This window comes from Metabacillus halosaccharovorans (assembly GCF_002019635.1).
GTDB lineage: Bacteria > Bacillota > Bacilli > Bacillales > Bacillaceae > Metabacillus > Metabacillus halosaccharovorans.
Map to the genome: position 1 here is coordinate 2,085,961 of NZ_KV917372.1, position 57,671 is coordinate 2,143,631.

The window sequence follows — 57,671 nt, forward strand, 5'->3', positions numbered from 1 at the left end:
ACGTTAGAAGAACGTTGATACATAGGAGCAATCGCAGCATCTTCTTCAAGTAAGATTCTTTCAGCCTCAGCAAGTGCCTCATAACGCTCTACAGGTTTTTGTGCTAACGTTGTTTGAGCGTCTTTTACTAACTGATCATACTTTTCATTAGAGTAATCCATTTTGTTATTTCCTCCGCCTGTTAACCATAGGTCAGAGAAAGTCATTGGGTCTAAGTAGTCAGGACCCCAACCAGCCATTTGAATATCATAATCCTGAGAATTTTCACGATCTAAACGAACGCTGAATGGAACACTTTCAACTTTAAGTGTAAGGCCAGGAAGATTTGTTTCTAATTGATTTTTAACATATTCTGCTACTTTCTTAGCACTTTCAGTATCATCACCTAAGTATCTTACTTCTACTTTATCTGTACCAAGAGCAGCTAAACCTTTTTCCCATGATGCTTTTGCTGCATCTACATCATATGGTAATAATTCATTTCCATTAATTTCACGGAAGTCTTTCCCAGTTTCTTCGTTTTTAACAAATTCACTTGGAACAGCATAGTTTGCAATGATTGAACCATTGTTTAATACACTGTTAACGAAGTCTTCTTTGTTAATTGCTTGTGCAAGAGCTTTACGAATATCCGGATTTTTTAGAGCTTCATTTTCTTTTTGGTTAAATTTCAACCAGAAGATTGTTGGTTCTAACCATTTTACCATTCTTTCATCGCCTTCATATTGAGGAACGATGTCAGAAGAAAGTTTTCCAGTTACATCTGCTTCACCAGTTTCAAAAGCATTTGCAGATGCTTGAGAATCTTTTAATACATTCCATTGAACTGTTTCTAACTTAACTGTTTCTGCATCCCAATAATCTTCATTTTTTGTGTAAGTCCATTCAGATGCAGTGCTTCCACCCCAGTCAGATAAAACGAATGGTCCGTTATAAACTAGGTTTTCCGCAGTTTTCGCGTAATTATCTCCTTGTTCTTCAACAAACTTTTGATTTTGTGGATAGAACGTTGGGAACGCCATTAAGGATTGGAAATATGGAATTGGTCTTTCTAATGTTACTTCAAGTGTTTTCTCATCGATTGCTTTAACACCTAAAGTGTTAAGATCGTATTCTATTTTCTCAGCACCAGCTGCAGTAATTTCAGCTGCTCCTTTAATTTTACCATCCATCATATATGGACCATAAGGTGATGCGTTTGCAGGATCAATTGCACGTTGCCATGCATAAACGAAATCATTCGCTGTAACAGGGTCGCCATTTGACCATTTCGCATCTCTTAATTTGAATGTATAAACTGTACCATCTTCACTAACTTCAGGTTCACCTTCTGCCATACCTTCAACAACTTCTTGGTTAGGATCTAAACGGTATAAACCTTCCATTACGTTATTCATCGTAGTGAAACTAACTGTATCTTGAGCCATTACACTATCCATTGATGGAATTGCCTGTGACTCTAGAGCAGTAATTTTTTGCTCTGCTGTACCTTCATCTCCGCCTGTATCTGTCTCTTTACCAGTATCTCCGCCACCATTACATGCAGCTAAGAACATACTTAGTACAAGCGATAATGCTAAAAGTAGAAAATATTTCGACTTTTTCACAAATTTGACCTCCCTTTATTTTGAACAAGTTTCTTTACACGGATTATTATACAAGTATTCAGTAAATTGTGCATTTATTTTTTTAATAAAATTTACACAAATGCAATAATATTAATGAAATTCGAATAAAAAATAGGTAAAAAGACCTACATAACTCCATTTGAATTTTCTTAATTTTTCACCTAATTTCTTCACAACGCTTTAACGCGTTGAATTGGAAAGGGTTACAAAATCTCACAAACATTTTTTGTAGAAAATGTAGAAATATGACGAATGCTTTTATATAATTTATACATTTGCATCTAATAAATATTTCTACAATAACTTCACTTGTTTTTCCCCTCCCCCTTTCATCTGATATAATAGATGGAATAGTATTTTAACAAGAAAAGAGTGAAAGAAATTGCGTACTAATCGATCTGTTACACTCATTATTGTGTCTTTATGTTTAACAATCTTACTGTCATTTATCATTTACCAAAAATTAACTATTTTATCTTTTATAAATATTTCTTTCTTTTTCGCCTTGGGTTTGTTGTTCATTTCTTTCTTTACAATCACAGTAAAAGGTGGTTTCTTTGACGGTATAACGTACGGCTTTAGAAGAATGTTTGTTTCTAAGGGTAAGGAGCTTTCAAAACAGGAAGTGAATGAAATGACGCCAGTTTCTGAGCTATTAACATTTGATCATTCACCTTTTTTAACTAGTGGATTAGTTATGACAGGAATTGTAGTGATCGGGACAGTTCTTTATTACTACATTTAAAACATTAAAAATTTGCAAATGCATACATGATTTCATATAATTAGAAAAACACGACTTCTTACAGTCAAGAATGGCGGAGGTCTATATCTTTTCTTATACTTTAAAGTATATAAAAAATAATCGGCTATGATGAAGAGTAGTACATATCTGGCGCATTTTTTAGAGAGCCTGTGGTTGGTGCAAACAGGTAATGACCGTTATGGAATGGACTTCTGAGCTTCTGTGCAGAAATTTAGTACGTGCAGACGTAATCTTGCGTTAAAGATCAGAGTGATTTCATTTAAGAAATAATTAGGGTGGCACCGCGGTCCATCGTCCCTATCTTCGGGGCGAGTGGGCCTTTTTTGCGTTTATTTTTATACATTTCAGGAGGGTATTATGAAAACAATTTTTTCAGGAATACAACCAAGTGGTTCCGTTACATTAGGTAATTATATTGGCGCATTAAAACAATTTGTTGATTTACAAGATGAGTACAACTGTTATTTTTGTATTGTTGATCAACATGCAATCACTGTTCCTCAGGATCGTTTAGCTTTAAGGAAAAACATTAGAAGTCTTGCAGCACTCTATCTTGCAGTTGGTTTAGACCCTGAGAAAGTCACTTTATTTATTCAATCCGAGGTTCCTGCCCATGCACAAGCAGGATGGATGTTACAATGTGTTTCTTATATCGGAGAATTAGAAAGAATGACACAATTCAAAGATAAATCACATGGAAAAGAAGCTGTTTCTGCCGGATTACTCACATATCCCCCACTAATGGCGGCAGATATCCTTCTTTATAACACTGACCTTGTACCAGTAGGAGAAGATCAAAAACAACATCTAGAGTTAACCAGAGATTTGGCAGAACGTTTTAATAAAAAATATAACGATGTTCTTACTATCCCTGAGGTGCGTATTCCAAAAGTTGGCGCTCGCATTATGTCACTAGTGGATCCAACAAAAAAAATGAGTAAATCAGACGCGAATCAAAAAGCATTTATCACACTATTAGATGATCCTAAACAAATTGAGAAAAAAATTAAAAGTGCTGTCACAGATTCGGAAGGAATTGTAAAATACGACAAAGAAAACAAGCCTGGAATTTCAAACCTTTTGTCGATTTATTCTATATTAACAAATGAATCGATTGAACAAATCGAAGCAAAATATGAAGGAAAAGGATACGGGGATTTCAAAACAGATGTAGCTGAGGTTGTTGTAAATGCATTAAAACCGATCCAAGATAAGTATTATCAGCTGATGGAGTCAGATGAGTTGGATCAAATCCTTGATAAAGGTGCAGAAAAGGCGAATGCAGTTGCAAGTCGCACATTAAAGAAAATGGAAAATGCCATGGGACTAGGTCGTAAGCGTAAGTAATATGCACTGACTCGCCGGTAGGAGTTACTTCTAAACTCTATTTTGCAGGGTTTCTATATAATTTTGCAAATTTTGCCGCTTTTTTGCAGAATCCTGTTAATTTTTTGCAAGTTTTTATTTTATCTTGCAAATTCCATGATATTTTTGCAAATCCTATTAAACCTAAAAAAAACGATGTGAACCTATCACATCGTTTTTTTACTATGTAGCTTGTCCAAATCAATTAACCTTTGATTCATGCTCCATGTCCCAAAGCTTTTCAAAAAAGGGTTGTCCTTTTATTAGTCGTTCACATAGCTGAATATGCTTTGGAGACCAACCGTTTAATGTTTCTTCATAGAGCTGATTCCATACTTCATCAAATTCTCTTTGCTGAATATCCTCATATTTTGTAGGGTTCCATTCAGTATACCAGTACTTCACTTCAGCAGCATTTTTTGTTGCCAGCAGCTGATCAAGCGCCATAAATAACAATTGCTTTAATTGGCGTTCTTTTCTTGTCAAGCCTCTCATATATTGTGGTGCTAAAGACAAAATATGATATTCCTTGTTTGATTCTTCTTTTATAATTTCTGTTGAATATGATTCAGGCTCAATATCTTTCACCATTTCAAATACCAATTGTTCTTGTCTTGGGATAATTCTGCTTTTTCGAATTGGAATGGTATAGCCAATTGTATCAACTGCTAAAATTCCAATTCCATCTGTCACAACAAAACAATAATCAAGTTGGATTCGCTCATGATTTTTACGAATATAAGCCTTTTGAAAAATATCTTTTAATAGACCAGGTGGTAACTCCGATAAGTTGTTTTCTATGTAGTCGAATAGCATGGAATTTACCTTTAATAGAGGAACCTGATCAAGGAGTTCAACACTGTCATCTTTTCTCCATTCATGAAAATGACAGACATTGTATCCATTCTCTTCACCTTCAAACCAATTTACCCAAACATCATGAAGAAATAACATATAAAAACCCCTCACTTCAGTACCATTTGTCAAACAGTATAGGCAAATTTTAGAGAATTTATTCCAATCTATGAAGATTATGCATTGTTTTTTCAGAAGTTTGAACATGTCCTAACACATTGTATGAAATTAGGCTTTTTTTTATGATATTTTCTTTACATCCGAATACTTTTTCAGTATTTTTTCAGACGGCATACCTAACATCTGCTTTGTTTTCAGTCCTGTCTTATCCATCAATGTTTTTACAATATGATATCCTACAGAATACCCCAGCATATTTGGATAAAATCCAGTTCCATACATGAGCTGGGAAAATTTCGAACTTTCTCTGGTCATCTCTTTATTCGGCAGAATCATTCGTTCATAAAATCTTTCACATTGGTCTGAATCATATAAATTCGTCCAATTCGACACAGCCTGTTCGCCAACCATTTCCCTAACCGCATTTTCTGCCAAACCTTCCATTATCACTGTATCAATTATCGTAAACGTATCTTCAGATTTTGTGACAGCAGCCAGTCGGCAAACATGGTGATATTCGTGTAAAAATAAAGACTCAATATCGTCTTTATGTACGTCTTTAGAAAGAAATAAGAATAATTTATTATGAAAAGCTAAACCAGCTCTTCCCCGGTATTCTCTCTCTATTTTCCGATTGGCTTGATCTATTGGTAACATAAAGATCGGTACATCCGGTCCGTTCCACTCAAGCTTATATCTCTTTGCTAACTTTTTAATATAATGGCCAATTTGCTTTTCTGTCATCTGTTCAATCCATTGATCAATGTTTGCTGGGTGTTTATACATCCCAAATGAATTTAGATAGGAAGCAATTTCTCTTTTATTCATTTCGTTAAAATATGGAATTAATTTTTCACAAATCTTTAGTTGCTGTGGTGTATTCTCTAGCCAATCAATCGTATTGATTAAACTCATTATGAACATCTCCCCCTTCATATGTATTCTATGAATTGAAGGATGAACTGTTCTTGATGGAAGTTACCTATTTGTTAATTTGCCACTATATTATTAATTAAACGATTTCGTAAAAAATAAACCCGACACAACTGTCGGGTTTATAAAAATTAAGCATTATATTTCTTAAAAATAATCGTTGCGTTATGTCCGCCAAATCCTAAAGAGTTACTTAGAGCAGCTCTTACTTCCTGTTTACGGGATTTATTAGGAACATAATCTAGATCACATTCAGGATCTGGAGTTTGCAAATTAATCGTTGGCGGAATGATACCTTCTTTAATCGCCAAAACACTAAAAATAGCCTCAACTCCACCAGCTGCACCTAGAAGATGACCTGTCATTGATTTAGTTGAACTTATCGCTAATTTTTTAGCATGTTCACCAAATACCTCTTTTATTGCCAGTGTTTCAAACTTATCATTGTAAGGGGTACTTGTACCATGAGCGTTAATATAATCAATATCATCAACTGAAAGGCCGCTACCTTCAACTGCCATCCGCATTGCTCTTGATCCACCCTCACCACCTGGTGCTGGTGCTGTTATATGGTAGGCATCACCTGTTGCCCCATATCCTACGATTTCAGCATATATTTTTGCTCCTCGAGCTAAAGCATGCTCCAATTCCTCAAGAACAACAATTCCTGCTCCCTCACCCATAACAAAACCATCACGATCTTGGTCAAATGGGCGGCTAGCTGTTTTAGGATCCGGGTTTGTTGACAATGCTTTATTAGCAGTAAATCCTGCAAATGACATTTCAGTAAGAGGTGCTTCTGCTCCACCTGAAATCATCACATCTGCTTCCCCGCGTTCAATAACACGAAAAGCATCTCCAATTGAGTTTGTTCCTGTTGCACACGCTGTTACTGTACAGGAGTTAAAACCTTTTGCCCCTAAAGCAATTGAAACTTGACCTGTTGCCATATCCGGGATAAGCATTGGGACGAAGAATGGACTTACTCTTCTAGGACCTTTTTCTAGAAGTGTTTTATATTGTTGTTCAAAGGTTTCCATTCCGCCAATACCAGAACCGATCCAAACACCAACACGTGGAGCGATGTCATCTGTGATTTCAAGATTTGCGTCTTTAACAGCCATGAAGGATGCTGCTACTGCATATTGAGTAAAGCGATCCATTTTTCTTGCGTCTTTTTTATCCATAAATTGTTCAACATCAAAGTCTTTAAGCTCTGCTGCTACTTTTGCTGCATAGGGCTCTGAATCTATTCTAGTGATTGGTCCAACACCTGAAACCCCGTTTATTGCATTTTGCCAAGTTGTTTCTACATCATTTCCAATCGGAGTTACTGCACCCAATCCTGTTACTACCACTCGCTTTTTTTCCATGAACCTTCACCTCATTCTTTGATTATCTCAATTAATTTTTTTGTTGTTTTCGCATACTTTTTTATAAAAAATGCAGTTAAATGTTAAAATTTAGTTCGTTCCATTGCGCTCCAGACACTCCATGCGCCGGGGAGGAAGCTGAGCCTCCTCGGCTTCGCCTGTGGGGTCTCAGCCTTTCCTCTACTTCCCGCAGGAGTCGAGTGTCTTCCGCTACATTCCACTATAGAGTTACAATATTATTTATTTGCAACAATACTTGCGAAAACAGACAATAACTTTTTATTATTTTTAAACCTGACTCCAACATCAGATTAACAATCTAGAATCAATCTCTTCTAAGTTTATCGACCCCAACGAAGAGCAATTGCTCCCCATGTAAGTCCTCCTCCGAAACCGACCATTACAATTAAGTCTCCATCTTTAATCTTTCCTGCTTCTACTTCTTCTACTAAAGAAATCGGAATGGATGCTGCTGAAGTATTTCCATATTTATGCACGGTTTTAGACATTTTTTCAACTGGAAGCTCTAAACGCTCTCTTGCCGCTTCCATGATTCGAATGTTAGCCTGATGCGGGATTAAGAAGTCTACATCTTCTTTTGTTAAACCTGCTTTTTCCAGCACGTTCACACTGGATTCACCCATTTGTCTAACAGCGAATTTAAATACTTCACGACCATTCATAATGATGTATTCATCTTGATACAGATGCTTTCCGCCTGTGCCGTCCGCACCTAATTCAAAGGATAGAATTCCTTTTCCTTCACTAACTGGACCAATGACTGCTGCACCGGCCCCGTCTCCAAAAAGAACTGCCGTATTACGGTCATCCCAGTCTGTAATTTTTGAAAGTTTTTCAACTCCGACTACTAATACATTTTTATAGGCACCAGACTCAACGAATTGTTTAGCTGTAACCATTCCATACATAAAACCTGCACATGCAGCACTTATATCCATTGCAGCTGCCTTTTTTGCTCCTAATTTTTCTTGTAGCATACATGCAACAGTAGGAAACGGCTGATCAGGAGTCACAGTTGCAACTAAAATCAGATCTAATTCCTCTGCTGAAATTCCAGCATCCTTTAAAGCTTTTTCCGAAGCAAATGTTGCCATATGTGATGTATCTATTGAATCATCTGCAATGCGGCGTTCTTCTATCCCGGTTCTTGTTCTAATCCACTCATCAGAGGTATCCACAATTTTTTCTAAATCTGCATTTGTAACAACTTTTTCAGGTGTGTATCGACCGATACCTATTATCCCTGCATTCATTTGTACAGCCCCTTTTATCCATTCATTCTTCACTCATTTATCTTCTACTATTGAAAATCGTATTTTTATATCAATTATTATGACTTGGTACTAATTTTATCTTATTCACTTTTTTTTTTCAATATTAATGTTTTTGTACACATGTCTAGACCTTGCTACACTCCCATTCATAAACTAGTAATAGATATGTATCGCAGTTAAACGCAAAGGAGGTGTAAGACATGTCTTATGATGAAAAGGATGAAGAAAAGATTGACCTAGATTCACTGTCAGAAGCTACAGAAAAGGAAACCGCAGACACTCCTCCATCCGACCGCTTTACACAGCTTATGTTCGGAAATAGGGTTCCCAATAAACACAGAGAACAACACAATTCTCAAGAAAAACAAGCAGAAGAACATAATAATGAGGTGAACTACTTTACCTTAATGGAGCAGATTGATGATATTATGGGCTCATTAGAAAATTTAAAACCGGTTTTAAAAGAATTTGGACCAATTGTTGATTATATAAAGAAGAAAATTAAATAAAGGCTGCCTGATTGGCAGCCTTTGTTTTTTTATTGAGCATCCTTTTTCCCTAGCTCATATGCTTCTCCCATAACTTTTGTAAATAGTTCAAGCATTGGTTGGATGGTTTCCATTGATAATTCAATTCCTGATCCTTCTAGCTTTTGCTTTGCTTCAGGTAAGTACTTCATAGCAATTTGCATAAATTCCATTGTTTTTGGGTGCTGTTCCATTTTATTCACTCCTTTTAATGATTATTATAGTTGATTAGGTAAGAGTCCTGTTTCCTTATACTCTTTGATTGATTCCATAACGGTTGATTTGAATTCTTCGTCGACCAGAGGACTGAAGGTACCTAATGAAATCACTCCGTCTTTAAAATCATAATAGAGTTCCCCATTTTTCAGTTTTCCGTTATCAAATTCCTTTGCGACAACTTCGTACAATTTGTCAACATGTTGAACTGTACTTGTTAACACTGTACCTTTTCCCAGGTCAGATTGATCTGAAACAAAGCCGATTGCATATAGCCCCTCTTCTTTTAACTTTTCAATCACAGCTATATTATATCCGTCGCCAGCTACATAGACAATGTCTACTCCATCTTTTATCATTTGATCAAGTAGAGTTAAAGCAATATCCGTATTGTTCCAATCTTGTACATACTGGATATCTAATTCCACATTTTCATTTTGATAGTAAGCACCTTCGAAAAAGCCATCAACTTCAGGCTGCCATTCAAAAGCTGCTAAAACTGCCACTTTGTTCGTTTTTGTCATTTCTCCGGCTACCATCCCACCGAAAAAACCCATTGCATTTGAATCAAAATTCAAACTTGTAACATTTTCACCATTGGCTTCTCCGTTAAAAACAACAAAGTGAATGTCCGGGTATTCACTACTTATCTCATTGAAATAATTTGTAAATTCACTTCCATGTCCAAAAATGAGATTTACGCCATTGTTATGAAATTCTTCGATTGCTTCACGTATACCTGCCTCATCATTCATGCCTTCTTTGTAATATACGTCGACATTTAATTCCGATTGAATCTTCAACAATCCTTTGTAGCCTTTTGCTCCCCAAACCTTTTCATCAATTGTTTCTGTAACAAGTAAACCAACCTTTTCGAGTTCCCCCGAAGCTACAGGTTGTCCACAACCAAAAAGCGAAAGAAGAATAATAAGAACAGAACCTAGCTTTAAGTACATGGGCAACCACTTCCTTGTATACTTTTTCCTTCGCTTTTATTTTAGCCTTTCCTGTTTTATTTGTTCAAGCACTAACTATCAAGTCCATAGATCTTTCTATACATTTTAATACAGGAAATCTGTTCCAATAATCCTTTTTTCATGGATGTTTTGTTTATGATACGGTATCCACCTGATTCAGTTTCTTTTGCATTCATTTTTACCTCAACTGAAACTGATTCAATTGTTTCGTCGTTTTGTTCACATAAAAACGAATACACTTTTTGATAATCACCTTTTTCTATGATCTCAACAATTGTTTCCGCAGCATCTGTAATAAATATTATCGGCTCTTTAATAATAAGTGTTTTTTTCTGGCCTGCTACACAAGATTTTAAGTGTTGATGAATTTTTTCATCTGGTGGTTGAAATGGTCCATAAAGCACCGGTAACTTAAAAAGCGTATAAGATTCCAGTGTTGACGTAAGATACTGATCGTCTTCTTCAATCTGTCTGAGATCAGGCGCTACATAAAAGTACCGGCTCTTAGTTTCAACTGCTGTCTCAACAGATTTCTCGAAACATAACTGATCTTGATTATGGCTTTTTTCTTTACAATAAATTACATGGGTAGCTTCTATGTTTCTCCATTCATGATCTAATGTTAATTCATGAAATAAGGCATTTCTTCCAATCAACAACATTCTTTCATCGAGTAGAAGCTTTCTTATTTTTGAGGAAGAGTCTAAAAAAACTCCACAAACTTCAATTCCCTCCTCAAGCAACTTTTCACAGATCGCAAACCCAATGTGTGACTGTGCTCCAAACACCATCACTCGCATATCTTTAATTACCTCCTTAAGGACGATATCTTACAATATGCAAAAGATCCTTCATTTAGTATTCCTTTGACAGAATGACAAGCCTCGTCGCCTCCTGACATGGGATCCCCCATATATCTAATAAAAAAGCTCAGGTTTTTGAAAACCTAAGCTTTTCTAACCTTATAACACTTTTTCATTTTCTTTAAAAAATCTTATGATTGATTGATTTATACGGTATAAATTGTCACCTAGATGATAAATTAATTGAATAGGATGTTCAGCTTTGTTGCGCATTTCCTCATATTTTTTACTGTGATCTTGTGGAGAATAGATCGTACTATTCGTTTTTTGCCAAATTCTCACAGGTATATGAGAAGTTGTGTTTAGTGTTGGAAGATTTAGAGATGAAACGATTTTTGGATCAACACCATACGCTGCCGAAATTTCCTTTATTAATCGTTTATAAAAAAATTTATGCTCTTTTTCATTTTCAAGATGGGCTTGGAGGTCAAGGCAAGGATTCATCATGGCGACAGAACGAATCTTTTCAGGTATTTCCTGCATTAATTGTAACCCTGTTAACCCACCCATTCCATCGATCAATAAATGAATTCGTTGATTTAATATCTCTTTTTTCATGACTAAATGGTATAACTGTTTCGCCATTGTGACTGAACGAGGGCTGCCCCAGTGGTTTCCATAAAGATTCGAATGAAAGAGTGTATAACCCTGTTTCATTAAATCTGAGATTAATTGATTTCTCCCATAATGTTGGTGCCAAAAACTGGAGGTTTCATCAACAAAATCTGAACGATCACCAATGATTAATATTCCAAACCCATTTGGTTTAAATGGTAAATGTATTACATTCCATTCTGTCTCAATCTGAAAAAAGCGTTCCGTTATCGTCATCACTTGCCCACCACCTTTCTCTTCAATGTCATTTTAATTCTCTATAATGTATGTCTAACTTTTTAAAAAGAATGGGATTGTATCACGTTTGTTGCAAATATGGACACATCTAAAATGAAAGATTCTATTGCCGCTAACAGCTTTTTCCAACCTTTCGATAGAATTTTCCCCATAAGAATTTCCTTTAGTTTTATTATTTCATGCAGGTTATGGAGAGTTTATGAACAATTTAAAAAGGTTCTTTTAAAATTGAAATATTTTGTGATAATATATAATAAGAACTCGTCTGGAAATTGAGGTGAATGGTTTGCGTTTCTTTTGGACATTTTTTTGGGGCTTTTTATTAATTCACATGGCGTCATATGTAGTGAATAATATGACAGGTGGTCATTACGATTTTATGACTGCGACAGTTTTATCCGTGATTGCAATCGTTGTCATTTTCATTATTGCTGAGGTTATTCCTAACGAGCCTGTAGCTAAGCATGATCATCATTAAAAAACCTGAGTATTAAAAATGATTCGACTAAAAAACAAAAAAACCTACTTCTAACAGTAGGTTTTTTTTGTTTCTTCATCTATTAAGGCTTACGTTTATATGTCCATTGACGGTTATGGTTAGCTGTTTCCGGGAAACGGTCTCCAGCCTTCAATTTAATTTGACCAGGATTTTTCACATTGTCCCCAGTTTCACCTATTTCTACATAAATCCCATTATTAGGGGCTTTTTGTCCTACTCGAAAACGATGTTGTTGTCCCATTGTTAACCTCCTCTCATTGCATTACTACTAGTATCTCCATATGGGTTATTTTCATGTAAAGGACCACGGGGACAGGTTCCTCGTCCCGATTGGACGAGGAACCTGTCCCCGTGTCTCTTTATGAAAGTAATTTTTTTAGTAGTGCTTTTTGGACATGAAGTCTGTTTTCTGCTTGTTCGAAGACAGCTGAGTGTTCGCCGTCAATAATGGAGGCTGTAACTTCTTCCTCACGGTGTGCTGGTAAGCAGTGTAAGAAATGATAGTCTGCTTTTGCATGCTGAACAAGCTGGTCATTTACTTGGAAGTCTTTGAATGCAACCAAACGTTCTTGTTGTTCACTTTCTTGACCCATGCTTGCCCATACATCTGTATAGATAATATCAGCGTCTTTAACTGCCTCAATCGGATCATATGTGATTGTAATTGTAGCACCTGTTTCTTCTGCAAGCTTTTGAGCTTTCGCTACAATGTCTGCATCAGGTTCATATCCCTTTGGACATCCCAATGAAAAATCCATTCCGACCTTGGCCGCAGCAATCATTAAGGAATGAGCTACATTATTTCCGTCTCCTAAGTATGCAGTCTTTACACCTTCAAATGTTTCTTTTATGCGGTAAATTGTCTTTAAATCTGCAAGTGCCTGACACGGGTGGAAAAGATCTGTTAAACCATTGATTACAGGGATACTAGCATGCTTGGCCAATTCTTCAATTTTATCATGACCAAATGTACGGATCATAATCGCATCAACATAGCCGGACAACACTTTCGCTGTATCAGAAACAGGCTCACCTCTTCCTAATTGAAGGTCCTGGCTACTTAAAAATAATGCATGACCCCCTAATTGAAGCATTCCTGTTTCAAAAGATACCCGTGTTCTTGTAGATGATTTTTCAAAGATCATCGCAAGTGTTTTTCCTTGCAGGACAGGTTGAATTGGATTTTCTTCTAATTTAAATGCTTCTTCAATTAAAGCTAAAATTTCCTCTTTACTATAATCAAGTAGAGTTAAAAAATCACGTTTTTCGACTGCTGTTTTATTTTTTACATTTATACTCATTTCAGCTCACTACCTTCCTTAGCTTAGGCGGAACCTATTGGTTTTTCACCAATGGTTTCAAAAATTCCTGAATTGAAGATACTTCATCATCAGTGGCAGTAATGGATGTTAAACAAGCGTAAAATGTTGAAAGGTTTGTAAAAAGAAGCATTCCTTTTTCAATCGCTTGTTGGCGTGCTAATTTCGCTTCATCACTGTCAATCAATGAGACGAAAATGCCTTTTTCTCCCTCAACCCAGGTTTCATACTGATCTGTCACAACTTCAAGTCCAACTTCCTTAGCTGTTTTTATCGCCTCATTATCTGTTATATCAAAAAAGACACTTCGTACGTTCTCTAAGTCCTTTGTAAAGATCTTGCGATAAACTGCCTCTAAATTATTTCCAATACACATTCCTTCACCAGTTGCCTTCATTTCCGGTCCAAGTGTAATATCAACATCATGTAAAGCATGACTGGAGAAGACCGGATATTTCACCGCCACCATGTTATTAGGCTCTGGGGAGGTTATGTCTAGTTCTGTTATTTTTTTACCGCATAATAAATAGGTAGCATGCTTAATAATAGGAATACCCGTTACTTTACTAATAATCGGCGCTGTTCTGCTTGCACGTGGATTTACTTCTACAATATAAATTGTATGATCTTTCACTAAGAATTGAATATTCATAATTCCACGATAATGCAGTTTTTTCACCAATGCACTTGCGTAGTTAGCAATAACCTGTTTATTTTTGTCCGTCAGGTTTTGAGAAGGAAGGATGGCTAAGCTATCCCCTGAATGGACACCTGCAGGCTCAACATGCTCAATATATGTTGGAATAAAGGCATCTTGACCATCTGAAATAAGATCAATTTCTCCCTCAAGTCCTTCAACAAATTGATCAATCAGAACCGGATAAATCATATTTGTATTTTCCGCAAGTAACTTTTCTAAGGTTTCTTCATTATGAACAATGACCATACCTTTTCCGCCAATAACATATGATGGTCTAAGAAGCAGCGGGAAACCTATTTCTTTTGCTCCTTTTAATGCCTCATCCGCATTGTTTGCCGTTAATCCTGCAGCATGTGGTATGGATAATTCATCTAACAGTTGATAGAACTTGTCGCGATCCTCCAACCAATCTAATGTTTCAGTATCAGTACCAAGCAGCTTTACACCCGCAGATTCTAATTGTTCAGCAAGGTTAATCGCCGTTTGCCCGCCATACTGGACAATAACAGAATCAATTCCCTCGGAATCAACGATATTTAATACATGTTCAAGCGTAATCGGTTCAAAGTACAATCGATCTGCTGTTTCAAAGTCAGTACTAACCGTTTCCGGATTATTATTTATCATCACAGCTTCATAGCCTAATTGCTTTAATGCCTTAATTCCATGAACAGCACTATAGTCAAATTCGATCCCTTGACCGATACGTATTGGGCCTGATCCAATGATTAGAATCTTTTTGTTATTTGTTAAATCAGGCTGTTCATTTTCACCGAAATAGGTAGAATAAAAATAATTCGTACGGGCTTCAAACTCTGCTGCACATGTATCAACATATTTATAAGAAGCCTTTACCCCTGCTTGAAGTCTTGCCTTTCGAACTTCAGCTTCAGGAGCATTTAATAATGATGAGATCGTCTTATCAGAGAACCCTTTTTCCTTCACATTTGCTATAAACTCAGCTTCAAGTGTTGAAATAGTTCTTTCCTGGATTTGCTTTTCCAGATCGATAATTCGTTGGAATATTGAAAGGAAATACACATCCATTTCTGTTTGCTCATGGATTTCTTGTATCGTGCTCCCTTTTCTTAATAGCTCCATCACTGCAAAAAAGCGGCGATCATCTGTTTTATTCATGACTGCTTTTAATTCATCAATGGATAAATCTTTTAGCTCTGGCAGGTGTGTACCGATATTGTCCAGTTCTAGAGAGTCACATGCCTTTTGAATAGCTGCTTCGAGATTACGCTCAATCGCCATAACTTCACCAGTTGCCTTCATTTTAGTCCCCAGCTTACGGTCAGCCTTATTAAACTTATCAAAAGGCCATCTTGGGAACTTCACAACAACATAGTCAAGCGCTGGCTCGAAGCTTGCGTACGTACTCATCGTTAGAGGATTTTTCAATTCTTCCAATGTATATCCTACTGCAAGCTTTGCAGCAATTTTTGCAATTGGATAACCAGTTGCTTTTGATGCTAATGCAGATGATCTGCTGACCCGTGGATTTACTTCAATAACATAGTATTGTTTGCTATTAGGATCTAACGCTAATTGAATGTTACATCCACCGATCACACCAAGTGCTGAAACAATTTTAACGGCTGCACTTCTTAGCATATGGTAATCTTGATCTGTTAATGTTTGTGAAGGTGCAACAACAATTGAGTCACCTGTATGAACACCAACAGGATCAATATTTTCCATATTACATACAGAAATACACGTTCCTTTATGATCACGAATCATTTCATATTCTACTTCTTTAAAGCCGGCAATACTTTTTTCAATTAAACATTGTGTAATCGGACTTGCTTGCAAACCACTTCTTACGAGCTTTTTAAACTCTTCAAGATTTGAAGCAATTCCGCCGCCTTTCCCGCCAAGTGTATAGGCAGGTCTGATGATAATTGGGAACCCGATTTTATTAGAAAATTCAAGGGCTTCCTCTAATGTGGTAACAATGGAGCTCTCAGGGATAGGTTCATTTAAATCATACATTAATTGACGGAACTCATTTCGATCCTCACCTTTACGGATCGAATCAATAGAAGTTCCTAATAATTGCACACCATATTTCTCTAGAACACCTGCTTCATGAAGTTCCATTGCCAGGTTAAGCCCGGTTTGACCACCTAAAGATGCAAGTAAGCCATCCGGTTTTTCTTTGGCGATAATTTTTGTTAAACTTTCCACTGTTAATGGTTCAAAATACAAAACATCTGAAAATTCCTCATCTGTCATGATGGTTGCAGGATTGTTATTAACAAGAACGACTTGGTAGCCTTCTTCCTTTAAAGCCAGACAGCCTTGTGTACCTGCATAATCAAATTCTGCGGCCTGCCCGATCACAATAGGGCCGGAACCAATAACAACAATTTTCTTGATAGACTGATTTTTAGACATAAAGTATATCTCCTTTTGCAACTGCGACTAACTCTAAAAATTCATCGAAGATCCATTCACTATCTGAAGGTCCCGGATGTGCTTCGGGATGAAATTGCGCTGTTAAAACTGGTAAACTTTTATGTGATAACCCTTCAATTGAATCATCATTAATATGATAAAAACGCATCGATAAATCTGTATCTTTTAAGCTCTCTTTAATGACAACATAACTATGGTTTTGAGATGTCATGAAGACTTTATTTGTTTTAAGATCAAAAACAGGTTGGTTTGCTCCTCTATGTCCAAATAATAGTTTTGTCGTTTTAGCACCGAAAGATAGAGCAATTAATTGGTGACCTAAACAAATTCCTAATGTCGGGTAAGCAGAAACAACTTTTTTAATTTGACTAAAGTAGCTTGATAATTGCTCAGGATCTCCAGGGCCATTTGATAATAAGACACCATCAGGCTTTAAATCACCTATTTGGTCCATCATTTTAAATGGGACAGTCGTGACTTTACAGCCTCTATCTAATAAGGATGTAAGTATTGATTTCTTATATCCAAAGTCTACTAATGCAATATGCTTTTCCCCATTCCCATATGTTTCAAGCTTATCTGATACAACTTCAAATACTCCATCTTCGAAAATGGTACTCGGCTTTTCAGATAATGCAGACTTTGACGTAATTGTAGCTGCCATTGATCCGTGATTTCTGATTTTTTTCACCACTGCCCGGGTATCAATATGATGAATAATCGGGATGTTCCACTTTTCCAAATATTCTTTAAAGCTATACTGTGCTTCATAATGAGAATATTGTGATGTACACTCATAGATTACAACTGCTTTAACCTGCGGCTTTTTACTTTCATCATCACTTATATTGACACCGTAATTCCCGATCAACGGGTAAGTGAATACAACAATTTGATTTTTATAAGAAGGATCAGTTAGTACTTCCTGATAACCTGACATTCCTGTAAAAAATACGATTTCTCCGTTTATATCCTTGGAAGACCCGTGCTCTAGTTCTCCTGCATAAACTGAACCATCCTCTAAATGGAGATATCCTTTCATCTGCTTACACCTCGTTTGTCTTTAATTCTACTCAATTCCCTAATGGATAATTATTTAAACATAAGTATTTTTATTCAATCACTTGTAAAAAAAATGCTCGAATTAATGAGCTCCCACCGAATAATCCACTGTCGAGAAAACATCTCCTATTACTTTTACCGCTATATCGATTTCTTCATAAGAAACAGTTAATGGTGGAAGTAAACGAATAACATTAGGACCAGCCGGCAGAACAAGTAGCTTTTGCTCTCTTAACTGATTAATGATTTCGGATACTTGTTCCTTACATTCAATCCCGATTAGGAGTCCTTTTCCGCGAACATCATTTACAAGTGGATGCTTTCCTACTAAATTATTCAACTTACCTATTAAATAGTTACTTTTTCCTTCCACTTCTTTTAAAAATTCTTCATCAAAAATTTTCTCTAATGTCACTTTTGCAGCAGCCATGGCAATTGGATTACCTCCAAAGGTAGATCCATGGCTTCCAGCCTGAAATGTTTCGATAAGCGATTTCTGACCGATCATTGCACCAACTGGCAACCCACTACCAAGACCTTTTGCAGATGTAATAATATCAGGCTTAATTCCAAAATGCTGATAACCAAATGGCTTACCAGTTCTGCCGATTCCTGTTTGAACCTCATCTATAATAAGTAATGCACCGATCTTCTGACATGTTTCTGCTATTTTTTCAATAAATTCTTTGTCAGCTGGAACGACTCCGCCTTCACCTTGAACAACTTCAAGCATAATGGCTGCCACATCAGTTCCAAGCTCATCTAATGCTTCCACATTGTTAAAGGTGAGGTACTGGAATGTTTCGAGTAAAGGTCCAAAGCCTTGTTGAATTTTCTCTTGACCTGTTGCAGACATTGTCGCAAACGTTCTGCCGTGAAATGATTGTAAGAACGTAACGATCTTATGTTTACCAGTATGCTTTCTTGCCAGTTTAATCGCAGCTTCATTTGCTTCAGCTCCACTGTTACAGAAAAACACTGCATCTCCATCACTAGCTTCGACTAGAAGCTTTGCTACTTCTTCTTGAATAGGCTGGTGAAATAAATTGGACATATGCAAGTATTTTGTAAGCTGCTCTTGCACAGCATTTGATACTTCTTCATTGGCATGACCGAGGTTACAAACGGCAATACCTGAAATAAAGTCCAAATATTTTACATCATTCACATCTGTTACCCATGAACCCTTTGCTTCTTTAATGGTTACGTCCCAGCGTGCATATGTTGGAAATAAATAACTCATGATGACAAGACCTCCTTCTCACTCACAATTTTCGTTCCCTTAAAAGCATCTTTTTCAATGAAAGCTTGCTGACCACTTACTATCATGACTTCCTGACAAATATCTGAAAGTGTGGAAACAGCTGATTCCACCTTAGGGATCATTCCACCTGTAATGATTTCATTCTTTATCAGTTCATCAATTTGAGACGGTGTTACGGTCTCAATGACTTCCTTTTCTTTATTTAAAATACCTGGTACATCTGTTACAAATAAGAATTTTTCTGCTCCAACTGCATTTGCAATTGCTGCAGCTGCTAAATCAGCATTAACGTTAAGGGTATCATGTGTTTCAGTACTTGCAAGTGGCGCTACAACAGGAATATAGCCATTATCCATCAGTAATTCTACAGCTGCTGTATGAACTGATGTTACTTTCCCCACCATACCTAAGTTTTCTTGGTCCAAGAAACCCGCTAGTAATAGTTGATCATCAGTCCCGGACAATCCAATCGATTTTAATCCCTTTTCGTTCAACAGCCTTGTTAGGTGCTTATTAATCTTTCCGGCTAACACCATTTCAGCAACTTCAAGTACCTCTTCTGTTGTCTTACGTTGACCATTGTAGAATTCGGTTTCTATTTTTAAAGCTTTCAGCATGTTCGTGATATCAGGACCGCCACCGTGTACGATCAACACCCTCCAGTTTGAGGAAATCAATGCTTGTAAACTATGAAAAAAAGACTCTGACAATTGGTGAACAGTACTACCGCCACATTTTAATACAACTGTTTTTGACATAACAATCTCCCTTACGTTCTATAGCTTGCGTTTATCTTCACGTAATCATATGTTAAATCACAGCCCCACGCTTTTCCTTTTTCCTCTCCGACACCAAGATGAACTGTAATCTTTACTTGATCTTGTTTTAAGTATTCTGAGGCAACTTCCTCTGAAAATGATTGAGGACGATTATCTGTAAATAAACAGATATCTCCTAAGTAAATATCAATACTCTCAGGTTCAACTTGTGCTTCACTATAACCTACTGCACAAATAATTCTTCCCCAGTTTGCATCCGCTCCGTAAACAGCTGTTTTGACTAGGCTTGATCCGACAATCTTTTTGGCAACAACATTTGCTTCCTGCTTTGTTTTTGCTCCAGTTACCTCTACTTCAATTAGCTTTGTTGCCCCTTCGCCATCTTTAGCAATTTGTTTCGCTAACTCTTCACTAACTTTATGAAATGCTGTTTTAAAATCCTTCCATCCTGGGTGTTGCTCGTTTAACAGCTCATTTTCAGCCAGCCCATTTGCCATGACCAATACCATATCATTTGTGGATGTATCACCATCAACTGTGATTTGATTATATGTTTTATCTGTTGTTTTACTTAAAAGTGCCTGTAGTGATGCAGAGTCAATCTTTGCATCTGTTGTCACAAAAGAAAGCATCGTTGCCATGTTTGGATGAATCATCCCTGAACCTTTAGCCGCACCACCGATGGTAACCGTTTTTCCATCAATTTCAATTTGATAGCATGATGTTTTCATAACCAAGTCAGTTGTTAAAATGGCTGTTTGAAAGGCTTCAGCAGCTTCATATGTTGAATGGGGTTTTAGCTGCTCGATCCCAGACCGAATTTTATCCATTTTTAAAAATTCCCCAATTACACCTGTAGATGCAACCGCAACATAATGAGGTTTGATGTTAAACAGGTCTGCAGTTCTTTCTCTCATCTCATAAGCATCTTTTAATCCTTGTTCTCCTGTACACGCATTCGCATTTGCACTATTGACGATAATTGCTTGCAACAATTCCTCTTCAGCGATGCTTGCCTGCGTTACTTTTAGCGGAGCTGCCTGGAAATGACTTTGGGTATAAACGGCTGCACAATTTGCTGGTACCTCACTGTAGATAACACCCAGATCATTTCTTGAATATCTGAGTCCGGCATGAACACCGTCACTTGAGAATCCTTTCGGTGTTACAATAGATCCATTTTCAATTTTTGTAATAGCAGATGTTTCTTTTGCTTGTAGCACTTCTTTTTCCTCCCTGGTTGTCATGATCAACTCTCTTTTACAATGACATTGGTTTAGTCAATTTGCCCCTTCTTAGAGTCTGACCTTCCATTTCATCTGCAAAATAGTCTTATGGATAAATAGGTGCAAAATACAAGCCGGTTGTTTCCTCATAACCGTTCATTAGGTTGAAATTTTGAACCGCTTGACCTGCTGCACCTTTCATTAAATTGTCTATTACTGAAACGATAGTGATTCTGCCTGTTCGTTCATCAAGCTTTACCCCGATATCACAGAAATTTGACCCGTACACCTCTTTTGTTGAAGGAAATACATCCTGCTCACGAATACGAACAAATGGTGATTCCGCATAATAGCTTTTATATAAATCTAGTAATTTTTCCGTTGTATATGAATCTTCTACACTTGCATAAATGGTTGCCATAATTCCACGTGTCATTGGAATCAAATGTGTTGAAAAAGAAATAGCACCAACTGCTTCATTTAAAGAATGAAGGGCTTGCTCAACTTCCGGAACATGCTGATGTTCATGTACTTTATAAATTTTCACATTATCATTTACTTCAGGATAGTGGAATGCCTGTGATGCATTGCGTCCTGCACCAGATACACCGGTTTTCGCATCAACAATTATTGATTTGACATCAATGATTTTGTTTTGGACAACAGGTGCCAAGCCTAAAATCGTTGCTGTCGGAAAACAGCCTGGATTTGCAAGAATATCAGCATTCATTATTTCTTCTTTATGAAGTTCAGACAGGCCGTATACAGCATGTTCCAAAATATCATCTGATACACATGGTCGCTTATACCATTGCTCATAAGCTAATCGATCTTTTAACCTCAAGTCACCGGATAGATCGATTATCCTTACATTTGATCCTTGAAACTTTGGTGTTAAGTCTCTTGAAACTCCAGGTGGTGTTGCAAGAAACAAAAACTGTATGTCTCTTTTTATTTCTTCAACATTGATATCTCGCAATATATGATTACTTAATTGATATAGATGGGGAAACGAGTTGCTATATGGAACATCCATTTCTGAAGATGAGTAAAGTATACATTCTTCTACATGTGGATGATTGGATAATATACGATATAATTCGACTCCACCGTATCCTGTGGCACCGATAATTCCGACCTTCACCAAATCACCTTCTCTTAAGTTCGTTATCTAAATTATTTCTCAATTATAAATATGTATAAAAATAAAATCAAGTGTATAAATAATATTTTTGCTAATTTTTCAAAAAAATCACGTAAATGAAAGGATTTATGAGAAACTACATGTATTCAAACGACATTATATATATGCATTTAATTGTATAAAAAGTTTGAAAATTGAATAGGTATTACATATGTATAAGTTATTTGAATAGTCAGAGTCTGGTTTATCTTTGCATATTCTATGCTTTGATATTGGGGGTGTGATAATTTTAGGGATTGAACTGTTCCTAACAACCTAATAGTTTATATCCATATTTAACTAGGAACAAACATCTTTTTTTAAAAAAGCAATTAGAAAAACACGACTTACCGCCAAGAATGGCGGAAGTCGATGTCTTTTCTTATACTTTAATGCTTTAGTATAGTTAAACTTTTTTAAGTACAAAAAAAGTAACCCTTCTACCAATGTATAAGGATTACTCTCGAACGTTTTATTGAATGCCTAATGCGATTTTTGCTATTCTTGACATTCTGTCTTTTGACCATGGCGGACTCCAGACGATGTTTACTTCTGTGCTTTTTACTTCCGGTATATCTTGAAGGGCTACTTTGATTTGTTCAACAATGGTAGCTGCCAGTGGACATCCCATTGAAGTTAGTGTCATTGTAACAATGGTATAACCCTCATCATCCCTTTCCACATCGTATACTAAACCAAGATTGATAATGTCTACTCCAAGCTCCGGGTCGACAACTGTTTCTAACGCACCATAGATATTTTCTTTTAGTAATTCATCCATATTTAAACGCTCCTTTCAGATAGTTGGTATATTGAGTATAGTAAAAGATTGAAGCCAAAGAAAGCATTCTGCTTCTACCGAATATTATAAATACCTTTCAAACCATTCGACCAATGCCTGAACACCTTGTCTTGATACTTTGTGATCTGCTAGCGGATCTGCTATGAATTGAAGTTTTTCGGGTTCTTTTTCATACATTGGGACAATATCTTTATAAAATTGATATGTTGGAGCAAATGGGACAACCTGGTCACGTTCACCATGCCAGAAAAGCAATGGGCGGTTTTGTAGTTTCTCTGTTTGAAGACTTAAGTCAAATGGCTGTAGTATTGCAAGCTGTTCTTCAATTTCTTCGTTTGAAAGAGGAATTTCCGCTCCGCTTTGCTTTAACGAGTAAAGCTGACTTTTAAGAAGTTCTGTATAACAAGGGCTTCCCATTAAACTAACAGCTGCTTTTATCCAATCATATTGTGTCAGTGCACCTAATGTTGTAATCCCGCCCATTGAAGTACCCGCGAGTCCTATTCGGTTAGAATCAATTAATTGATTTATTTCAAAGTATTCCTTAATTTTCGTTACTTCATTTATTTCATTTAAAACAATTTTCCAGAACCTGAAGGCAAGCTCCTTCGTACCATACTGTTCACTTCTTTCTCCATGATACAATGCTTCCGGAAGTGCAACCCTGAACCCCTTTTCAGCTAAATAATAAGCAATATGGAGGTTATTTTCCTTGGCACTTGTAAAACCATGAATAAACATCACGAAAGGTGTTTTTGCCTCTCTTAATGACTCTTTAACAACATGTAATGTCGGTATTCCTTCTATATGTAACTTCTCAACAATAATCACGTTAATTGCGCCTCCTAGTTATATTCCCACTAAATAAGTGTAACATGTAGACATAAAACTTGGAAAAAAGATACACTAATAAAGAAAAGCGGAGCGCCCGTTCAGCGACGTATGAACTGGAGCAATCCGTATGAGATATAGGAAACACGAAGAGCGATAGCGATTCGATGTTGACTTATCGTAAGGAGGAGTGTGAAGTTCACTAGTCGCTGGGCGCTGGAGCAATCCGTATGAGATATAGGAAACACGAAGAGCGATAGCGATTCGATGTTGACTTATCGTAAGGAGGAGTGTGAAGTTCACTAGTCGCTGGGCGCTGGAGCTAGACACCACACTAAGTAAGAAATGTTTACTTCCTATCCGAAAGAAAAGCGTAAGCGCCCACTTGACGTATGAACTCGGGCAACAAAATTTATTGTAAAGAAGGAGACGTTATGGATACAAAATCTTATTTAATCGCTTTAGATTTAGATGGGACACTTTTAAAAGATGATAAGACCATTTCAGCTTATAACAAAGAAATCATTAAAAAAGCAAAGGAAGCTGGTCATATTGTTTGTATCGCAACAGGAAGACCATTCCGTTCAAGCTCCGTTTACTATGAAGAGTTAGACTTATCAACACCGATCGTCAACTTTAATGGTGCATATGTTCACCATCCAAAAGACAATAATTGGGGAACCTACCATACTACCCTTGATTTAGAAGTAGTGAAAGAAATCATCACTGTTTCTGAAAAGCATAACCTACATAATGTATTAGCTGAAATTATTGATGATGTATATTTCCATTATCACGATGAAAAGCTACTTGATGTTTTTAGCATGGGAAATCCAAATACGACAATTGGAGACTTGCGTCAGAACTTAAGTGAAGATGTAACAAGTATTCTTATTCATGCAGCTGAAGAAGATGTTGAGAAAATAAGAACTTATTTATCAGATGTTCATGCAGAGGTTGTTGACCATAGAAGATGGGCTGCACCATGGCATGTTATTGAAATCATACGGGCAGGAATGAATAAAGCGATTGGCTTACAAAAAATTGCTTCCCACTACAATATTCCTCAAGATCGCATTATTGCCTTTGGTGATGAAGATAATGACTTGGAGATGCTTCAATATGCAGGTCATGGCGTCGCAATGGGTAATGCAACAGATGAAGTAAAAAATGTAGCAAATAAAAAAACAAAAACGAATGAAGAAGATGGAATTGCTTGCTACTTAAAGGAAGTACTATCCCTTTAAACTAAAGAAACTCGGGGAAAATGAGATACATTTTGCCATCTATAATATTTGCAGGATCGTACAAAATAATCTTGACGCAAGAGAAAGGCGTCACTATTTTAAAGGGGGGCTTTTTCAATGGGTAAACGTAACAAATCAAAACGTTTTGTACAACAAGGCAAAGATACAGTTACTAAGCACGATGAGAGGTTCCCTTACCATTCAACACTTTCTGAATCAGAACAACAAAAAATGAGTAAAACTGACGACAGTATGCTTGGAGGCTTTTAAATGACAAATCCATTATTCCAACAAGCACGTGAAGCTGTCGCATATGCCGATTCGGTTGCATCAGGGTCTGCACAGGGTGATAAATATGAAGCTGTTATGAAAGCAAAAAATGCCCTGTCATCTGCATTTGCTAATAGCACCGATGCTGAAAGAGCTCAACTAAGAGAGTTTCAGCAAAAAATCGACTCCATTTAACCAAGATGGACTGCCCTTCGTTTAATTGTTTGGAGGGACAGTCCATTCCCTTTCTAAACTGAGATTATCGGACTTATGTGATAAAATGGATACTTTTGCTTTATATTGTCCAGGCGGCAATGGATCATGATTCCATGTTTCTTCCCACTCCATATTCTCTCCAGACTTTAGTAAGGCTGTCTCTAGTGCCTGTGAAAACATTTTTCCTTTTGAATAGGTAAATACTTCTTCCCCCTTATCATTGGTTACTATAATTTCATATTTTTGACTACTATGAAATTCAAGCTTTTTCAACTGATCTGATCGATTTGTTAAAGAAATAATAAATTGAGTTTCATTGGATAATGGTATAACTTGAAAATCCACCTCAAGCTCTTTACTCATTACTTCCTGCACCTCCACCTCTTGATTCATCTCCTCAGCATCGCCATTTCTTTCAGATGCACAACCTGTCAACAGGGATAAAACACCCACAATTAGAAATAATATCCATTTCATTTAAGTACCTATTCCTTTCTAAAGAACCCAAATATCCCTGTTGTTTGAACAATATTTGTAAATGCATTCGGATCTTCTTCTTTAATTATTTTTTCGAGATCATATAATTCATATCTCGTAATAACAATAATAAGCATATCTCTCGGTTCATTCGTAAACGCTCCTTTTGCAGGAATCATCGTTATCCCTCTGACCAAACGAGAATGTATGGCCGCCTTTAACGAATCAGCCTTTTTCGTAATGATCATTGCGGTTAGTTTGGCATGTCTTGTATGGATAGCATCAATCACCCTAGTTGACACATAAAGTGCTACCAACGTATACAACGCCTTTTCCCATCCATATAATAAGCCCGCAGTTAGAATAATGATTGAGTTAAATAAAAAGAAATACGTCCCAACCGGCTTATCTTTCATCCGCGATAGAATCATAGCAATGATATCTAAACCTCCTGTTGATGCACCATACTTCAATGTAATTCCAACACCAACAGCTACTATCACACCACCAAAAACAGCATTTAGTAAAATATCACCTGAGAATGAATGTAAAGGTACAATTCCTAAAAAAACAGTTGTTGCTGCAACACTAAAGAAGCTGTATAAAGTAAAAGATCTCCCCACTTTTAACCATCCTAAAATAGCAACGGGTATATTCAAAAGTAATAATAACACACCAGTCGAAATAAAAAATGGTGTATATTCCTCAAGTATACTTGAGAGAAGCTGGGCAATGCCTGTAAAACCACTTGCATATACATTTGCAGGAATTAAAAACATATTTAACCCAACAGCATTTAAAAAAGCACCTATAATAACCACGATAATTTTCATTGTCTCATTTTTTAGCATGCATTCTCCTCCTTACTTATTTCTATCCTTGCTCTAGTTTTTCCCAACTTTGCTCCATTTGAATACAAAGATTGTTTTTTACCTTTAGAATGATAAAGTGAGACTTCCATCCCTACTGATGGTTAGCGAAACTTATCGGATCTTTACGGGCAGTTATCTCCCATTTCATCTTCTTTGTTTCTCCCGAATTCTTGAAGTTGGAGTTTTACTGCCCGTTAAGAATGGGATATATCGAGACTTCCATCGGTGGGGTGAAGTGAGAGTTGTACTGCCCGTTAAGGTGGGATAAACTAAACATATAAAGATTTGATTTACATATAACGATTCGATCTTATAATTCGAATGTAAAGAGGTGTTAAAATGAATGTACACATTTTAGCTGATAGTGCTTCAGATTTGCCCATTGAGTTTTTTGAAGAAAACTCTGTGACATTTCTTCCTTTAAGTGTCGAAATTGATGGGAAACAACTGGAGGACCAAAAAGAAATTAAACCAAAAGAAATTTATGATTCCATGCGATCTGGAACAGTAGTAAAAACCTCTCAAATATCACCTTCATTATTTAAAGATGTATTTACTGACCTGGCTAAAAAGGGAGTTCCCAGTTTATATGTATGTTTTTCATCAGAGCTTTCCGGTACATACCAAACAGCAATGATGATTCGAAATGAAGTGATTGAGGATTTCCCGGAATTTGAGTTATCCATTATTGACTCTAAGTGTGCTTCATTAGGTTGCGGTTTAGCGGTTAAATACGCAGTTGATTTGGCCGGTAGCGGAAAATCTCTTTCTGAAATAGAAACAGCTGTAAAAGCTTATTGCAAAAAGGTTGAGCATATTTTCACAGTTGATAATTTAGAATACTTAGCCCGTGGCGGCAGAATCAGCAAAGCATCTGCTTTTGTTGGCGGTTTGTTGAATATTAAGCCCCTCCTTCATGTTGAAGATGGAAAGCTAATTCCACTCGAAAAAGTCAGAGGACGGAAAAAAGTGTTCAGAAGGATCATTGACATTATGAAAGAGCGAGGGGTCAACCTCGAAAATCAAACAATCGCCATTAGCCATGGTGATGATGAAGAAGCTGCCAATGAAATGAAGGCATTAATTCAAGAAGCCTTTTCACCTAAAGAGATTTATGTGAATCTTGTTGGCGCCGTAATTGGAGCTCATTCAGGTCCTGGAACACTGGCGATTTTCTTCTTAAATGATGAGGAATAACACATAGGAGCATTTTGGATTGGGAATGATAAGCTTACATTCGTTTGAAAGGAGCTTCATCATGCCACATACTAGTGATAATGATAAAAAAGCACAAGACAACAATGCGAAACGCCATGAGAAAAATATGATGCGGGAAAAAAACCGCCAAAAAGGCGAAAGACAATATTCTAAAAAAACAGATCATATCTAAAGCAAAAAGGGTGATTCTTTTGTAAGAACCACCCTTTGCTTTATTTTAATTTAAAATAATTCATCGTTGACTGCAGGTCATCAGTAAGCTTTCTTAACTTCTCAACCTTATCCACTATTTTTTCAAAAGCAGATAGCTGCTCTGTCGTAGAGGCGGAAATTTCTTCGTTTCCTGCTGCCGTTTCCTCCACTACCGCACTAATGCTTTCCACACTATTTAAAACCTGTTCGCCAAACTGTTTGGAGGTATTCATTCCTTCTACTAAAGAAGTGAGCCTCACCATCATTTCATCTACACGATCACCGATCTTAGTAAATGCCTCTGTTGTTGTATTCATAGACTGCTGCTGATCATCTGCAATGAACACACCTTCTTGAACAGCTTGTCTAACATCTGAAATTCCTTCTTTAATTTTAGCGACCATGTTGAAGATGTGCTTTGTCGAATTGGTTGCTTCTTCTGCCAATTTTCGAACCTCATCTGCTACAACGGCAAAGCCTTTTCCTGCTTCTCCAGCTCGTGCAGCCTCAATCGCAGCGTTTAAAGCTAACAGATTTGTTTGATCCGCTATACCTGAAACGGTTTTTGCCATATCCTCAATTTCAGTTGTATATTCCGCAAATGTTTTGGTTGCTGTATCTATCTGTTGACTTGTTTGCTGATTTTTCATCATTAATGTTCGTTGGACTTCAATTGCACCTTGTCCATCTGTTATCACTGATACAACCTCAGTTCCAAATGAAACAGATTCTTCTGATGTCCGGACGTTTTCTTTAAAGTTGTTGTCCAATTTCTCAATTAATGTTACAGCATCTTGTAAGTCACTGGAAATACTTTGTGTTCCAATAGACATTTCATTTGTTGAAATCGCCACTTGATTTGTTATAGCTGTTAGCCCTTTATTCTCTGTTTCTAAATCCCTTGCGAAACTTTCGACATTCCTACTTGCTGTTTCAATTGAAAATAATAATTCTTTCAGCTGTTCAACCATTTGTGTAAAGGACTTGTTTAGTGAACCTAATTCGTCCTTTCCCTCGTAGGTAATTGTGTCAACAATAAGATTTCCGGAAGCAATCGCTTTTGCATTTTTAGATAATTGCTTCAGAGGGCGGGTAATTGAATTCGTTATTTTCATCGTGATAAAGATGGATAAACCGATTAAAACAATACTCCCAACAATGGCTGAGATAATAACATAAGAAATTTGATTCGCTAATTTTGTTTGCAAGGCGGAATATTGCTCATTTGCGTATTCATTTAAAAGATGAATATCGTTTAGTACTCCATTCAACCGGATAGACTGTCGCTTTGCTTCAGGACCGCCTTTATTTTCCAATGCAGTATTCGCTTCAGCTTTCCACTCCTCATATTTAGAGGTTGCCTTTTTTAATGTATCAACACTTTTTCCATAGGTGACTTCTCTTTCTAATTCTGTTAATAGTTCATTACTATTTGAAATGCTTACCAAGACCTCTTCCTTTTGTGCATCTGTTCCTGAGACAGAAAAGTTATCTAGTCCCTGCTTTGTAGCATTCATCTCAGCTTGAAGCTTTTGTATATTTAATAAAGTGTTTACTTCACCCTGGTTGGATGATTGAATTGAAAGCATATTAAAAATAATATACGCAATCATGATAATAGCAATGATTAGTACACTCATTGAATTAAATAATATCTTTTTCTTAATGGTCATAGTATCCTCCTAGCTGTCAGTTGATAGTTTCGTTTTCCATTCTTCGATAATGTCTTGTTGTTCTTTGGAAAATGGAAATACCCTTAGAGGAGCAAGACCTATTCCATCGTCCTCTATCCCTAATTCAATATGTCCTGATTGTACTTTCCTGTTCTTTATTAACTGTTCAGCAAGTTGATACATCGCCACATCCACATTTTTTAACATGGATGTCACAACTGCCTTTTCAGCATAAAAATATTGGTCACTGTCTACACCGATTGCTAATACTTTGTTAGCTTGAGCTTCTTTCAACATACCAACACCCGTAAACCCTGCTGCGGCATATAAGACATCCACATCGTTTCGAATCATTTCACGTGCTAACTTTGCACCTAATTGGTCATTACCAAAGTCACCTGCATATGTGACATCAACTTGTATTGATGGATTAATAGATGTTGCCCCTTCTATAAAGCCTTCCTCAAATTTATTAATAAGAGGAACATCATCTCCGCCAATAAATCCAATTTTATTAGTTTGAGTCGTTAAAGCTGCAACAACCCCAACCAAATAACTTCCTTGATCTTCTTTAAATGTAATAGATGTTACATTTTTTAATTCTGAAATTGCATCTATTAAGACAAATTGCTGATCCGGATATTTTTGGGCGACCTTTTCAAGCTCTTCTTGAACCATATATCCAAGACCGACAATAATATCATGATCCTCTTCTACTAGTTCGGTTAACCCTTTTTCATAAGTTCCCGAATCCTTTAATTCCCGGTAATCAAATCTTATTCCAAGTTCATCTCTTGCTTTTATCAATCCATTAAAAGCTGAATCACTAAAGGATTGGTCGCCCAAGCCTACATCAGACAGCATAATCCCAATCTTAACCTTTTCATCTACTTTACTAGCTGCCTCCTCTTGGGAACAACCTGCTATCATGAAAATGAATATGAATCCCAACATGGATGCTATTTTCTTGATGATCATTTTAACAACCTCTCTTTACTAACTATTCTTACATCTTTAGTTGTATCGGTCATAAAGATAGATTTTTAAGGCTTTTTACAAATAAAAAATGGTTTTCACTCCATAGTTACAAGTGAAAACCATTACATTACTTATTCGTTGTTTTCTTCTTCTTTAAAGTACGTCCAACCATCTTTTTGATACACACGATCGTTTTTCATTAGATGGCCTAATGCCCTTTTAAAAGCTCCCTTACTAAGGTTAAATCTTTCCTTTATGTCATCAGGGTCGCTTTTGTCAGTGAATGGCATCGCACCATTTCTTTCTTGCATGTAGGCATAAATTCTCTCCGCATCACCACTTAGTGCTTCATGCTTTCGAGGGAGTAGAGAAACATTAATTGTTCCATCCTCTTTTACATCAATGACTCTTCCGGTCACCGTCTCGCCCAGCCTTGGTTCAACCACGCGCTGTGATGAATGAATAAACCCTTTATATCCTTCTTCTGTTAATATAAATGAACCTGCTACAATCATTCGGTAAACTGTCCCTATTACCTCTTTATTAAACATCGTGCGGTCTGCTTCCTTCATAAGCGGCTCAACGATTTCCTCTGTAGCTAACCGAACAAAAAAACGACCGTTGCCTGATACTTTTAATGTACAATAAAGCTTGTCCCCAACGTTTGGCCAAACTTCTCTCAAATAAGGAAGATGATCTTTCGCGACAAGAGCATCTTTGCTAAGACCGATATTCACGAATGCACCCATATCTTCTACGATATCTACGACCTCAACCCAACCATATGTATCTTCTGTAATGTATGGTTTTTTCATTGTGGCATATAGTCGATCTTGTGCATCAACACCAAAGAAGACCTCAATCTTCTCTCCTTCTTCTATTTCTCCAATGACTTCGTTATTATGTAAAAGCACCCGTTCATTTCCATCTGTTAGAAAATAACCAAAATCTACCTTTTCATCTATTGTTAATGTTGCAAATGTACCTGGGATCATATATATATCCTCTCTTTCTTCTTTCTGTAAGAAAATTCTTTTAACATCACTTCAAAAGTTGTGATCATTGTTATATTTTACTATAATCAACCTATATTATATACGTAATGGAGGATAATTATGGCCAAAGATAGTTCATTTGATATTGTATCAAAGATTGAGTTTCCGGAAGTGACGAACGCGATTAATATTGCAATGAAGGAAATAGCAACAAGATATGACTTCAAAGGTAGTAAAAGCAACATCTCATTAGAAAAAGAAGAGCTTGTTTTAGTTTCTGATGACGAGTATAAACTTGAGCAATTAAAAGATGTTCTTATTTCCAAATTAATTAAACGAAATGTACCAATTAAAAATATTTCGTATAAAAAAGTTGAGAATGCTTCAGGAGGGACTGTCCGTCAAAGAGCTGAACTCGTTTCAGGTATCGACAAAGATAACGCTAAAAAAATTAACAGCATTATTAAAGACAAAGGCTTAAAAGTAAAATCTCAAATCCAAGATGATCAGATCCGTGTTACAGGTAAAAGTCGTGACGAACTCCAACAGGTGATTGCCGCAATCAGAGAAGCTGATTTACCAATCGATGTACAATTTATTAATTACAGGTAACATAGTTTTATTAGAGCTAACTCAAATGAGTTCAGCTCTTTTTTCTACCTCAAATATTAAAAGCATAATTTCCTTCTCCCTTCATATTTTTATAAAGGCTCCAACAAAACATCAACCAAAAACTTCCACATACTAAGTAAAATTTGACAAACTGTTAATTTACTATTGATATTTTTCTAAATATTAGATAAATTAGTTGTAATACTTTTTCACACGTTAAAGGTTATATGAAAATTTCATATCTTATCAAGAGAAGCAGAGGGACTGGCCCTATGAAGCTTCAGCAACCGGTCAATAACGAGTGAAGTCTGGTGTACAATGATTGACTAAGTCAAGAACACTGAACTAGGTTATTTTCTTTTAGCACAGAAAAGTAAATAAAAATGAATCGAACAAAGCGCTCTTGTTTGTTCGAAGCATTTTTATTTATTTTTCCAAGGCTTGCTATTCAAGCCGCAGCAAGCGCACGCTTGCTGTGCTAAAAGAAAATACGCATCACTATTTAAGAAGTGTTTTAGTCTTACCCGTCAATCAATTCCCCACACCCCACCAAGACTTCTGCGAGTGCCAAGGTGCTAATTCCAGCTAAGCATGTAAGATGCTTGAAAGATAAGGAGAAGCTAATAATGATTAAAGCCTTCTTCCTAAAGAAGGCTTTTTTAATTTCCTTTATCCAAAACAATGTTTACCTATTAATCATATAGATCGGAGGCTTCATTCAATGAGTTTTTTAGAGGATTTAAAACATAACATTTTAATTGGTGACGGTGCGATGGGTACAATGCTTTATGCCCATGGTGTTGATCGTTGCTTTGAAGAATTGAATCTATCAAGACCTGAGGATGTCCTTGCTGTTCATCAAGCGTATATAGAAGCTGGCGCAAACTTAATTCAAACAAACACATATGGTGCTAATGATATCAAGCTTTCAAGATATGGATTAGAGGATGAAATCAGACAAATTAACAAAAAAGCAGTTGAAATTGCCAAAAAAGCTGCTGATCAATCCACATATGTATTTGGCACAATTGGCGGAGTCAGATCTTTTAAAAAGAGTGCACATAGTATTGAAGAAGTGAAACGAAATTTTAGAGAGCAGCTCTTCCTCCTTCTAAACGAAGATGTAGATGGTCTTCTTCTTGAAACCTATTATGATATGGAAGAAATGAAAACAGTTCTTCAAATTGCCCGCAAGGAAACGAACAAGCCCATTATTGCAAATGTTTCCCTTCATGAAGCCGGTGTCCTGCAGGATGGAACGTCAGTGAAAAATGGTCTCACTCTTCTTGAAGACCTTGGTGCAAATGTTGTTGGCTTAAACTGTCGCTTAGGTCCTTACCATATGATTCAATCTTTAGAAGAGGTTCCAATACCAAATGAGGCCTATTTATCTGTTTTTCCAAACAGCAGCTTACCTGCACTAATTGAAGGGAATCTTGTCTATGAATCTGATGAAACGTATTTCAAGGAAAGTGCTCTAAAATTCAGAGATCAAGGTGTGAGATTAATAGGCGGATGCTGTGGAACTACACCTAGGCATATTAAAGCAATGGCTGAAGCAGTATCAAACTTATCCCCTGTTACAACAAAACAGGTTAAAGTTCCTGCAACATCTCAACTGCATGTACAGGAACATCAAGTCACATCTCCAACTCCGCTTGAGGATATTGTTCAAGAGAGACGTTCTGTTATTGTCGAATTAGATCCCCCTAAAAAACTGGGTATGGAGAAATTCCTTGAAGGTGCAGAAGCCCTTCACAATGCAGGAATCGATGCTTTAACACTTGCAGATAACTCATTGGCTTCACCAAGAATTAGTAACTTAGCTGCCGGAATCTTAGCAAAAGAAAAAACCGGGGCAAGAACATTAATTCATATTACATGCCGTGATCGGAATTTAATTGGTCTTCAATCACATCTCATGGGCCTACACTCACTTGGGATGTCAGATATATTAGCCATCACAGGTGATCCATCTAAAATTGGTGATTTCCCAGGGGCTACATCTGTATATGATGTGTCATCATTTGACCTTATCAGTTTAATTAAACAATTTAATAAAGGTGTATCCTATTCCGGAAAACCGCTTGGACAACAAACAAACTTCTCTGTAGCGGCAGCATTCAACCCTAATGTACGTCACTTAGATAAAGCTGTAGTCAGACTAGAAAAGAAAATTGCTCATGGTGCTGATTACTTTATTTCTCAGCCACTATACTCAAATCAGCAAATTATCGATGTATATGAAGCAACACGAAACTTGCAAGCTCCGATTTATATCGGGATTATGCCATTAACATCAAGCCGAAATGCCGAATTTATTCATAATGAAATTCCTGGTATTAAACTATCTGACTCTATTCGTGAAAAAATGGCTTCAGCCGGATCAGATAAAGAACAGGCACGCCAAGAAGGCCTTGCCATTGCAAAAGATTTAATTGATACAGCCTTCGAACTGTTCAATGGTATTTATTTAATTACACCGTTTTTACAATACGACCTTACAGTGGAGTTAACAAATTACATCCATGAAAAGGAAAAACAGCGAGCTGAAAGGAAGATTACACATGTGTAGCATCAACAAAGAGCTAGAAAAACGAATCCTTGTCCTGGATGGTGCGATGGGGACAATGATTCAAGCAGCAAACCTGTCTCCTGAAGATTTTGGCGGAGAAGATTATGATGGATGTAATGAATATCTTACATTGACTTCACCAAAGACGATTGAAACCATTCACGAAGCCTATTTGGAAGCCGGATCAGATATTATCTCTACCAATACCTTTGGGGCTACAAGTCTTGTTTTGGATGAGTATGATCTAGGACGCCTGGCTTTAGAGTTAAACATTGAATCTGCTAAAATAGCGAAACGTGCCGCTGAAAAATACTCAACACCTGAAAAGCCCAGATATGTCGCAGGTGCGATGGGACCAACAACCAAAACACTTTCAGTTACAGGTGGAACAACATTTGATACATTAGTCGAAAATTATGAAGAACAAGCAAGAGGCTTAATCATAGGAGGAGCAGATTTGCTCCTTCTCGAAACAAGCCAGGATATGTTAAACGTTAAAGCTGGATTTTTAGGAATTAAAAAAGCCTTTGAAGACACAGGCAAGGAACTTCCCTTAATGATTTCCGGAACGATTGAACCTATGGGTACTACTCTGGCAGGTCAGGATATTGAAGCATTTTATGTATCATTAGAACATATGAAGCCACTTTCAGTCGGATTAAACTGTGCAACCGGACCTGAATTTATGACAGACCATATTCGTACACTTTCCGGTTTAGCTAATACAGCTGTTAGCTGTTACCCGAATGCAGGCTTACCTGATGAAGAGGGAAATTATCATGAATCACCAGAATCACTCGCGAAAAAGCTTGTTGCTTTTGCAGAACAAGGCTGGCTGAATCTAATTGGCGGATGCTGTGGGACTACACCAGAACATATCCGTGCTATTACTGAAGCAGTTTCAACCATTACTCCACGAAAAATCGAAGAAGTCTCGACTGGTCACACAGTATCCGGAATCGATGCCCTACTTTACGAAGATGGAATGCGGCCTTTATTCGTTGGTGAACGTACAAATGTTATTGGTTCCCGTAAATTTAAACGTCTGATTGCAGAAGGCAAAATAGAGGAAGCATCTGAGATAGCAAGAGCACAAGTCAAAAGTGGTGCCCATGTTATCGATATTTGCCTGGCTGACCCCGATAGGGATGAGCTTGAAGATATGGAAGTATTCATACAAGAGGTTGTGAAAAAAGTCAAAGCTCCACTTGTTATTGACTCCACAGATGAGAAAGTAATTGAACGGGCGCTAAAATACTCTCAAGGTAAGGCGATCATTAACTCTATTAACCTTGAGGATGGCGAAGAGCGTTTTGATGCAATCGTTCCGCTTGTCAAAAAATACGGTGGCGCATTAGTCGTTGGAACAATAGATGAAGTGGGAATGGCCCTAACAGCAGAAAAGAAACTTGAAGTGGCGATTCGCTCTCACGACCTTCTCGTCAAAAAGCATGGACTAAAGCCGAGTGATTTGATATTTGATCCACTTGTATTCCCGGTAGGAACCGGTGACGAGCAATATATTGGTTCGGCAAATGAAACTGTTCGCGGTATCCAGCTTATTAAAGAAAAATTACCTGAATGCTTAACGATATTAGGCGTTAGTAATGTTTCTTTCGGACTTCCTCCTGTTGGACGCGAAGTTCTGAATGCTGTTTACTTGTACCACTGTACACAGGCCGGGCTCGATTATGCAATTGTTAACACGGAAAAATTAGAAAGATTTGCTTCGATTCCTAAAGAAGAAATACAAATGGCTGAAGATCTTTTATTTAAAACAACAGACGAATCATTGGCTAAATTTACTGCCTTCTACCGCGGTAAGAAAAAAGAAGACAAAAAGCCTCTTCAAAACCTTACCTTGGAAGAAAGATTAGCAAGCTATATCGTAGAAGGAACAAAAGAAGGCCTTATTCCAGATTTAGAGTTAGCATTAAAAAAATATCCTGTGCCTCTTGATATCATTAACGGACCATTAATGGAAGGTATGGCTGAAGTCGGGGTATTATTCAATGATAACCAATTAATCGTTGCAGAGGTTCTCCAAAGTGCCGAGGTCATGAAAGCATCTGTTTCCTATCTCGAGCAATTCATGGAAAAACGCGATGATAGCGGAAAAGGTAAAATCCTTCTTGCTACAGTAAAAGGTGATGTACATGATATCGGTAAAAATCTGGTTGATATTATTTTAAGTAATAATGGCTATAGAGTAATCGACCTTGGCATCAAAGTAACACCACAAACATTAATTCAAGCTGTAAAGGATGAAAAACCGGATCTTATCGGTTTATCCGGCTTACTTGTTAAATCAGCACAGCAAATGGTGATCACTGCTCAGGACTTACACAAAGCAAACTGTGAGTTACCAATTTTGGTTGGTGGTGCAGCATTATCACGGAAATTCACGAGAATGAAAATTGCACCTGAATATAACGGTCCTGTTGTCTATGCAAAGGATGCAATGGATGGCTTATCTTTAGCTAATCAATTACGCACAACACCTGAAATATTCGCTGCAAAAGAAGCTGCCGTAACAGAAGAGGCAAAACTAAAGAACTCTCAAGCACAAAGTGTTACGGAACTACTAATCAAGCGTGGAACTGTAAATGAGGCGCCAATTTTTACGCCTGTTGATACAAAGCGTCATATACTCAAGGATATCTCCCTTTCCCACATTATTCCTTATGTAAATATGCAAATGCTTATCGGTCATCATCTGGGATTAAAAGGGAAAATCAAGGAATTAGTCCAAAAGAAAGACCCTAAAGCGGTCGAGCTTGTTGAATTGATACAGGAGCTTTTAAAAGATGGAGCCAAACAGAAATGGTTCAAACCAGCTGCGGTCTATCAATTTTTCCCATCGTATAGTGATGGAAATAAGCTTCATATCCTTGATCCGGAAAATACAGATAGAATCGTACAAACTTTTGATTTTCCAAGACAGGAGAAACTGCCGCATCGCTGTATTTCCGACTATGTTCGTCCGAAACAAAAAGACGGATTTGACTATGTGGCCATGTTTGCCGTTACTGCAGGAAGTCAAATTCGTGAGCTTGCCCAAGGATTTAAAGAACAAGGTGACTATTTAAAGAGTCACGCTGTTCAGGCACTTGCTTTGGAGCTTGCAGAAGGGTTAGCTGAACGTACTCATCAACTCATTCGTGACCGCTGGGGCTTCCCTGATGCACCAGATTTCACAATGGACCAGCGCTTCTCAGCCAAATACCAAGGACAGCGCTACTCCTTTGGATATCCGGCTTGTCCTGATCTTGAAGATCAAGAAAAGTTATTTAACCTTATTCGTCCAGAGGACATCGGCATTCAGCTAACAGAAGGTTTCATGATGGAACCAGAAGCATCGGTAACAGCCATAGTTGTTGCACATCCGGATGCGAAATATTTTAATGTTATGTAAGGTATGTGCCCTAAAACAATGTTTTAGGGCATTTCTTTATCTAAACCTGTACTTCTTCATAAACTTGCAAAATTGGGTACGTCGAGAACCATAAAACGGGCAAATTGAGATCCTGCTTCAGTATGGGGAGCCATTTAATCGATCCCTACTCAGGAATGACCGTGAAATGGCGGTTGCAAAAAAATCGGGAAGGTCGCAAGAATAAACTATATACCTGCAAAAATATGCTCTGACTTGCAAAAATACAGACAAAGTTGCAAAAAAAACATAGGAACTTGCAAAATTGGGTACATCGAGAACCTTAAAAGCGGGCAAATTGGGATCTTGCTTCAGTATGGGGAGCCATTGAAATTGATCTTTACTCAGGAATGACCGTGAAATGGCAGTTGCAAAAAAAATCGGGAAGGTTGCAAGAATAAACTATATACCTGCAAAAATATGCTCTGACTTGCAAAAATACAGACAAAGTTGCAAAAAAAACATAGGAACTTGCAAAATTGGGTACGTCGAGAACCTTAAAAGCGGGCAAATTGAGATCTTGCTTCATTATTGTCAGCCATTTAATCGATCCCTATTCAGGAATGATCGTCAAATGGCGGTTGCAAAAAAATCAGGAAGGTTGCAAGAATAAACTATATACCTGCAAACAACGCTCTGACTTTTGCAAAAAATGGAGACAAAGTTGCAAAGGAACATTTTTCCTTCAATTCTGCTTAACATGCTATCCACTTCCTAATAAATCTATCAAGTTGCAAGATTTGACGTCCATCTCCCCAAAATCTCATCCTTTTGACTGACCTTTTCTTCTACCAAATACGTTATAATTTTCCGCATAGACAATATTGTTGACACATTCACCAATATTCATTAAAATCAAACTTATGCAGATTAGTATGTATAGCAACATCTTTTAGTAAAACTAAATGAATTTGAGATACTTGAATTTTCAGTAGTTGCTACGCCAACAAATAAATCATTGCAACTGAGTTGCGATCAAAGTTAATGGAGGAATTTATATGTCAAATGTATTATTTATTAAAGCAAATTCTCGCCCTGCAGATCAGGCTGTAAGTGTTAAACTATATGACGCTTTTGTACATTCTTACAAAGAAACTCACAAAGAAGATACAATCACAGAGCTTGATTTATTCCAAGAAAACCTTCCTTACTATGGAGTGGATGCAATTAACGGTATGTTTAAGCGTGCAAGAGGAATGGAATTAACAGCTGAAGAAGAAAAAGCTGCAAATTTAGTTCAAAAATACTTGGATCAATTCGTTGCAGCTGATAAAGTTGTATTCGCATTCCCACTTTGGAACTTCACTGTTCCAGCTGTTTTACACACATACATGGATTATTTATCACAAGCTGGTACAACATTCAAATATACACCAGAAGGCCCTGTAGGCTTGCTTTCAGAGAAAAAAGTAGCTCTTTTAAATGCTCGTGGCGGCGTATATTCAGAAGGTCCAGCTGCTGCTGTAGAAATGTCTGTTAACTACGTTAAAAATGTATTGGCATTCTGGGGAATCACGAATACAGCTGATGTAATCGTTGAAGGACATAATCAATTCCCGGATCGTGCAAACGAGATTATTGAAGACGGTATCCGTCAAGCTGCTGAATTAGCAAGCAAATTCTAATTTTAGACTCTAAAAAGCGAGTGATAACACTCGCTTTTTTATATACTCATTCTTCTCTATCTAAGTACTTTTCTCCCATAAAATTGACAATATAGTAACTTCTTACTAAACTTACATTAATGATATCTAGAATGATTAGGAGTTTACCGAACATGACACTCTCGCTAAATGACTTAATTAGCATTTTTATCCACCAAACTGATTTAGAGCTCACAGGATATATAAAAAATAAATTAGTACCTTTTAATATTGCTCCTGAACAGAATTTGATTATGATGTTACTTTGGGAAAAAGATGGACTTAGTCAAAATGAGGTTGCATGTAAACTAGATAAAGATAAAACAAACATTGCAAGAATGGCTTTTGGACTTGAGCAAAAAGGGTTTGTAAAAAGAATAAATTGTCCAAAGGACCGTCGTGTTCAGCGATTATATTTGACAAAAGAAGGGTTGGAATTAAAAGAACATATCATCCCTATTGCCACCCAGTTTAATTCGCTTCTTTGTCAAGATATAACAAATGAAGAACTGAAACAGATACGACAAATATTATGTAAAATGAGAGCAAATTTAAGGAATTCATGATAAGAAGCCTGAAACCAGGCTTCTTTTTTTGTTTACTTTAATGAACAAGTGGGAATAGAAATACCAGACTACAACATCATGAACATACTTTTAGATTTTCTTCACATAATAGGTAAACGATAATACTATAGGAGGTAAAAACTTTGAGTAATAATCAAAATCAACAAAAACAAACATTACCGCCACAGCACCAGGATGTTCAGCCCGGACATGAGGATTTGATGAATCCAAAACCTACATTTGATGATCAATCATATACCGGAAGTGGGAAATTAAAAGATAAAGTGGCCATTATTACAGGTGGAGACAGTGGAATTGGACGAGCAGTTGCAGTTTTTTTTGCGAAAGAAGGAGCTAATGTTGTCATTTCCTATTTAGATGAGCAAGAGGATGCTGAGGAAACCAAAAAACATATAGAAGCAGAAGGTCAAAAATGCCTGCTTGTTTCTGGAGATATTGGTGATGAAACTGTATGTCAGCAAGTTGTAGCAAAAACAGTTGAAACTTTTGGACAAGTAGATATCTTAGTAAATAATGCAGCTGAACAACACCCACAAAAAGGAATTGAAGATATTACAAGTGAACAGCTGGAACGAACTTTCAAGACAAATATTTTCTCGTTTTTCCATTTAACAAAAGCTGTCCTTCCTCATTTCAAAAAAGGAAGTGCGATTATTAACACCTCTTCTGTAACGGCATATGCCGGAAATGAGCAGTTAATTGACTATTCTTCAACAAAAGGTGCGATTACTGCGTTTACTCGTTCGTTGGCCCTTAATCTTGCCGGTAAAGGAATCCGCGTGAATGCAGTGGCTCCAGGTCCAATTTGGACACCACTTATCCCATCTACGTTCCCGGCAGATCAAGTTGCAACCTTTGGGGCAAATACACCTATGAAGCGACCTGGACAACCTGAAGAACTTGCACCTGCTTACGTATTTTTGGCTAGTGATGATTCCTCTTATATGTCAGGGCAAACACTTCATGTGAATGGTGGAAAAATTGTTAATGGTTAGAAAGCGCAAGCGCCTTGATCAGGCCCGACAAGCATAAGGCGATTTGGAATATAAGGGGTTTTTTGCTTTCAAATCCAAATCCCCTTATGACCTAAGGGCCTAGGCGCTGGAGCTGGACACCAACACTAAGTACAGAATTTTATGCTTAGCTATCATTATAAAACAACAGGGACTGTTCTAATGAACAGTCCCTTTCTATATCAAGACTTCTGCTTTCCTTTTCTATAAGCCATGACCAAAAATAAAATAAACAATGTCGGAACAATGATAAAGACACTGATAAATGGTATATTTAATCCCGTCTTATCTTTTATTTCATATACTTCTGCAATTTCACGATCTATGATGAACTCGTATTCGCCATTTTCTTCTTCAAAAGTGTCACCTGTTAGCAAACCTTCAAGCTTGTTATCTTTAGCTATTTCAGCAGCAGGTATTTTTACCTTTTGAGTCTCAGTCGTATTATTAATAGCAACAATCAGGGACTCATCCTGATAGGATCGTTTAAAAATAATCATACCGTCCTTTTCATATAAAACTTCATAATCTCCTCTTGTTAGAGCAGGGAACGTTTTTCTTAAAACTGAAAGCTTTCCTAAATACTCAATCAATTCTTCATCTGATTGAAAGTTCATTAAAGGACGGTTTGTCGGCGGCTCTCCTCCATCGACAGCAATTTCTGAACCATAATAAACGAACGGAGTTCCCGGGATCGTATACATATAGGAGAAAGCCATTTTCAACCGAACACCCGGATGCTGATTATTTTCGATGGCATGTCTTGTAAAGCGGACTGTTCGATCATTATCAACATATGTACTTAGTAAAGGTGATGACTTGGCTACAATCTCAGTTATTGGTAGAAAAGATTGATCAACATTCGAAAATACACTTGCTGTTTCTTCATAAAAAGATTGATTCAGAATAGAATCAAACCCATTTTCTAGATAAGAAGAAACATTCTCATCCTTTGATTCAATTGATCCTACTAAGTAAAAATCCTCTTTGAGTTCTTCTATGTCCTTGTGAAACTGATTCCAGACACTCACATTGATACTGTCTGCTTGTTCGATATAGTACCCATCTACATTGGTTTCATTTATCCACCATGATGCTGTTTGTGTAAGATTTTGGTCGATCTCACCGTAATCTAACAGTATATTCATATCAAGCTTGTGAGCTTCTTCAACAAGTTTTTTTACATCTTCAACCGTCCCTGCATGCTCGTCCATTGTTTTCACTTCAACTGCATTATTTTCTTCATTAAAAATCGGGGAAAGTATGATCGAGGTAAATCCCATTTCATGAATATACTCAATTTTCTTAGTAATTCCTTCAATATCTCCTCCATGATAAGCAGTTGGATCCTCAAAATTGAGATCACTACCATCATTTTTAGAGTTTCCGTTATTAAATCGGTCAACGACAACATAGTAAGCAATTTCATCTTGCCATGCCCTCTCTTCTTTTTCAGCAGCATTCACGGGAATTGCTCCTAAAAGAAGAAATAGAATAAGCAAAAATTTGCCAGCTCTTTTAAACATCTTGGTCCGTTCCTCCTATATTCTATATCTCTACGTTCTTAAGAGTATCGCTTTGTGTCATATACCGTCAAATTTTATTTAGATTCTTTCAATTTTTTAGTAATGCTGTTTTAGGTTTCGAATAGTTTCCAGTATCACCCAGTTGGATTTCAATTGCTTGTTTGGTTTACCATGAGATTCCCCTAAATTTGGCAGTGTCTAGTACGGTGGAAGAAGAAAAAGTTATGCTGCTAATCACCTCCATTACATGAACGCATCTTTTTTCATGTATAAAATACATAATCGTTCCAGTATAAAATTAGTATTAATGTGCAAATTAGTATTATTTAGATGAAGGGATCACATACTATGGATCGATTAGTTGAAGAAATACAATCTGTGCTTGGAAATAATGAAGATTTTGTTCAGTCAAGGGATTATCTTGCTGATACATCTGTTATCCTATTAGGTTTTAGTACTCTAGTTGATTTTACAAAAACCAAAATGACCCTCCAAAAGCATTCAGACAGTTTCATTTCTCAAGATAGGCCTTCTGATGATTTATGGTGTTCAATAGGTAAACTAATCGAAGGTGATGTTAAGGAAGCTATTTCATCCATATATGTAGGCAAACTAGTTATTATTATCGAGAATACCAGTCGATTTATCATTATGGATCCTGTATCTAAACAACTAGATCGTTCCATTGAGTCGCCTTCAAATGAAAATGTAATTCAAGGTCCATTAAATTCTTTTACGGAGAATATTGATATAAATATCGGTATTGTCCGTAAACAAGTGAACTCGAATGAACTACACTTAAAAACATACTCAACAGGGCACAATGTAAAAAAAAAACTTTCCTTGTTTTATATAGACGGCAAAGCTGATACTAAATTATTAGACAACCTTATGGAACATATTGAAAAGAATATTAATATGGAGATTGATGATTTGCAAGGATTATCAAATATGATGGGTTTTCGAAGCTGGGACGCAGTTTCGAAATTTAATACAACTGAATTGCCTCTTTATGCCGTTCAATTTCTGAAAAAAGGAAGAGTTATTCTTTTTGTGGATCAATTCCCTTTTGCGCTTATTCTTCCTAGCCATCTATTAGATATGTTCATTCTTGAAAATGATCGAAATTTTCCTCTCCCCATAATGGTTTCCATTCGATTCGTAAGAGTTATTGGTCTTTTGGTTACGCTGATCAGTCCTGGTTTGTATGTAGCACTTGTTGCAGTTAATCCTGAAATTTTACAGATACAGCTTGCCTTGTCTGTTGCCCAGAGCCGTGAAGGAGTTCCATATCCTGCATTAGTCGAAATTATTCTCATGCTTGTTATTCTTGAATTAATTTTGGAAGCTAGTGTCAGGCTCCCTAAATCCATTGGACCTACGATTACAATGGTCGGAGGGATTATTCTAGGACAAGCTGTTGTTGAAGCTAAATTGGTCAGCAATCTCCTAATTATTATTCTTGCAGCTACTACCATTGCCAATTCAACAATTGTCGGTTTTCAAAACTCTGTTTCCATCAGATTATTTAAATATGTCATTGTGTTTCTTGCATCCATTTTCGGCTTATTAGGCATTGTAGCAGGCCTTGTATTAATTGGAGCTTACTTAGCGAGTATCAACACCTATGGTAGGTCCTATCTAGACATAAACATGAAAGGGACTGAAAACAACAGTGAATAAAAGTTTACATGTCATGATATTATATATTTTAAGCCATTTGGGACTCATTTTCTTTATGTACCCGGGAAATATAATTTCAAGTACAGAGCAGGGCCACTGGCTTCCAATTCTATTAGGAATAATTGTTCATTTTACTTTTTTATTTGTTTATATGAAGGGACTAAGTTTCTTTCCAAAAAAAGATATTATTACGATCTATACAGAGTTTGGAAAAGGTAAAGCTCTCCTATTTCTTATCCCTATTTTCATTTATTTCATTATGATTTTATTAATAACCGTACGTGCGTACGCAGAAATTATTACAATCGTCTTTTTATCCAACACTCCCATATGGGCCATCATGTTATTATTACTATCTATCTCAACTTATATTGCTTCAAATGGAGTTGAAGTCATTTTTCGTACAGGGTTTCTCTTATCCATCCTATTTCTTCCGATCATTTTATTTATCTTCTTTACTTCTTTTCAAAATGTTGATTGGAGATATGCCATCCCTTTTGATACTGATTTTCGATTCATTACAAAACGTCCCTACTTAGAAAGTTTTTTTGCCTTCTCTGGAGGGTTTCTGTTTCTTGGCTTTATTCAACCCTATTTCTCTTACAGTAGAAAATCGATTTTATGGGCAGCTGCAATCCTGATTCCTTTTTTTATATTTTCTGTTTATATCCCCATTCTTACATTTGGGCAGGCCACTTCGGCAACAACATTCCTCCCTTATGTTGTTGTGGTAGACGCCATAAATATTAATTGGTTGATGTTTGATAGGGTCACCATGTTTTTTTTGTTAAGTTTACTATCTTTTATTATGCTTTACCTATCTCTCGTGACATGGAAAACACTCCGAATATTAAGTCATTACATTCCATCGATCAAACCAGTTAATCAGGTGATCACAGTTTCAGTAGTAGTGTATTTTTTATGTTTCTTGATTCCGGGATGGGAGGATATTGAAAAGCTATTTTGGTGGAATACTTTTTTACGATTTTATATCTTAATAGCAGTTCCCTTATCTATCTATTTCTTTGGATCTCGTATTAAGAGGAAGGGTAAAAATGAAACCATATAATTTAATGTCAAAAGCGACTATCGTTTTTTGTTTATTTTTGCTAATTCTCCCCCTAAGCGGCTGCTGGGATAATAGGGATATCAATCACCGAGTGCTACCTGTAGTCCTTGGTGTATCTTTGATTGACGAACAATACAGGGTATTCTTAGAGATTCCTGATCCTGAAAAAGATACAACAAATATCAAAATTATATCCGGAACAGGAGAAACAATTACAAAAGCGGTCGATACAATAAGCAGAAATTTAGAGAGCAGTGTAGACTTACTTCATGTAAAACTAATATTGATTGATCGGAAAACTGCTGAAGAAGGGGTGAAAGATATTATCGCCGGCTTTATGCGATCGCGAGAAGTATCACCAAAAGCATTAGTGGCTATATGCAATCAGGATATAGATGAGTTTTTTTCAAAACTGTCAGATTTAAAGGAAATTCATGGAACTGCCATGTTCGATTTTTTTGAAAAAAATGCAGGATGGAATCCTGATATCGCTCTTACAAGGATATGGGAGGTATACCGTAGTATCCATTCTTATACACGTGATGTTGCGATCCCTCTAATTGTTACTGGCAAAATGACAGCAATTGAACAATCAGGTTCAGCTGTAATAAAGAATGGAAAGATGGTAGAACAAATCAGTGCTGATGAAACTCTGCTATTTAATTCTTTTGACGGAGAAAGCACCAATGGTAACATTGAAGTTTTGAATCATGCAAGTGTTATGATCATTGGCAATTCTATGCGCCATAAAAGCGAATTAATTGATAAGCAGCCTATTTTGCAAAGCCGTATCAATTTAAAAGTCGTCATCCTTGAAACAAGAGGAAACGCCTCTTCGACATTAGTTAAGAAGGAATTGAACAAACTCTTAACCGACAGATTTAATAATATGTTTGCCAAAATACAAAAGAGTGAAGCCGATATTTTAGGTATAGGTCAGTTTTACCGCAACAAACTGACTCGAAAAGAATTAAAAAATTGGAGATCGGTATACTATCCAAATATGAAAATGAATATTCAATTCCACATTGACATTCAAAATGAAGGATACTTAAAAACAACATAATAGGAAAATGTCAGTAGAATAGTTATACCTCCTTTTTGTATTTAATTTATATCTCGAACAATAATTAGAAATTATGGTCAAGATATAAAATAAATACATTTCCCTTGTATCTCCTGTTTATAATTGGAGAAACCTTATTCTTACAAATTCATTTAAGATAAAGGAGTCGTCATGCTGAGAGAAGCTATTTATCATCGTCCGGGAGGCCAATTTGCTTATCCTACTTGTGATGGGTCTTTTCAAATTCAACTTCGAACAAAGCATCAAAATGTTAACTCCGTCAATCTTCTATATGGAGATCCATTTGAATTTGATCAGGAGAACTGGAAGTCTACATCATCACAAATGTTGCATAGTGGTACAGATGGATTATTTGATTACTGGTCCGTTACTGTTTTCCCACCACAAAAGCGTCTTAGGTATGCCTTTCATTTAAAAAGCGACGAGTCGGAGCTCTTTTTCACAGAAAAGGGATTTACCGATCATGTTCATAAAGATTTTTCTGCCTATTTTTGCTTGCCTTACTATCATCGTTCAGATGCCTTTAAAGCACCTGAATGGGTAAAAAATACAGTCTGGTATCAAATATTTCCAGATCGATTTGCAAATGGAGATACTTCAAATGACCCTGCAGGAACATTAGCATGGAACAGCATAGAACCTGCCTCAGACTCTATTTTTGGAGGTGATTTACAAGGTGTCATCCAGCATTTGGATTATTTAGTAGACCTGGGAATCAACGGAATTTACTTTACCCCGCTCTTTCGTGCTCATTCAAATCATAAATATGATACGGTGAATTATTTCGAAATAGATCCGCAATTTGGAAGCATACAAGATATGAAGGAAGTTGTTAAGGAGTGCCACGCAAGAGGAATTCGTGTCATGCTTGATGCGGTTTTTAATCATTGCGGGCAGGACTTCCCTCCGTTTCAAAATGTGTTGCAACATGGAGAAGCATCACCATATAAGGATTGGTTCCATATAAGCTTTTCATCAACTGGTGATATACAGTATGAAACCTTTTCCTTTGAAAAATCAATGCCGAAGCTGAACACTCAACATCCTGAGGTTCGCAAACTTTTGTTTGATGTTGGGCAATTTTGGATAAGAGAATGTCACATTGATGGATGGAGGTTGGATGTGGCGAATGAGATTGACCATCAATTTTGGAAAGATTTTCGTCAGGTGATAAAACGTGATCACCCTGATGTGTATCTAGTTGGAGAAGTATGGCACGATGCGATGCCTTGGCTTGACGGGGATCAGTTTGATGCTGTGATGAATTATCCTTTCGCACAACTTCTTCACCAATTTTACGCATATAATGTGATAAATGTTGAGCAATTTACTAAGTCATTACAACACTATTTACACCAATATCCAAAACCTGTTTATCATACATTATTTAATATGGTAGGAAGCCATGATACACCAAGAATCGTAAATCTTGCAAAGATGAATAAGCAAAAAGTTAAGCTGTTATCCGTTTTTCAGTTTAGCTTCTATGGTTCACCTTCGATTTACTATGGAGATGAAATTGGCTTAACTGGAGATCAGGATCCCGGATGCAGAAAGTGTATGGAATGGGATAATTCAAGACAGGATCAGGACATGCTAACATTCATGAAAAGATTGATACACCTGCGAAAGCAATATCCTGTTCTCGGAAATGACGGGGAATTTCAGCTCTTATCTTATGATATCAACCAAAACTCTATTTGTTATCAAAGAGAAAATTCCACAGAACTTGTCATTGTTGTCATGAATAATCATCCTGAAAAGCAAACGATTTTGCTTCCGTTACAACTTAAAGACCGTACGATTTTTGATCTTTGGCTCTCAAAAGAATTTGCTGCACATTCCGATCAGCTTTCTGTCACACTTGATGGCTATGACTTTACCCTTTTGCTTATTAAGAAATAACTATCTTGTTATCTCCTTAGAATGACCTTTCGATATTCAATTGGTGTGAGACCTTCCATTTTCTTAAATAGTTTTGAAAAGTAAGTGGAATCCAAAATCCCCACTTCTTTTGAGATATTAGCGATCTTTTGATCTGTAGTGGCTAACAATCTTTTTGCTTGATTCATCCGATATCTATTTAAATAATGATTTGGCGTCTCACCAACAATTTTTTGCATACAACGAGTAATATAATCCGGGTGAAAATGGATAGCATTTGCAAGATCCTCCATTTTCACCTCATCTCTGTAATGTGCTTGAATATAAGCTACCACTTCTTCTACTACATTTTCGGCAGCAGAAGGGATTTTGCATGCTTCCTTTTGGAGGTGCAATAGAAACTCCTGAAAAAACAATTGCTGCCTTAATTGATAATCAGGTGTTTGATGATCAACATGTAATATTTGGTGAAAAATGGTTTCTACAAAGCTTGTATTCTCTATTTCCCCATAACATGGAATGGACAGCCTATAAGAAGGAGGGTGTTCATAGTCTCCTTCAGATTCATGAATATCAGCCCAATTTGTAATCCCTTCTTCTACAATTTCATAGTTTGTGGGAATTATAAAATGAAACCAATAATATTCAGATTTCACCTGACAGCCTTTATGACCGAAATGTTCAAACCCTGGAAGTAAAATGATATATTGGCCCTTGCCAATTGAGTAAGGAATACGATCTTCTGTTAGATATAATTCCCCTGATTTTACATAAATCAAGTCAAGCACCGTAAATGTACGACGAAAATGTTTTTTATCCTTTTCAAAAACAGCATATCCTCCTTTAATCAAGGTTGGAAAGGCCGGTACCTGAAACTGTATATGTGACAAGCCGCATCATCCTCTAAGTCGTATTTCTCCAAATTATATCGTAATCTTCTCTTTCTATTATACTGCAATCTATGTAAACTTATTAAGTATTATCGACATGTAGTAAAGGAGGTAGATGAAAATGTCTACTTTAAGACAAGATCGTAAAATGACATTATTTGCATTAACCTGGCCCATCTTTATTGAAATCATGCTTCATATGTTAATGGGAAATGCTGATACATTGATGCTCAGTCAATATTCTGATAATTCTGTAGCAGCTGTCGGTGTTTCCAATCAAATCTTATTTCTCTTAATCGTGATGTTTGGGTTTATTGCGACAGGAACAACCATTCTTGTTGCTCAATATATAGGTGGAAATCAGTACAAAAATGCGAAAGAGATATCATCTGTTTCTCTTTCTGCAAATCTTTTATTTAGTATTCTCATTAGTGTTGTGATTGTCATTGCAAGTGAAGATATCCTGCAATTGATGAATTTACCACAGGAGCTAATGCCTGAAGCAACTTTTTATTTACAGGTTGTTGGAGGATTTTCTTTTCTTCAAGCTTTAATTATGACTGCTGGTGCCATTCTTAAAAGCCATGGATATACGAAGGATTCTATGTACCTGACGATCGGGATGAATTTGATTAACGTGATCGGAAACTATTTATTTATTTTTGGACCATTTGGTATTCCGGTGTTAGGTGTTCAAGGTGTTGCAATCTCAACAGTTGTATCCCGTTTTATTGGGTTACTCGTTATCCTTTATATTTTAAAGCAACGTGTTCACTTTACTCTCAATCTAAAAGACTTGTTCAAGTTGCCGGCACACCATATTAAAAAGCTCCTTCATATCGGTATCCCGACTGCCGGTGAACAATTGTCATATAATACATCACAAATGGTGATTACCTTTTTCATCACCATGATTGGAACAGAGGCATTAACAACAAAAGTATATGCCCAAAATCTTATGATGCTCATTTTATTATTCAGTTCAGCTGTAAGTCAGGGGACTCAAATTTTAATCGGCTATATGGTGGGAGCCAAGGAATATGATCATGCATACAAAAGATGCTTACAGAGCCTGCATTATGGGATCGTTATTTCCACACTGATGGCGATCGTCTTTACTTTATTCTCTGATCAATTGCTTGGCATCTTTACATCAAATGAAAGAATTCTGGAAGTTGGCGGGACTTTAATATTGCTCACTATCTTACTTGAGCCTGGAAGAGCATTTAATATGATTATTATCGGTTCTTTAAGAGCAGCGGGAGATATTCGATTCCCTACCTATATAGGCATTCTCTCGATGTGGGGTGTTAGTGTTCCAATCGCCTATGTGCTGGGCATTCATTTTGACCTGGGTCTTATCGGAGTATGGATTGCCTTTATAACGGACGAATGGGTGAGAGGAATCATTATGTATTATCGCTGGAAATCAAAGGCATGGCAGGGAAAACGATTTTCTCAGGAAGCAATTGTTTCGTAAGCTACGTAAATATTTATATCTAATAATAAGGCCAGATCATCGATATCACACTATATGTGTGATCCAAGGATCTGACCTTTTTTGTATTTATTATTCTCTTAATCTCTTATCTTTCATCAATATCAATTGAATAGCTGTCAAACCATACATGAATTTGTGCTAAATGAGCTAGAAGCTGTGGACCTGACATTAATTGGCCGAACCATGGAACCTGGAATGCCTTCCCCTCTGTTTCAATTATATCGTTGAGCTTTTGCTTGTTGAGAAGTTCATGCAATATGGAATCCTTCCCATCCACAAGGGATAACAGCCAATTTTTCACTAATCTCGTATACTCAGGGTTATGTGTTTTCGGATAAGGACTTTTCTTCCGATAGAGTACCTCATTTGGCAAAATTCCTTCTAATGCTTTTCGAAGAATGCCTTTTTCACGGTCACCATACATTTTCATGTCCCAAGGAATATTCCATACATACTCAACAAGACGATGATCGGCAAATGGAACACGAACCTCCAAGCTTGCCCCCATACTCATTCGATCTTTTCTATCCAATAAATTTGTCATAAACCAATGTATATTTAAATAAAAGAGTTGTCGTCTTTTTGCTTCAATTTCTGATTCACCTTCAAGCAATGGTGTTTCATTTAATGTTTCCTGATGCCGAGCCTGAACATATTCATGTAATTGTAATTTATTTTGCCATTCAGGTTTTAATAATGACATCCTTTCATCTGTTGAACGCATCCACGGAAAGCCGGAGCTGGCTAAATCTTCAGGACGGTGAAACCATGGATATCCCCCAAAAATTTCATCTGCACATTCACCTGATAGACCTACAACAAAGTCATTTTTTATTTCACGGCAAAACCAAAGCAATGATGAATCAACATCAGCCATACCCGGAAGGTCACGGACAGATGTAGCTTCGATGAGATGGTCCACTAACTCTTGTTGAGTAATTACACAGCGATGGTGAACAGTATTGAATTCGTCACTCATTTTTTGAATCCATGGGCCATCCGAGTTTGGCTGAAACTCATTAGCCTTAAAAAACTTCTCATTATCCTCATAATCTATTGAATACGTATGAAGCTGCCCCTTCCCTTCTTTCCTGTAATGTTCGGCAGCAATTGCTGTAATAGCACTGGAATCCACGCCGCCTGAAAGGAATGTACAAAGTGGTACATCTGAAACCAGTTGTCTGGTTACTGCATCCGTAAATAAAGTGCGTACCTTTTCTGATGTTTCTTCTACAGAATCTTCATGAGGTTTGCTTTCAACATCCCAATAGCGCCATTTTTTCAAGCCGTTTTTCGTATATACTAATGCATGTGCCGGACGGAGCTCATCAATGCCTTTAAATACACCTACACCTGGTGTACGAGCCGGACCAACGCCAAATATTTCCGATAAACCTGTTTTATCTAATTTCGCCGAAACCGATGGATGTGCCAGAATCGCTTTAAGCTCTGAGCCAAAAAGAAGTGAGCCATTTTCTTCCTTATAAAATAAAGGTTTTACCCCTAATCGATCTCTTCCAATAAAAAGTTTTTCCTTTGATGTGTCCCAAACTGCAAAAGCAAAAATCCCATTTAATCGATGGACACATTCTTCTTCCCATTCTATATATGATTGGAGGAGCACCTCTGTATCGGAATGTCCTTTAAATGTGTACCCCTTTGCAAGAAGTTCTCTCCGAATATCCTCTGTATTATAAAGCTCTCCATTATAGCAAATGGTATAAGTGTGACCATTCTTTGTTCTTGTCATTGGCTGAATACCACCAGCCGGATCAACAACGACTAAACGTTTATGACCGAACAGCACATGGTCTTCTCCCCAAATATTTGTATCGTCTGGTCCCCTTTTGGATAAAGTTTCAGCCATCTTTTTAATGGTTTCTCTTTCCGTGCGTATATGTCCCTTAAAGTTAACCCACCCTGTGATTCCACACATTTACATATCATCTCCCTCATCTGTTTACAATCCATGTTATATATTCTCACGCCAATTACTCCAACAGGTGTACCTAGTCTATGCCCATGACATACCAATGTTGAATTGTCCTAATCAAAATATCCATGCATAAACTTACTCACTTTTGTCTAAAACGAATAACAACACAAAATCTACTACAATACTCGTGTCATTTGGAGGTAAATATCATGTTTCCATTAAAACGGACAGATCTGCTATTAAACCAAAAACGTTCGTATTTAACCGGACTGATCGAAGTAGCGAATGATCAGTACGTCATTTATGATGATATGAATGATGAGCTTCTTTTATTAGATGAGATTAACAATTCCCATATAGAAATTTTGCAATCTACAGGGTGGAAAACCGGGGTATGGATAGGTTTGGGTAAGATTAAAACAAATACGGGGACTTATTCAGTCAATGATGGTGATACTGTTCGCGTACGAAAAAAACTACCGGTTGCACTGGATGAAATGCTAAAGGAACTACAAGATGAGACATTTGTCAGGCTAATTAAGCAAATTAACTCACTTGGCTTCTCACCTTATGACTGTATTTATTCATATAACCAATTATTATTTCTTGAAAATCGCGTTCATAAAAAAGGAGTATCTTTTTATCAGCTGGACAATGAAGAATGCATACTCGGAATTCAACACCATTTTGAAAGAGGGGTTCACTCCTCAGACAGGCTGGAAATGACAACAAGCCTTGGAGAGAGAAGATTGGTTTGCAGTAAATTTTATTAGAAAAGCGCAAGCGCCTTGGTCATCGCCGTACAAACTGGAGGAGCATCGACTAAAGATTTAGGAAACACGGTAAGCGAAGCGAATCGATGTTGACTTAACGTAGGGAGATGATCTGAAGTTTGATAGGCGATAGGCGCTGGCAGTCAAAACCCGCGACGTCCTGTCGCATTGACTGCACTTGCACATCCTGTGCTTCGGAGCTAGACACTAAAACTAAGTACAAAATTCTATATTATCTTACCTGTGAACAAAAAAAATGCCTCCTCATAAGAGAAGGCATTTTTTGTTTTACGAAAAGCTCCAAATTCCTAATGGTAAACGCATTCCTAATAAAATCGTAAGAATCACAACAATCACAAATTGAATCCAAAATACTCTTGTTGGCTTACCTTTTTTCAAGCGGACTAATACCATTTCCATTGCTCCAATGGTCCAAACACCCAAGATCATTTTCGCAATGTATTCGCCATCTATCTTATAAATAGCTGATACAAGCAAACCACCTGTCACAATAATTAAAATGTAAAATAATCTTAGAACCATATGTACAATTTTAGACGGCTTTTCTTTTCCAGACTTATACAGCGAGTGTGCGACAAAGAATAAAATAATCGCAACAACCCAGGTTGTTATGTGTGCATGTGTCATATTTTTTTCCTCCTTAAACAGATCACAGACAACCCTATTTTAGCATGATTTACTGTAAATATTAAAAAATAAACATGAAAAGAATGAACTTCCTGTGAATATTAGAATCCTAAAGTAAAAAAGAAGTCAAATCCATAGACTGACTCCTTCAATTTCCTTACCCTGACACCGTATTGCGCAATGTTCCGATTACCTCAACCTCGATTTCTATCACATCACCCGGTTGTAGAAATTTAGGCGGCTTAAATCCTTTTCCTACTCCAGCAGGAGTTCCTGTTGCGATGATATCTCCCGGCTCTAATGTTGTTCCTTGTGAAATTGTTGAAATGATATGTTCAATTGAGAAAATCATATCCTTTGTATGACCATCTTGTCTTATTTCATCATTCACTTTTGTTTTTATGGTAAGATCATATGGATTTGAGATTGCAGATTTATGAACTAAGTACGGACCAATTGGACAAGAAGTGTCTAAGCTTTTGCCCAATAGAAATTGCTTATGCTGTGCTTGTAAATTTCGCGCTGTAATATCATTAACAATCGTATAGCCAAATACATAGTCCATTGCTTCTGCCTCGCCAATACGCTTTCCCTTTTTGCCTATTACAATCGCTAATTCACCCTCGTAATCCAATTCTGTTGTGATATGGGAATGTGGATCAATTTCTTGTTCATGGCCGATGACGGTCGTCGGTGCCTTTGAAAAAAGCATCACATGCTTCGGTATATCTTCTTCCGTTCCCATTTCAATCGCATGCTCCCGGTAATTCTTTCCTACACAGAATATGTTTTTTGCCGGCCTTGTTATGGGAGCTAAAATAGTCACATCAGATCTCGCATATACATAGCTTTCCACCCTGTCTGCATCCTTCAACTTATCGACGATTTGCTTAACATTTTGAACAAATTTATCACCTAAAGCAACACATTCGACTAATGTATTTGGAAAAGAGGTCATTTCAAAGATTACCTGTTCCGCTTTATGTATGTCGATTATTTTTTCTTCATGTAATAAACCAACAAAGGGCTCATTATGTATAATAGCTGTCACAAATTTCACTGTTTTTCCTCCCTCATTCGTTCGTGCTATAACAAAGCTTTTTAGTTTTACCTTCCCTTTTTCGTTTTATGTTCAGATCTAGTTATGTTCTATATTCGCTATAAAGAAGAGGATTTCCTTTTGTAAATTTTTGTATAATTTTAGGATATTTTATCATTTATACGCTTTTCATTATGTAAACATTGTATAATATTCTTGTCCAATACTCATAGAAATTAGCGAAATGGAGAATATCATAATGCCAGTGAATGAAATTGAACGTAAGAGACAGCAATTAATTAAAACAGCTCTACATTATGGAATTAATTCAACTAAAACCATTCAGTGCAGTCAAGAGTTAGACTTATTGCTTCTACAAGAAATAAAAGGACTTAACAAAGAAACATTAAAAGGAAATTCCCGAAATGTTTAACAATGAAGTCCAATGTTTCCCTTCCAATTTATCATGATCGATAACGATCTCTTCAACACTTATTTTTCTCCCCATTGTTCACACCCTTTCCACCTGCTTCATATTCTAAAACTAGGTAATTGTCACAAATGTTCTCTCTTGTTTTTCATTTTCAAGCCAAAGGATGTTAAAAATGCCAGCTATTGTAGGAGCTTTTAAGGTAAATAGTGTAGGAACAAGCAGCATTGTGCATGTTGGAGATGTTATTACCATTTCTCCTCATAGTGAGGTTAAGACATTTGCAGGTGCAGGTTCATTTAATACAGGTGATGGATTGAACATATACAATCAAAACTCAGTCACAAATACGTATGATAACGATGTAATTGACCAGCCAAGCACCGGAAACTTCTAACCCATTTCATAACCTTCAGAACAAAAGCGCAAGCGCCTTGATCAGCCTCAGGCAAATAAGCCGATTTAGAATAGAAGGCGTTCTATGCCTTCAATTCTAAATCGGCTAGACCCTAGAGGGGCTAGGCGCTGGCAGTCTAAGAACGCGACGTCCATCTCCACGACTGCACTTGCACGTCCTGCGCTTCGGAGCTGGATGTCTCGCACTTATCCACAGTTCAAAGTATTTTATAGTTTCCTAAGCAAAAACAAAGGAAGTGTAATGATGAATTTTTATATTAATCAATCAATCTGTATTAATTACCTCCGAGTAGATGCAGTTAGTAACTCTTCGGTATTGCAGATTGGGAGTGCAGGTATGATTAAGCCTTTATCAAATTTGTATAATACCGGCGGCTTTTATCAACCGGCACCTCAAATTGAAACAGCAACGCCAACAGGTGTTCAATCACCTTCCGCTGAAGGTCTTGTTGTTCCATTAACCTCGCCTACTTCCGCCTCATAAATGTTCTAGGCATTCACCCATTTTTCATTGTGTGCATACACTATGTGTAACAACTGTTGAGCGAGAAACAAAGGTGGGTGAATAACTTTGAACTATAACGATATGATGAATTATTTACAGCAAATGCATCATTATGTTCAGCAGCAAGACAAAATGATTCAACAACTTACCAAACAAATAACAGGTCTTCGCACTGACATAGAAAAATTAAAAAATCAACCTGTCACAAATATTGAAAGAATCGAATATAAATTCGATCAATTAAAAGTAGAACAACTTGATGGTGTGTTAAATATTGGACTAAATCCAACCGATCCTGATCAAATTGATAACTTTGAGGTTCAACAAAACGGAATGAATGTAAATGGAGGTCAACAACAGCTTCGTGATCAATTGTTAAAAAAATGCTCACATGATATTCATCACTTTTTAAGTCATGAT

The 57,671-nt window shown here is 36.9% G+C and carries 54 protein-coding genes, 1 riboswitch and 1 other annotated feature (2 of these 56 only partly in view); of the genes, 25 read left to right on the forward strand and 29 right to left on the reverse strand.

Going from position 1 to position 57,671, the window contains the following annotated elements; all coding sequences use genetic code 11:
• Nucleotides 1-1,607, reverse strand: the 5' portion of a protein-coding gene (locus tag BK577_RS24055; RefSeq protein ID WP_078435200.1) for a peptide ABC transporter substrate-binding protein. Its footprint begins 82 nt before the window's first position; only the first 1,607 of its 1,689 coding nucleotides appear in the window; its start codon is at nt 1,605-1,607; its stop codon lies beyond the left edge, outside the window.
• 403 nt (nt 1,608-2,010) lie between these two features.
• Here BK577_RS24055 and BK577_RS24060 point away from each other — a divergent pair, with 403 nt between their 5' ends.
• Together BK577_RS24060 and trpS are read left to right on the forward strand one after the other, a co-directional pair.
• Entirely contained in the window at nt 2,011-2,373 is a 363-nt protein-coding gene (locus tag BK577_RS24060; protein WP_078435201.1) for a DUF3899 domain-containing protein, read from the forward strand.
• Nucleotides 2,374-2,490: 117 nt separating this feature from the next.
• Nucleotides 2,491-2,696 (forward strand) — a binding site (T-box leader).
• 52 nt (nt 2,697-2,748) lie between these two features.
• The gene (trpS, locus tag BK577_RS24065) at nt 2,749-3,741 is read left to right on the forward strand and encodes a tryptophan--tRNA ligase (protein ID WP_180321243.1); all 993 of its coding nucleotides are present in this window, start codon (nt 2,749-2,751) and stop codon (nt 3,739-3,741) included.
• Between the two features lie 219 nt (nt 3,742-3,960).
• Here the strand turns inward: trpS and BK577_RS24070 are convergent, their stop codons facing one another.
• The 4 genes from BK577_RS24070 to BK577_RS24085 all read right to left on the reverse strand — a co-directional run bounded on the left by BK577_RS24070 (nt 3,961) and on the right by BK577_RS24085 (nt 8,314).
• The gene (locus BK577_RS24070; protein ID WP_026561050.1) at nt 3,961-4,713 is read right to left on the reverse strand and encodes a YjbA family protein; all 753 of its coding nucleotides are present in this window, start codon (nt 4,711-4,713) and stop codon (nt 3,961-3,963) included.
• Nucleotides 4,714-4,854: 141 nt separating this feature from the next.
• Nucleotides 4,855-5,649, reverse strand: a complete 795-nt coding sequence (locus BK577_RS24075; protein ID WP_169908460.1) for a DUF2268 domain-containing putative Zn-dependent protease — start codon at nt 5,647-5,649, stop codon at nt 4,855-4,857.
• Nucleotides 5,650-5,798: 149 nt separating this feature from the next.
• Nucleotides 5,799-7,040, reverse strand: a complete 1,242-nt coding sequence (fabF, locus tag BK577_RS24080; RefSeq protein ID WP_078435204.1) for a beta-ketoacyl-ACP synthase II — start codon at nt 7,038-7,040, stop codon at nt 5,799-5,801.
• A 341-nt stretch (nt 7,041-7,381) separates the two neighbouring features.
• Nucleotides 7,382-8,314 (reverse strand): beta-ketoacyl-ACP synthase III, encoded by a 933-nt coding sequence (locus tag BK577_RS24085; protein WP_078435205.1) that lies wholly within the window; start codon nt 8,312-8,314, stop codon nt 7,382-7,384.
• A gap of 221 nt (nt 8,315-8,535) precedes the next feature.
• On the opposite strand from BK577_RS24085, the gene BK577_RS24090 reads away from it, so the two are divergent.
• Complete coding sequence (locus BK577_RS24090) at nt 8,536-8,844, forward strand: hypothetical protein (protein WP_078435206.1); 309 nt, start codon at nt 8,536-8,538, stop codon at nt 8,842-8,844.
• A gap of 29 nt (nt 8,845-8,873) precedes the next feature.
• Here the strand turns inward: BK577_RS24090 and BK577_RS24095 are convergent, their stop codons facing one another.
• From BK577_RS24095 to BK577_RS24110, 4 genes are all read right to left on the reverse strand, one after another.
• Complete coding sequence (locus BK577_RS24095) at nt 8,874-9,056, reverse strand: ComZ family protein (protein ID WP_078435207.1); 183 nt, start codon at nt 9,054-9,056, stop codon at nt 8,874-8,876.
• Between the two features lie 24 nt (nt 9,057-9,080).
• Nucleotides 9,081-10,034 carry a BMP family ABC transporter substrate-binding protein gene (locus tag BK577_RS24100; RefSeq protein WP_078435208.1) on the reverse strand — a complete coding sequence of 318 codons (954 nt, stop codon included), beginning with the start codon at nt 10,032-10,034 and terminating at the stop codon, nt 9,081-9,083.
• Nucleotides 10,035-10,105: 71 nt separating this feature from the next.
• A complete protein-coding gene (locus tag BK577_RS24105) occupies nt 10,106-10,855 on the reverse strand; it encodes a Rossmann-fold NAD(P)-binding domain-containing protein (RefSeq protein ID WP_078435209.1) in 750 nt (249 codons plus the stop codon).
• Nucleotides 10,856-11,017: 162 nt separating this feature from the next.
• Nucleotides 11,018-11,749 carry an alpha/beta hydrolase family protein gene (locus BK577_RS24110; RefSeq protein WP_078435210.1) on the reverse strand — a complete coding sequence of 244 codons (732 nt, stop codon included), beginning with the start codon at nt 11,747-11,749 and terminating at the stop codon, nt 11,018-11,020.
• Nucleotides 11,750-12,056: 307 nt separating this feature from the next.
• On the opposite strand from BK577_RS24110, the gene BK577_RS24115 reads away from it, so the two are divergent.
• A complete protein-coding gene (locus tag BK577_RS24115; RefSeq protein WP_078435211.1) occupies nt 12,057-12,248 on the forward strand; it encodes a YjzD family protein in 192 nt (63 codons plus the stop codon).
• 82 nt (nt 12,249-12,330) lie between these two features.
• Here BK577_RS24115 and BK577_RS24120 read toward each other — a convergent pair whose 3' ends face one another.
• The 10 genes from BK577_RS24120 to BK577_RS24165 form a co-directional block, all read right to left on the reverse strand.
• The gene (locus BK577_RS24120) at nt 12,331-12,510 is read right to left on the reverse strand and encodes a YjzC family protein (protein WP_026561040.1); all 180 of its coding nucleotides are present in this window, start codon (nt 12,508-12,510) and stop codon (nt 12,331-12,333) included.
• A 118-nt stretch (nt 12,511-12,628) separates the two neighbouring features.
• Nucleotides 12,629-13,570 (reverse strand): ornithine carbamoyltransferase, encoded by a 942-nt coding sequence (argF, locus tag BK577_RS24125; RefSeq protein ID WP_078435212.1) that lies wholly within the window; start codon nt 13,568-13,570, stop codon nt 12,629-12,631.
• A 34-nt stretch (nt 13,571-13,604) separates the two neighbouring features.
• Entirely contained in the window at nt 13,605-16,694 is a 3,090-nt protein-coding gene (locus tag BK577_RS24130; protein ID WP_078435213.1) for a carbamoyl-phosphate synthase (glutamine-hydrolyzing) large subunit, read from the reverse strand.
• Entirely contained in the window at nt 16,687-17,757 is a 1,071-nt protein-coding gene (locus tag BK577_RS24135) for a carbamoyl phosphate synthase small subunit (protein ID WP_078435214.1), read from the reverse strand. The genes BK577_RS24130 and BK577_RS24135 overlap by 8 nt, the downstream gene beginning before the upstream one ends.
• A gap of 102 nt (nt 17,758-17,859) precedes the next feature.
• Nucleotides 17,860-19,020 carry an acetylornithine transaminase gene (locus BK577_RS24140; protein WP_078435215.1) on the reverse strand — a complete coding sequence of 387 codons (1,161 nt, stop codon included), beginning with the start codon at nt 19,018-19,020 and terminating at the stop codon, nt 17,860-17,862.
• Nucleotides 19,017-19,799, reverse strand: coding sequence for an acetylglutamate kinase (argB, locus tag BK577_RS24145; protein ID WP_078435216.1), 783 nt, complete (start codon nt 19,797-19,799; stop codon nt 19,017-19,019). Before argB ends, BK577_RS24140 begins: the two co-directional genes overlap by 4 nt.
• Before the next feature lie 11 nt (nt 19,800-19,810).
• The gene (gene argJ, locus BK577_RS24150; protein ID WP_281252639.1) at nt 19,811-21,043 is read right to left on the reverse strand and encodes a bifunctional ornithine acetyltransferase/N-acetylglutamate synthase; all 1,233 of its coding nucleotides are present in this window, start codon (nt 21,041-21,043) and stop codon (nt 19,811-19,813) included.
• A gap of 109 nt (nt 21,044-21,152) precedes the next feature.
• A complete protein-coding gene (gene argC, locus BK577_RS24155) occupies nt 21,153-22,190 on the reverse strand; it encodes an N-acetyl-gamma-glutamyl-phosphate reductase (protein ID WP_078435218.1) in 1,038 nt (345 codons plus the stop codon).
• Between the two features lie 511 nt (nt 22,191-22,701).
• The gene (locus tag BK577_RS24160; RefSeq protein WP_078435219.1) at nt 22,702-23,010 is read right to left on the reverse strand and encodes a metal-sulfur cluster assembly factor; all 309 of its coding nucleotides are present in this window, start codon (nt 23,008-23,010) and stop codon (nt 22,702-22,704) included.
• A gap of 84 nt (nt 23,011-23,094) precedes the next feature.
• Nucleotides 23,095-23,862: a prolyl oligopeptidase family serine peptidase gene (locus BK577_RS24165; protein ID WP_078435220.1), complete on the reverse strand. Its 768-nt coding sequence runs from the start codon at nt 23,860-23,862 to the stop codon at nt 23,095-23,097.
• 434 nt (nt 23,863-24,296) lie between these two features.
• Here BK577_RS24165 and BK577_RS24170 point away from each other — a divergent pair, with 434 nt between their 5' ends.
• From BK577_RS24170 to BK577_RS24175, 3 genes are all read left to right on the forward strand, one after another.
• The gene (locus tag BK577_RS24170) at nt 24,297-25,109 is read left to right on the forward strand and encodes a Cof-type HAD-IIB family hydrolase (protein ID WP_078435221.1); all 813 of its coding nucleotides are present in this window, start codon (nt 24,297-24,299) and stop codon (nt 25,107-25,109) included.
• A 117-nt stretch (nt 25,110-25,226) separates the two neighbouring features.
• Entirely contained in the window at nt 25,227-25,379 is a 153-nt protein-coding gene (locus BK577_RS26225) for a hypothetical protein (protein WP_169908462.1), read from the forward strand.
• The gene (locus BK577_RS24175) at nt 25,380-25,574 is read left to right on the forward strand and encodes a DUF3813 domain-containing protein (protein ID WP_078435222.1); all 195 of its coding nucleotides are present in this window, start codon (nt 25,380-25,382) and stop codon (nt 25,572-25,574) included.
• Nucleotides 25,575-25,595: 21 nt separating this feature from the next.
• Here BK577_RS24175 and BK577_RS24180 read toward each other — a convergent pair whose 3' ends face one another.
• On the reverse strand, nt 25,596-26,072 hold the full coding sequence (locus tag BK577_RS24180; RefSeq protein ID WP_078435223.1) for a BsuPI-related putative proteinase inhibitor: 477 nt from the start codon (nt 26,070-26,072) through the stop codon (nt 25,596-25,598).
• An 8-nt stretch (nt 26,073-26,080) separates the two neighbouring features.
• Nucleotides 26,081-26,923: a YitT family protein gene (locus BK577_RS24185; RefSeq protein WP_026561297.1), complete on the reverse strand. Its 843-nt coding sequence runs from the start codon at nt 26,921-26,923 to the stop codon at nt 26,081-26,083.
• Nucleotides 26,924-27,283: 360 nt separating this feature from the next.
• Here BK577_RS24185 and BK577_RS24190 point away from each other — a divergent pair, with 360 nt between their 5' ends.
• Both BK577_RS24190 and BK577_RS24195 read left to right on the forward strand, forming a co-directional pair.
• Nucleotides 27,284-28,141 carry a DegV family protein gene (locus tag BK577_RS24190; protein ID WP_078435224.1) on the forward strand — a complete coding sequence of 286 codons (858 nt, stop codon included), beginning with the start codon at nt 27,284-27,286 and terminating at the stop codon, nt 28,139-28,141.
• A 61-nt stretch (nt 28,142-28,202) separates the two neighbouring features.
• The gene (locus BK577_RS24195; RefSeq protein ID WP_078435225.1) at nt 28,203-28,334 is read left to right on the forward strand and encodes a DUF3941 domain-containing protein; all 132 of its coding nucleotides are present in this window, start codon (nt 28,203-28,205) and stop codon (nt 28,332-28,334) included.
• 40 nt (nt 28,335-28,374) lie between these two features.
• Here the strand turns inward: BK577_RS24195 and BK577_RS24200 are convergent, their stop codons facing one another.
• The 3 genes from BK577_RS24200 to BK577_RS24210 form a co-directional block, all read right to left on the reverse strand.
• Entirely contained in the window at nt 28,375-30,027 is a 1,653-nt protein-coding gene (locus BK577_RS24200; protein WP_078435226.1) for a methyl-accepting chemotaxis protein, read from the reverse strand.
• Nucleotides 30,028-30,036: 9 nt separating this feature from the next.
• Nucleotides 30,037-30,999, reverse strand: coding sequence for a BMP family lipoprotein (locus BK577_RS24205; protein ID WP_078435391.1), 963 nt, complete (start codon nt 30,997-30,999; stop codon nt 30,037-30,039).
• Between the two features lie 137 nt (nt 31,000-31,136).
• Entirely contained in the window at nt 31,137-32,000 is an 864-nt protein-coding gene (locus BK577_RS24210) for a CvfB family protein (RefSeq protein ID WP_078435227.1), read from the reverse strand.
• 120 nt (nt 32,001-32,120) lie between these two features.
• On the opposite strand from BK577_RS24210, the gene BK577_RS24215 reads away from it, so the two are divergent.
• From BK577_RS24215 to BK577_RS24245, 6 genes are all read left to right on the forward strand, one after another.
• Complete coding sequence (locus BK577_RS24215) at nt 32,121-32,612, forward strand: YajQ family cyclic di-GMP-binding protein (RefSeq protein ID WP_078435228.1); 492 nt, start codon at nt 32,121-32,123, stop codon at nt 32,610-32,612.
• Nucleotides 32,613-32,852: 240 nt separating this feature from the next.
• Nucleotides 32,853-32,950, forward strand: a riboswitch (SAM riboswitch).
• 383 nt (nt 32,951-33,333) lie between these two features.
• Nucleotides 33,334-35,187, forward strand: coding sequence for a bifunctional homocysteine S-methyltransferase/methylenetetrahydrofolate reductase (locus BK577_RS24220; protein WP_078435229.1), 1,854 nt, complete (start codon nt 33,334-33,336; stop codon nt 35,185-35,187).
• Nucleotides 35,180-38,602, forward strand: coding sequence for a methionine synthase (gene metH, locus BK577_RS24225; RefSeq protein ID WP_078435230.1), 3,423 nt, complete (start codon nt 35,180-35,182; stop codon nt 38,600-38,602). Before BK577_RS24220 ends, metH begins: the two co-directional genes overlap by 8 nt.
• A 1,016-nt stretch (nt 38,603-39,618) precedes the next feature.
• The gene (locus BK577_RS24235; protein WP_078435232.1) at nt 39,619-40,245 is read left to right on the forward strand and encodes an FMN-dependent NADH-azoreductase; all 627 of its coding nucleotides are present in this window, start codon (nt 39,619-39,621) and stop codon (nt 40,243-40,245) included.
• 152 nt (nt 40,246-40,397) lie between these two features.
• Nucleotides 40,398-40,829: a MarR family winged helix-turn-helix transcriptional regulator gene (locus tag BK577_RS24240; RefSeq protein ID WP_078435233.1), complete on the forward strand. Its 432-nt coding sequence runs from the start codon at nt 40,398-40,400 to the stop codon at nt 40,827-40,829.
• A gap of 143 nt (nt 40,830-40,972) precedes the next feature.
• A complete protein-coding gene (locus tag BK577_RS24245; protein WP_078435234.1) occupies nt 40,973-41,845 on the forward strand; it encodes an SDR family oxidoreductase in 873 nt (290 codons plus the stop codon).
• Between the two features lie 200 nt (nt 41,846-42,045).
• Here the strand turns inward: BK577_RS24245 and BK577_RS24250 are convergent, their stop codons facing one another.
• Nucleotides 42,046-43,389 carry an alpha-amylase family glycosyl hydrolase gene (locus BK577_RS24250; protein WP_078435235.1) on the reverse strand — a complete coding sequence of 448 codons (1,344 nt, stop codon included), beginning with the start codon at nt 43,387-43,389 and terminating at the stop codon, nt 42,046-42,048.
• A gap of 348 nt (nt 43,390-43,737) precedes the next feature.
• Here BK577_RS24250 and BK577_RS24255 point away from each other — a divergent pair, with 348 nt between their 5' ends.
• The 4 genes from BK577_RS24255 to BK577_RS24270 all read left to right on the forward strand — a co-directional run bounded on the left by BK577_RS24255 (nt 43,738) and on the right by BK577_RS24270 (nt 49,133).
• Complete coding sequence (locus BK577_RS24255) at nt 43,738-45,072, forward strand: spore germination protein (RefSeq protein ID WP_078435236.1); 1,335 nt, start codon at nt 43,738-43,740, stop codon at nt 45,070-45,072.
• Nucleotides 45,065-46,141 (forward strand): GerAB/ArcD/ProY family transporter, encoded by a 1,077-nt coding sequence (locus BK577_RS24260; protein WP_245823571.1) that lies wholly within the window; start codon nt 45,065-45,067, stop codon nt 46,139-46,141. Before BK577_RS24255 ends, BK577_RS24260 begins: the two co-directional genes overlap by 8 nt.
• Nucleotides 46,128-47,207: a Ger(x)C family spore germination protein gene (locus tag BK577_RS24265; protein ID WP_078435237.1), complete on the forward strand. Its 1,080-nt coding sequence runs from the start codon at nt 46,128-46,130 to the stop codon at nt 47,205-47,207. Before BK577_RS24260 ends, BK577_RS24265 begins: the two co-directional genes overlap by 14 nt.
• A gap of 171 nt (nt 47,208-47,378) precedes the next feature.
• Nucleotides 47,379-49,133, forward strand: coding sequence for an alpha-glycosidase (locus tag BK577_RS24270; protein WP_078435238.1), 1,755 nt, complete (start codon nt 47,379-47,381; stop codon nt 49,131-49,133).
• Between the two features lie 8 nt (nt 49,134-49,141).
• Here the strand turns inward: BK577_RS24270 and BK577_RS24275 are convergent, their stop codons facing one another.
• Entirely contained in the window at nt 49,142-50,002 is an 861-nt protein-coding gene (locus BK577_RS24275) for a helix-turn-helix transcriptional regulator (protein WP_078435239.1), read from the reverse strand.
• Nucleotides 50,003-50,123: 121 nt separating this feature from the next.
• Here BK577_RS24275 and BK577_RS24280 point away from each other — a divergent pair, with 121 nt between their 5' ends.
• The gene (locus BK577_RS24280; protein WP_078435240.1) at nt 50,124-51,482 is read left to right on the forward strand and encodes an MATE family efflux transporter; all 1,359 of its coding nucleotides are present in this window, start codon (nt 50,124-50,126) and stop codon (nt 51,480-51,482) included.
• A 106-nt stretch (nt 51,483-51,588) separates the two neighbouring features.
• Here BK577_RS24280 and asnB read toward each other — a convergent pair whose 3' ends face one another.
• Nucleotides 51,589-53,439 (reverse strand): asparagine synthase (glutamine-hydrolyzing), encoded by a 1,851-nt coding sequence (gene asnB, locus BK577_RS24285; protein WP_078435241.1) that lies wholly within the window; start codon nt 53,437-53,439, stop codon nt 51,589-51,591.
• 209 nt (nt 53,440-53,648) lie between these two features.
• Here asnB and BK577_RS24290 point away from each other — a divergent pair, with 209 nt between their 5' ends.
• Nucleotides 53,649-54,212 carry a DUF2777 family protein gene (locus BK577_RS24290; protein WP_169908464.1) on the forward strand — a complete coding sequence of 188 codons (564 nt, stop codon included), beginning with the start codon at nt 53,649-53,651 and terminating at the stop codon, nt 54,210-54,212.
• Nucleotides 54,213-54,500: 288 nt separating this feature from the next.
• On the opposite strand, the gene BK577_RS24295 is transcribed toward BK577_RS24290, so the two are convergent.
• Complete coding sequence (locus tag BK577_RS24295; RefSeq protein WP_026561276.1) at nt 54,501-54,860, reverse strand: YisL family protein; 360 nt, start codon at nt 54,858-54,860, stop codon at nt 54,501-54,503.
• Nucleotides 54,861-55,017: 157 nt separating this feature from the next.
• On the reverse strand, nt 55,018-55,920 hold the full coding sequence (locus tag BK577_RS24300) for a fumarylacetoacetate hydrolase family protein (RefSeq protein ID WP_078435243.1): 903 nt from the start codon (nt 55,918-55,920) through the stop codon (nt 55,018-55,020).
• Between the two features lie 238 nt (nt 55,921-56,158).
• Between BK577_RS24300 and BK577_RS24305 the strand changes: the two genes are divergently transcribed.
• From BK577_RS24305 to gerPC, 4 genes are all read left to right on the forward strand, one after another.
• Entirely contained in the window at nt 56,159-56,332 is a 174-nt protein-coding gene (locus tag BK577_RS24305; protein WP_169908466.1) for an aspartyl-phosphate phosphatase Spo0E family protein, read from the forward strand.
• Between the two features lie 172 nt (nt 56,333-56,504).
• Nucleotides 56,505-56,726, forward strand: a complete 222-nt coding sequence (locus BK577_RS24310) for a spore germination protein (RefSeq protein ID WP_078435245.1) — start codon at nt 56,505-56,507, stop codon at nt 56,724-56,726.
• 264 nt (nt 56,727-56,990) lie between these two features.
• Complete coding sequence (locus tag BK577_RS24315) at nt 56,991-57,230, forward strand: spore germination protein GerPB (protein WP_078435246.1); 240 nt, start codon at nt 56,991-56,993, stop codon at nt 57,228-57,230.
• A gap of 87 nt (nt 57,231-57,317) precedes the next feature.
• A protein-coding gene (gerPC, locus tag BK577_RS24320; protein ID WP_078435247.1) for a spore germination protein GerPC crosses the window boundary here: on the forward strand, nt 57,318-57,671 show its 5' portion. Its footprint extends 252 nt past the window's final position; 354 of the gene's 606 nt are visible here — the first part of the coding sequence; the start codon lies at nt 57,318-57,320; the stop codon falls past the right edge of the window.

Excerpts from the sequence above, each read along its gene's own strand:
- BK577_RS24070 (WP_026561050.1), bottom strand. The coding sequence starts at position 4,713 with ATGTTATTTCTTCATGATGTTTGGGTAAATTGGTTTGAAGGTGAAGAG.
- BK577_RS24075 (WP_169908460.1), bottom strand. The coding sequence starts at position 5,649 with ATGAGTTTAATCAATACGATTGATTGGCTAGAGAATACACCACAGCAA.
- fabF (WP_078435204.1), bottom strand. The coding sequence starts at position 7,040 with ATGGAAAAAAAGCGAGTGGTAGTAACAGGATTGGGTGCAGTAACTCCG.
- BK577_RS24085 (WP_078435205.1), bottom strand. The coding sequence starts at position 8,314 with ATGAATGCAGGGATAATAGGTATCGGTCGATACACACCTGAAAAAGTT.
- BK577_RS24090 (WP_078435206.1), top strand. The coding sequence starts at position 8,536 with ATGTCTTATGATGAAAAGGATGAAGAAAAGATTGACCTAGATTCACTG.
- BK577_RS24095 (WP_078435207.1), bottom strand. The coding sequence starts at position 9,056 with ATGGAACAGCACCCAAAAACAATGGAATTTATGCAAATTGCTATGAAG.
- BK577_RS24100 (WP_078435208.1), bottom strand. The coding sequence starts at position 10,034 with ATGTACTTAAAGCTAGGTTCTGTTCTTATTATTCTTCTTTCGCTTTTT.
- BK577_RS24105 (WP_078435209.1), bottom strand. The coding sequence starts at position 10,855 with ATGCGAGTGATGGTGTTTGGAGCACAGTCACACATTGGGTTTGCGATC.
- BK577_RS24110 (WP_078435210.1), bottom strand. The coding sequence starts at position 11,749 with ATGACGATAACGGAACGCTTTTTTCAGATTGAGACAGAATGGAATGTA.
- BK577_RS24120 (WP_026561040.1), bottom strand. The coding sequence starts at position 12,510 with ATGGGACAACAACATCGTTTTCGAGTAGGACAAAAAGCCCCTAATAAT.
- argF (WP_078435212.1), bottom strand. The coding sequence starts at position 13,570 with ATGAGTATAAATGTAAAAAATAAAACAGCAGTCGAAAAACGTGATTTT.
- BK577_RS24130 (WP_078435213.1), bottom strand. The coding sequence starts at position 16,694 with ATGTCTAAAAATCAGTCTATCAAGAAAATTGTTGTTATTGGTTCCGGC.
- BK577_RS24135 (WP_078435214.1), bottom strand. The coding sequence starts at position 17,757 with ATGAAAGGATATCTCCATTTAGAGGATGGTTCAGTTTATGCAGGAGAA.
- BK577_RS24140 (WP_078435215.1), bottom strand. The coding sequence starts at position 19,020 with ATGAGTTATTTATTTCCAACATATGCACGCTGGGACGTAACCATTAAA.
- argB (WP_078435216.1), bottom strand. The coding sequence starts at position 19,799 with ATGTCAAAAACAGTTGTATTAAAATGTGGCGGTAGTACTGTTCACCAA.
- BK577_RS24160 (WP_078435219.1), bottom strand. The coding sequence starts at position 23,010 with ATGGATGAATTACTAAAAGAAAATATCTATGGTGCGTTAGAAACAGTT.
- BK577_RS24170 (WP_078435221.1), top strand. The coding sequence starts at position 24,297 with ATGGATACAAAATCTTATTTAATCGCTTTAGATTTAGATGGGACACTT.
- BK577_RS26225 (WP_169908462.1), top strand. The coding sequence starts at position 25,227 with ATGGGTAAACGTAACAAATCAAAACGTTTTGTACAACAAGGCAAAGAT.
- BK577_RS24175 (WP_078435222.1), top strand. The coding sequence starts at position 25,380 with ATGACAAATCCATTATTCCAACAAGCACGTGAAGCTGTCGCATATGCC.
- BK577_RS24180 (WP_078435223.1), bottom strand. The coding sequence starts at position 26,072 with ATGAAATGGATATTATTTCTAATTGTGGGTGTTTTATCCCTGTTGACA.
- BK577_RS24185 (WP_026561297.1), bottom strand. The coding sequence starts at position 26,923 with ATGCTAAAAAATGAGACAATGAAAATTATCGTGGTTATTATAGGTGCT.
- BK577_RS24190 (WP_078435224.1), top strand. The coding sequence starts at position 27,284 with ATGAATGTACACATTTTAGCTGATAGTGCTTCAGATTTGCCCATTGAG.
- BK577_RS24195 (WP_078435225.1), top strand. The coding sequence starts at position 28,203 with ATGCCACATACTAGTGATAATGATAAAAAAGCACAAGACAACAATGCG.
- BK577_RS24200 (WP_078435226.1), bottom strand. The coding sequence starts at position 30,027 with ATGACCATTAAGAAAAAGATATTATTTAATTCAATGAGTGTACTAATC.
- BK577_RS24210 (WP_078435227.1), bottom strand. The coding sequence starts at position 32,000 with ATGATCCCAGGTACATTTGCAACATTAACAATAGATGAAAAGGTAGAT.
- BK577_RS24215 (WP_078435228.1), top strand. The coding sequence starts at position 32,121 with ATGGCCAAAGATAGTTCATTTGATATTGTATCAAAGATTGAGTTTCCG.
- BK577_RS24220 (WP_078435229.1), top strand. The coding sequence starts at position 33,334 with ATGAGTTTTTTAGAGGATTTAAAACATAACATTTTAATTGGTGACGGT.
- metH (WP_078435230.1), top strand. The coding sequence starts at position 35,180 with ATGTGTAGCATCAACAAAGAGCTAGAAAAACGAATCCTTGTCCTGGAT.
- BK577_RS24235 (WP_078435232.1), top strand. The coding sequence starts at position 39,619 with ATGTCAAATGTATTATTTATTAAAGCAAATTCTCGCCCTGCAGATCAG.
- BK577_RS24240 (WP_078435233.1), top strand. The coding sequence starts at position 40,398 with ATGACACTCTCGCTAAATGACTTAATTAGCATTTTTATCCACCAAACT.
- BK577_RS24250 (WP_078435235.1), bottom strand. The coding sequence starts at position 43,389 with ATGTTTAAAAGAGCTGGCAAATTTTTGCTTATTCTATTTCTTCTTTTA.
- BK577_RS24255 (WP_078435236.1), top strand. The coding sequence starts at position 43,738 with ATGGATCGATTAGTTGAAGAAATACAATCTGTGCTTGGAAATAATGAA.
- BK577_RS24265 (WP_078435237.1), top strand. The coding sequence starts at position 46,128 with ATGAAACCATATAATTTAATGTCAAAAGCGACTATCGTTTTTTGTTTA.
- BK577_RS24270 (WP_078435238.1), top strand. The coding sequence starts at position 47,379 with ATGCTGAGAGAAGCTATTTATCATCGTCCGGGAGGCCAATTTGCTTAT.
- BK577_RS24280 (WP_078435240.1), top strand. The coding sequence starts at position 50,124 with ATGTCTACTTTAAGACAAGATCGTAAAATGACATTATTTGCATTAACC.
- asnB (WP_078435241.1), bottom strand. The coding sequence starts at position 53,439 with ATGTGTGGAATCACAGGGTGGGTTAACTTTAAGGGACATATACGCACG.
- BK577_RS24290 (WP_169908464.1), top strand. The coding sequence starts at position 53,649 with ATGTTTCCATTAAAACGGACAGATCTGCTATTAAACCAAAAACGTTCG.
- BK577_RS24295 (WP_026561276.1), bottom strand. The coding sequence starts at position 54,860 with ATGACACATGCACACATAACAACCTGGGTTGTTGCGATTATTTTATTC.
- BK577_RS24305 (WP_169908466.1), top strand. The coding sequence starts at position 56,159 with ATGCCAGTGAATGAAATTGAACGTAAGAGACAGCAATTAATTAAAACA.
- BK577_RS24310 (WP_078435245.1), top strand. The coding sequence starts at position 56,505 with ATGCCAGCTATTGTAGGAGCTTTTAAGGTAAATAGTGTAGGAACAAGC.
- BK577_RS24315 (WP_078435246.1), top strand. The coding sequence starts at position 56,991 with ATGAATTTTTATATTAATCAATCAATCTGTATTAATTACCTCCGAGTA.